Origin of the sequence: Aeromonas sp. ASNIH8 (assembly GCF_002919855.1) — a bacterium.
Lineage (GTDB): Bacteria > Pseudomonadota > Gammaproteobacteria > Enterobacterales > Aeromonadaceae > Aeromonas > Aeromonas caviae.
Genome location: NZ_PQLN01000009.1, coordinates 1 through 55152, shown reverse-complemented (window position 1 = coordinate 55152; position 55152 = coordinate 1). Strand labels below are relative to the sequence as shown.

The window sequence follows — 55152 nt, the reverse complement described above, 5'->3', positions numbered from 1 at the left end:
TGGTCTGATCGGCGGCGCGGAAGGCATCGACTACCCCTTTCACCAGGGGGGCTTCCGGTCCGACGATGGTGAGGCCGATCTGGTTCGCCTTGGCGAAGGCCAGCAGGCCCTCGATGTCGGTGGCCTGGATGGCGACGTTCTCGATGCCCGGCTCAAGCTGGGTGCCCGCATTGCCCGGTGCCACGAAGACCTGGGTCACCAGGGGGGAGTGTTTGGCCTTCCAGGCCAGGGCGTGTTCACGGCCGCCGTTGCCAATGATCAGTACTTTCATCGTCTCGCTCGCTTCTGTCTGAGTTCACTGGCGCTGCGGTGGCAACCTGCCAGTGGAAAGGATCCGGTGCTAAAGAGGCAGGGCCGCCATCGGCGGCCCTGGGCTGTCAGTGACGGAAATGACGCATGTTGGTGAACACCATGCACATGCCGTGTTCGTTGGCGGCGTCGATCACCTCCTGGTCGCGCATCGAGCCACCTGGCTGGATGACGCAGGAGATGCCCGCGGCAGCGGCGGCATCGATGCCGTCGCGGAACGGGAAGAAGGCGTCGGAGGCCATGACGGAGCCCGCCACGGTCAGCCCTTCATCCTCGGCCTTGATGCCAGCGATCTTGGCAGAGTAGACGCGGCTCATCTGGCCGGCTCCCACGCCGATGGTCTGGCCGTTCTTGGCGTAGACGATGGCGTTGGATTTGACGAACTTGGCGACCTTCCAGCAGAACAGCAGATCCTGCAACTCGGCCTCGGTGGGCTGACGCTGGCTGACCACGGTCAGATCCCCGAGCGTCACCATGCCCAGATCGCGCTCCTGCACCAGCAGGCCGCCGTTGACGCGCTTGAAGTCAAAGCCTTGCGCCGGGGCAGTCCACTGGCCGCACTCCAGCAGGCGCACGTTCTGCTTGGCGGCGACCGCCTCGCGGGCTGCCTGGCTGATGCTGGGGGCGATGATCACTTCCACGAACTGGCGGGCGACGATGGCCGCGGCGGTCTCGCCGTCCAGTTCGCGGTTGAAGGCGATGATGCCGCCAAAGGCCGAGGTGGGGTCGGTCTGGTAGGCGCGATCGTAGGCTGCCAGCAGGTCGTCACCGATGGCGACGCCGCAGGGGTTGGCATGCTTGACGATGACGCAGGCCGGTTCGCTGAACTCCTTCACGCACTCCAGCGCCGCATCAGTGTCGGCAATGTTGTTGTAGGAGAGGGCCTTGCCCTGCAGCTGGATGGCGCTTGCTACCGAGCCCGGCGCGGCCTGCTCTTCGGCGTAGAAGGCGGCAGCCTGGTGGCTGTTCTCGCCATAGCGCATGTCCTGCTTCTTGATGAACTGGCTGTTGAAGGTGCGGGGGAAGCGGGACTCTTCGTCGCCTTCCTTGTTTTCGCCGTAGGAGGGCACCAGGGTGCCGAAGTAGTTGGCGATCATGCCGTCGTAGGCGGCGGTGTGCTCGAAGGCGGCGATGGCCAGATCGAAGCGGGTGGAGAGGGTCAGGCTGTTGCCGTTGCCATCCATCTCGGCGATGACGCGGTCATAGTCGGAGGCCTTGACGACGATGGTGACGTCCTTGTGGTTCTTGGCAGCGGAGCGGACCATGGTCGGGCCGCCGATGTCGATGTTCTCGACGGCGTCTTCCAGGGTGCAACCGGCTTTGGCCACGGTGGCGGCGAAGGGATAGAGGTTGACGACGACCATGTCGATGGGGGAGATAGCGTGCTCGGCCATGATGGCGTCATCCCGGTCGCGACGGCCGAGAATGCCGCCGTGTACCTTGGGATGCAGGGTCTTGACCCGGCCGTCCATCATCTCGGGGAATCCGGTGTAGTCGGACACCTCGGTCACCGGCAGGCCCGCATCGGCCAGCAGCTTGGCGGTACCACCGGTGGAGAGCAGGGCCACACCACGCGCGTCGAGTGCCTTGGCAAATTCCAGGATGCCAGTCTTGTCAGACACACTCAGCAGTGCACGGCGAATGGGTCGAGCTTGTTCCATCACACTATCGTCCTCAGCATAACGGGGACCGTTCCATGGGAGGCGAGGCTCAACACACAGAGAGTCCCCAAATAAATGGAAGTGGGGGATTTCGCAAACCACTCTCGCCCGGGGCGGCCGTTGGCAAAAGCGTTTTAGGAAATGCCCGCTTGACGCGACGCTCTCTTGTGGGCGCGTATTCTACACAAAAAATGTGACCTGTGGTGGATTTTTTAAAGAGACAAACCCTTGTGGGATGCGGCGTTAAACGTTTTCTGGTGAATTTTTGTGAAACGTTTGTCTTTTCAGTGTTTTGGGGATAAATGGCCGGCAAGTGAGGGGTTAGCTGCTGCTTTCCTGCCTTTGACTGGCAATCGCCGGGCAAAGAGGTGATAGTGGAGGCCGGTTTATATTGAGTACCATGTCGGGAATGTCATGCGGGGGGAGAGGACCATGTATCGGATCGGTGAACTGGCCAAGGCGTGCGGGGTGAAGGCCGACACCCTGCGCTTTTATGAGAAGAACGGCCTCATCTCGCCGGGCATTCGCAACGAATCCGGCTATCGCCTCTACGGGGAGCAGGACAAGCGGCGGCTGGAGTTCATCATCCGCGCCAAGTCGGTGGGCTTCTCCCTCGCGGACATCGGCGAGCTGCTTGCCCTCGACACCAACAAGGCCAAGGTCACCTGCCAGGAGGTGAAGGCGGTGGCTGACACCAAGCTCGAACAGGTGGAGCAGAAGCTCCTGGAGCTGACCCGTTTTCGCGAGAACCTGAAGGCCCTCTCCGACATCTGCTGCGGCGGCCCGCGCTCGGCGGAGCACTGCGCCATCCTCGAGACCCTGGAGTCCGGCGCCCCTTCCCGCCACGAGCATCACGACCATGAGCACTGAGCTGCGTCGGCCCCGGGTCTCCGCCTTTCTCGCCCTCTCCCTCGACGGTTTCATCGCCGGGGAGGGGGGCGATCTGGCATGGCTGGCCCCCTATGGTGGCGACGGGCCGCAGGAGACCGGCTACAGCGCCCTGATGGCGAGCGCGGACACCCTGCTGATGGGGCGCAACACCTACGATATCGTGAGCGCCTTTCCCGAGTGGCCCTACGGGGACAAGCCGCTGGTGGTACTGACCCACAGGCCCGCCGACCCCCGTCCTCGGGTCTCCTTCCGGCAGGGGGCGCTGGCGCAGGTGCTGGACGAGTTGTGGCAGGGGGGAAGCCGTCACCTCTATCTGGATGGCGGGGAGCTGGTGAGGCAGGGTCTGCAGGGGGCCCTGGTGGACGAGCTGACCCTGTTCTGGGTGCCGGTCACCCTGGGGGGCGGGATCCCGCTCTTTACCGGGCCTCTCCCCGCAGGGTTGAGACCGGTGTCGAGCGCCGTGCTGCCAAGCGGCCTGGTGCGGGTTATCTATCACCCCGCCTGACAGCTTGCACGGGGGAGGCAAGAGGCGCACAATCGGCGCGTTTTTCGCCATCTGCCCTTCCAGGCAGGGACGATAGGCAAACACGACACCCCCATCAAGGAGCCCATATGGCCAAGAAGAAGGTGACCTGTGTCACCGCCGAACCCGCCTGCGAACATCAGCGCGGCACCATTCAGGACAACCACCTCAAGGCACTGGTGACCTCCCCCCTGTTCCAGGCCCGGGTCGAGCCGAGCAAGAAGGGCAAGGGCAGCTATCAGCGCAAGGCCAAGCACGGCAAGCGGTGGGAGCCCGGCCAACAGCAGATGGCAAGCGTCTGCTGCTGAGCGGGTTTCTGCCGCAAGGCATCAGTTAACACAATCAGGGCGCCAATAGCGCCCTGATTGTTGTTCTATTCGCTGGTGCTGACTTGCGGTCTTGACGCAAGAGAGTGAACCCGTGCTCACTCGTCCATAAAGAGTTCGAGCAGCACGTTGAGGTAGCGATGCCCGAGGGACGTGAGCTGCCAGCTATCGCCAAGATCCTCGATAAGCTCCTTGGTCCGGGCGATGGCGAGCATGGTCTCCACCCGCTCCAGCGGTAGCCCCGTGAAGGCCTCGAACTCCGCCTTGGGGGCGGGTTCAAACAATCTGAATCGGTTCATGAAGTACTCGAGCGGCAGATCGTCCGCGCTCACCTGCCATTGGCTGTCCAGATAGGGGCGGCTCGGATCCAGATAACCTTTCGGATGCTTCACCTTGGCGGTACGCAGGATCTGCTGGCTCGCGAGATCCGTCACCTTGCCGTGGGCGCCGCAGCCGATCCCCAGATAGTCGCCAAAGCGCCAGTAGTTGAGGTTGTGGCGGCACTGATACCCCTCTTTGGCATAGGCCGAGATCTCGTACTGCTGATAGCCCCGGGCGGTCAGCATGGCGTGGCCCTGCTCGTAGATGTCCCACAGGGTGTCATCTTCCGGCAATGTGGGGGGCTTGGAGGCGAATGCCGTGTTCGGCTCTATGGTGAGCTGATACCAGGAGAGGTGCGGCGGCGCGCAGTCGATAGCCTGCTGCAGGTCGTAGAGCGCATCGTCCAGGCTCTGATCCGGCAGGCCGTGCATCAGATCCAGGTTGAAGGTGGGAAGCGCGATGGCGTGGGCCAGCTCGGCGGCCTTGCGCGCCTCCTCGGGGCCGTGGATGCGGCCGAGCCGGGTCAATTTCTCCTGCTGGAAGCTCTGCACCCCGATGGAGATGCGGTTGATGCCGGCCCGCTGGAAGCCAGCGAACTTGTCCGCCTCCACCGTGCCCGGGTTGGCCTCCATGGTGATCTCGCAGTCCGCGGTGAGTTCGATGCGCGCACGCACTCCGTCCAGCAGCGCCTGCATGGCGTCGACGGAGAGCAGGCTCGGCGTGCCGCCACCGATAAAGATGGAGGAGAGGGGGCGCCCCTGGGCCCAGTGCAGATCCTGCTCCAGATCCTCCAGCAGGGCCGCCACGTACTCGAGGTGGGGCAGCTCCCCCTTCTGGGCGTGGGAGTTGAAGTCGCAGTAGGGGCACTTCTGGACGCACCAGGGCACGTGGATATAGAGGGAGAGGGGCGGCAGTTGCAGCATGGGATTTCCAGTATTCAACAATCAAAAGGGGTCGGGTGGCCCTGGTTGCCGGTGACAACGGGCGGGGCGCCGCGAACGAAACGGGGGCCGACGGCCCCCATTGTAGATGACAACGCGGCGGGAGACAGCGCTTTAGTTGACCGCAGCCAGGGCCGCTTTGAGCTTGGCCAGGGCCTGGCCACGGTGGCTGAGCTGGTTCTTGAGCTCCGCCGGCATCTGGGCCGAGGTGCAGTCGTGGTCGGGGACGAAGAACACCGGGTCGTAGCCGAAGCCGTGCTGGCCGCGGGGTTCGTCGATGATCATCCCCTCCCAGCTCGCCTGGCAGATAATGGGGGTGGGATCGTCGGCGTGGCGCATGTAGACCAGCACGCACCAGAAACGGGCGCTTTTCAGGTAATCCGGCGCGCCCTTGAGCTCGGCCAGCAGCTTGTCGATGTTCTCCTTGTCGCTGGCACCGGCACCGGCAAAACGGGCGGAGTAGACGCCGGGGCGGCCGTGCAGCAGATCCACTTCCAGACCGGAGTCGTCGGCCACGGCGGGCAGGCCGGTGACGCGGGCGGCGTGGCGGGCCTTGATGATGGCATTCTCGACGAAGGTGGTGCCGGTCTCGTCGGCATCGGAGACTGCAAACTCGCTCTGCGGGATCACCTGGATCTTCATATCAGCCAGCATGGCGGCCAATTCCTTCACCTTTTTCTGGTTCCCTGTTGCCAGGACAAGCTTGTTCATCACACACCTCCGCAAAAATAATCTGCGCATTCTATGCGGGGGAGGGGTTTAGTAAAAGCGCCAATTGCCCGGGATCCGGTGCCAACGGGGGATCCTGGTTCCACCCCCTGAGAGGTAGAAGAGATACATGTTTCCAACAGGGAATAACCGAAGTGATTAAATACCATTTCAATTCATTACTCTGAGTCAGTAGACTCGCGGCCCAATCGATATTCGTAGGGCTTGAGGTGACTGATGCCATTGATTCTTTTGCTTGTACTCCTGGTGTTGTTCAGCCCGCTGGCCATCGACATCTATCTGCCTGCCATCCCCCAGATGGCCGAGCAGCTGGGGGCCGAAGTGACCCTGATGCAGGGCACCATCACCTGGTTCCTGTTCAGCATGGGGCTGGGGCAACTGCTGGTGGGGCCGCTCGCCGATCGCTACGGGCGCAAACCCATTGCCCTGGGGGGCGTGCTGCTCTACGGCCTGAGCGCCCTGGCAGCCGGCTTTGCCGCCAGCCTGGGCGAGCTGATGCTGGCGCGGGTGCTGCAAGGCTTCGGGGCCTGCGCCACCTCGGTGGCCGCCTTCTCGGTGGTCCGTGACAGCTATGGCCCCAAGAAGAGCGGTCAGATGATCTCCTATCTGAACGGTGCCATCTGCTTCATCCCCGCACTGGCGCCCCTGCTGGGTGGCTGGCTCACCGCCAAGGCGGGCTGGTCGGCGAACTTCTGGTTCATGGCGGGTTACGCTGTCGTGGTCGGCAGCTGGCTGCTGTGGCGGATGCCGGAAACCCGCCCTGAGGAGACCAGCAGTGCTGGCCCGCTCATCAGCTGGTCCCGCTACAGCCCGGTGCTGCGCTCCCCGAGCTTCCTGTTCAACGCGGCGCTGTGCATGCTGGCGATGGCGGTAATCCTCGCCTACGTGACAGCGGCGCCGGTACAACTGATGGTGACCCTGGGGCTGGACATGAGTGGCTTCAGCCACTGGTTCACCGCCAATGCTGCCCTCAACATCCTGGCCTGCTTCCTGGCCCCGCGCTTCATCGCCCGGGTAGGGCCAAGACGGACCCTGCGCATCGGCCTGCTGGTGCTGCTGCTCTCCGCCATCACCCTGACCCTGGCCATGCACATCCCGCACCCGCTGGCTATGATGGGCCCGGTGTTCCTCTCCAGCATCGGTTTTGCGATGATCCTGGGCGCCGCCGCCGGTATGGCGCTGGCCCCCTTCGGCCACTGCGCCGGGACTGCTGCCGCCCTGCTCGGCCTGTTCCAGATGAGCGGCTCCGGCGCCCTGGTGGGGATCACCGGTTGGCTGATGCCGGATCCCCTGAGCCAGCTGGCCCTGCACATGTGGCTGCTGCTGCCCCCGCTGGTGATGCTGATGACCCGCCAGGGTCGCCGCTTGTGTTTGCAATAAATCCTGTGCTCTGATGAGCACACTCGGGGGGCCTTGAGCCCCCTTCTCTTTTTCAGGTGACCTCGCCTGCCTCGCATGATCACAGACCCGTGGAGAAAACCGGATGAGCCACACAATCAACGCCGCCCTGGTGGGATACGGCTTCGCAGGACAGACCTTTCACGCCCCCTTCCTGGCCACGACCCCAGGCCTGACCCTGCGCTGGGTGGTGAGCCGGGATGCCGCCAAGGTACAGGCGGCGTTGCCCGGCACCCGGGTCGGCACCCTGGAGCAGGTGCTGGCCGATGACAGCCTCGATCTGGTGGTGATCGCCACCCCCAACGACACCCACGCCCCCATCGCTCGCGAGGCCCTGCTGGCGGGCAAGCACGTGGTGATCGACAAGCCGTTCGCCCTGGATCTGGCCGAAGCGAAGGCGCTGGTCGAGTTGGCGGAGAAGCAGCAACGGCTGCTCAGCATCTTCCACAACCGGCGCTGGGACGGGGACTTCCTCACGGTGCGCCGTCTGCTGGCGGAGGGAGCGTTGGGGCAAGTTGCCCAGTTCGAATCCCACTTCGACCGTTATCGCCCCGAGGTGCGCCAGCGCTGGCGCGAGGCGGGCGGCCCGGGCTCCGGTCTCTGGTTCGATCTCGGCCCCCATATCCTGGATCAGTCGCTCCAGCTGTTCGGCCAGCCGGACTGGTTGCAGGCGGATCTGGGTAAGCAGCGCCCCGGGGCCCTGGCGGACGACTACTTCCATGTGGTGCTGGGTTATGGCGAGATGCGGGTCATTCTGCACGGCAGTTGTCTGGTGTCGGCCGTGATGCCCCGCTTCGTGGTGCACGGCAGTCAGGGCTCCTTCATCAAGTTCGGCATGGACGTGCAGGAGGAGCAGCTCAAGGAGGGCAAGCGGCCTCCGGCGGCGGACTGGGGCGTGGATCCCGCCCCCGGCCAGCTCAGCCAGATCCGGGACGGTCAGCTCGTGCAGCAGACCGTGGCTGGCGAGGCGGGGGACTACGGCGCCTACTATCGCGGCGTCTGCGCCGCCATCCGGGGAGAAGGGGAGAACCCGGTGCCGGCCGACGAGGCTCTGGCGGTGATGGCCTTGCTGGACCTGGCCCGGGAGAGCGACCAGCAGGGGCGGCGCCTGCCTTGTCAGAAGCTGTCTGACTGACGGCGTAATCCGGCAGCGCCGAGAGCCTGACAGAAAGACAATAGCTGACTGGCAATCGTCAGGTAATTGGCGATTTGTTGTGCGAATCTGGTGATGGATGGGTGTTTTATATTAATATTTGTCGTTGCAGCAGTGTTTCTTATCATGCCAACGAGAAAATATCATTGTGATACGCGTTTTCATCGGCCGCATATGGGGATATATTTCGCGCACCTTCGGGCTCCAGCGGCCGGTGTGCCGACAGGAGCCGGGGCGTACAGTGATGGTCCCTGCACCATCTCTCCATCTTTTTTTGAGGGTATGCACATGAACAAAGTACTGGTAGCCGGTATCCTGGGTCTGATGTTGACCGCCTGTGGTCAGAAAGAAGAAGCTGCCGCTCCGGCTGCGACCCCGGCCGCAGACGTTGCTGCCACTGTCGAGAAAGCCGCTAGCGAAGCGTCTGCTACCGTCGAGAAGGCTGCTTCCGAAGCTTCCGCTACTGTCGAGAAGGCTGCCGCTGACGTGGCCACCAAGGCTGAAGCTGCCGTGAGCGATGCCAAGGCCAACTAAGCCAGCACCTCATTGAAAAACGGGCCCGGCGCACTCGCGCCGGGCCCGTTTTTTTATGGCCATGGAAGGGCGTTGCCCGGTCAGCCGAGGGGTTCCACCAGCAGGATGTGGGAGTCGGCCCCCACCACCTTGACCCGGCTGCCGGCCGGCAGCGGCGCGTTGCAGCGCACCGTCCAGACGGTGTCGTCCAGATGCACCCGGCTCATCCCCTGGCTGACCTCGTCCAGCAGGGTCAGCTCGCGGCCCATGTAGCTTTGCATCCGCTCGTTGATGGGAGCGGCGGCATCCAGCCCGGAGCGATCCCGGCGATGCTGCCAGCGCCACCAGGCCCAGGTGGTGAGCAGGGATTGCAGGGCGAAGAGCAGCAACTGCGCCTGCCAGCCGAAGGGCCAGACCAGCAGCAAGAGTCCCACCTCCAGGGCGGCGATGCCGGTCCAGAGCAGGAAGCCCACCGACCCCATCACCTCGATGGCCAGCAGCACGAAGCCGAGCCCCAGCCAGTGCCAGTGGGTCAGCCCCTCGAACAGGGCTGTCATGATTTGCCCGCCTTGCCGTCTTTGTTGAACAGCTCGGCCATGCCCGCCACCGAGCCTATCAGGCTGCCCGCTTCCAGGGGCATCATGATGATCTTGCTGTTGGGGCCTTCACCGATGCGGGCCAGGGCCTCGGTGTATTTCTGGGCCACGAAGTAGTTGATGGCCTGCATGTCGCCCTCGGCGATCGCCTGGGAGACCATGTGGGTCGCCTTGGCTTCCGCCTCGGCGGCCCGCTCCCGCGCTTCAGCGGCGAGGAAGGCGGCCTGACGTTCACCCTCGGCTTTCAGGATCTGGGACTGCTTCTCCCCCTCGGCCTTCAAGATCTTGGACTGGCGCACCCCTTCGGCCTCCAGCACCTCGGCCCGCTTCTGGCGCTCGGCCTTCATCTGGGCGTTCATGGCTTCCACCAGGGCGAGGGGCGGGCGCACATCCTTGATCTCGATCCGGGTCACCTTGATGCCCCAGGGGGCGGTGGCGGCATCCATGGTGCGCAGCAGCTTCTCGTTGATGGTGTCGCGCTGGGAGAGCATTTCGTCCAGCTCCATGGCGCCGAGCACGGTCCGCATGTTGGTCATGGTGAGATTGCGGATGGCACTGGTGAGATCATTGACCTCGTAGCCCGCCTTGCGGGCATCCACCACCTGCACGAAGCTGATGGCGTCGATGGTGACGTTGGCGTTGTCCCGGGAGATCACCTCCTGGGCCGGGATGTCCAGCACCTGCTCCATCATGATGATCTTGTGACCGATGCGGTCGATGTAGGGGATCAGCAGGTTGAGGCCCGGGGAGAGGGTGCGGGTGTAGCGGCCGAAGCGCTCCACGGTCCAGTTGTAACCCTGGGGCACTATCTTGATGCCGGCACTCAGGGTGGCGAGTACCAGGAATATGAAGATCCCCAATACAATCAATGACTCATTCATGATTAAGCTCCTTATGAAACACTTTCACTAGCCTAGGGTCTGGTGCCATCCACCACAAGCAGATTCGCTTCTCTATTGCCGCCACACGGCTTTACTAATTACCAAAACGCATTAAAGAGCATTTTTTATTATTTTGAGGGATAAGCGCTCCTGCCTATAGTCGCCCCAGATGTCGCGATGCCGAGGAGCGGGCCCTGATGGATTATTTACCTATGTTTGCCAGGTTGGAAGGCCGCCCGGTACTGCTGGTGGGCGGGGGTGAGGTTGCCCTGCGCAAGGCGCGCCTGCTGCTGGCGGCAGGTGCCCGGATCACCCTGGTCTCTCCCGCGCTCGAGCCCGAGTTCCATGAATTTGCCGGTCGCTTCACCCATGTGGTGGCGCGTTTCGACCCGGCCCACCTGGCAGGGCAGATCCTGGTGGTGGCCGCGACCGACGATCTCGAGGTCAATGCCCTGGTCTACCAGAGCGCCACCGAGCGCGGTCTGTTCGTCAACCTGGTGGATGACCCCGAGCGTTCCAGCTTTATCTTTCCCTCCATCATCGATCGCAGCCCCATCGTGGTGGCTGTCTCCAGCGGCGGCAAGGCCCCCGTGCTGGTGCGCCTGTTGCGCGAGCGGCTCGAGAGCCTGCTGCCCCGCCATCTTGGCGGTCTGGCGGAGCTCTCCGGCCGGGTGCGCCGCCGGGCCAAGCAGGTGCTGGCCTCCCTCTCCGATCGCCGCCGCTTCTGGGAGCGCGCCTTTGCCTCCAACACCCTGGCCGGTCTGATTGAGAAAGCCGATTGGCAGGGTGCCGAGCAGTGGCTGAACGAGGGACTGGACAAAGCCCGTACCGAAGTGGGAGAAGTGGTGCTGGTAGGGGCGGGCCCGGGAGATCCTGGCCTGCTGACCCTCAAGGCGCTGCAACAGATCCAGCAGGCCGAAGTGGTGCTCTATGACCAGCTGGTCTCCCCCGAGATCCTGGACCTGGTGCGCCGCGACGCCACCCTGGTGTCGGTCGGCAAGAAGGCGGGTGCCCACAGCGTGCCCCAGGAAGAGACCAACCGCCTCTTGGTGGAATATGCCAAAGCGGGTAACCGGGTGGTGCGCCTCAAGGGGGGCGATCCCTTCATGTTCGGTCGTGGCGGCGAGGAGCTGGAAGTGCTGGCCGAGGAGGGCATTCCCTTCTCGGTAGTGCCCGGCATCACGGCGGCTGCCGGTGCCACCGCCTATGCGGGCATTCCGCTCACCCACCGCGACCATGCCCAGAGCGCCGTCTTCATCACCGGCCACTGCCAGAAGGAGGGCAAGGAGCCCGACTGGCAGCAGCTTGCGGCCACCAACCAGACCCTGGTCATCTACATGGGGCTGATGCGCTCCGAGCATATCCAGCAGCAACTGGTAAGCCATGGCCGACGCGCCGCCACCCCCATCGCCATCATCGAGCGGGGCACCACGGCCCGCCAGCGGGTGCTGACCGGCACCTTGGCGGATCTGGCCGAACTGGCCCAGCAGGCGGTGAGCCCGTCGCTTATCGTCATCGGTGAAGTGGTGGCCCTGCGCCAGCAACTCGCCTGGTTTGGCGAGCAGGGGCAAGGGCAGGAGGCAGAAAGCGGCCACGAGCTCAAGCTGGTGAGCCTGGCCTGAAGGGCGAGACCCGAATCGATTTGACGGTGCGGCCAAGGCGGCACCGAACTGAACCAACACCGCGCCCCGAGCAGGTGCGATAGCAATGAACCGAGGACCCAGACATGGACCGTGAAAGACTGACCCAACTGCAGCCATCCGATGCACAGAGCATCCGTGCAGGTGTCACCCGCGAGCGACTGACTCACCTGCAGCAACTGGAAGCCGAGAGCATCCATATCATCCGCGAGGTGGCCGCCGAATTTGAAAACCCGGTGATGATGTACTCCATCGGCAAGGACTCCTCCGTCATGCTGCACCTGGCCCGCAAGGCCTTCTACCCGGGCAAGATCCCCTTCCCCATGCTCCACGTGGACACCAACTGGAAGTTCAAGGAGATGATCAAGTTCCGGGACGAGACCGCCAAAAAGTTCGGGCTGGATCTCATCGTCCACAAGAACCCGGACGGTCTGGCCATGGACATCAACCCCTTCGTGCACGGCAGCAGCAAGCACACCGACATCATGAAGACCGAGGGGCTCAAGCAGGCGCTCAACAAATACGGCTTCGACGCCGCCTTCGGTGGTGCCCGTCGCGACGAGGAGAAATCCCGTGCCAAGGAGCGGGTCTACTCCTTCCGTGACAAGTCCCACCGCTGGGATCCGAAGAACCAGCGCCCGGAGCTGTGGCGCGTCTACAACAGCCAGGTCAACAAGGGTGAGAGCATCCGGGTCTTCCCGCTCTCCAACTGGACCGAGCTGGACATCTGGCAATACATCTATCTCGAGAACATCGACATAGTGCCGCTCTATTTCGCGGCCATGCGCCCAGTGGTGGAGCGCGGCGGCATCAAGATCATGGTGGATGACGATCGCATGCCCATCGGCCCGGAAGATGAAGTGAAACAGGAGCTGGTGCGCTTCCGTACCCTCGGCTGCTACCCGCTGACCGGGGCCATCGAGTCCAACGCCACCACCCTGCCGGAGATCATCGAAGAGATGCTGCTGACCACCTCGAGCGAGCGGCAAGGGCGGCTCATCGACCACGATCAGGCCGGCTCCATGGAGCAGAAGAAGCGTCAGGGCTATTTCTAAAAAAATGTTCTAAGGAATCGCATCATGAACAACCATATTCAGACCGCCATCAGCGAACAGGGCATCGAAGCCTACCTGCACGCCCAGCAACACAAGAGCCTGCTGCGCTTTCTCACCTGCGGCAGCGTGGATGACGGCAAGAGCACCCTCATCGGGCGCCTGCTGCACGACTCCCAGCAGATCTATGAAGATCAGTTGAAGGCGCTGGAATCCGACAGCCAGAAGCTCGGCACCACCGGCGAGAAGCTGGATCTGGCACTGCTGGTGGACGGCCTGCAGGCGGAGCGCGAGCAGGGCATCACCATCGACGTGGCCTACCGCTACTTCTCCACCGCCAAGCGCAAATTCATCATCTCGGACACCCCGGGCCACGAGCAGTACACCCGCAACATGGCCACCGGTGCCTCCACCTGCGATCTCGCCATCATCCTGATCGACGCCCGCAAGGGAGTGCTGGATCAGACCCGTCGTCACAGCTTTATCGCGAGCCTGCTCGGCATCAAGCAGTTTGTGGTGGCGGTGAACAAGATGGACCTGGTGGGGTTCAGCCAGGAGGTGTTCGAGCGCATCAGCGCCGAGTACCGCGAGTTCGCCAAGAAGCTCAGCGTCGACACCATCCACGTCGTGCCGGTCTCGGCCCTGGACGGTGACAACGTGGTCAACCCAAGCGACAAGCTGGCCTGGTACGAGGGGGAAACCCTGCTCTCCCTGCTGGAGTCTGCCGAGGTGGAGCGCGAGCTGGAGCGCCATCCGGTGCGCCTGCCGGTGCAGTACGTCAATCGCCCGAACCTCGATTTTCGCGGCTTCGCGGGCACCCTCGCCTCCGGCATCCTGCGGGTCGGCGACCGGCTGGCGGTGCTGCCGTCCGGCAAGGAGAGCACAGTCACCCGCATCGTCACCTTCGACGGGGATCTGGAGTATGCCCTGCCGGGTCAGGCCATCACGGTCACCTTCGCGGACGAGATCGACATCAGCCGGGGCGACCTGCTGGTGGACGCAGCGAAAAAGCCCCAGGTGACCCAGAACGTGCTGGCTCACATCGTCTGGATGGGGGAAGAGTCCCTGCAACCGGGCCGGGTCTATGACGTCAAGCTGGCAACCAAGAAGAGCCGCGGCCAGGTGGAGGCCATCCGCCACCGCATCGAGATCAACAAGCTCGACGAACTGCCGGCCTCCGAGCTCAAGCTCAACGAGATCGGCCTGTGCGAATTCAGCCTGACCGACCCGGTGGCGTTCGACCCCTACCAGGAGATCCGTGATACCGGCAGCTTTATCCTCATCGACCGGCTGACCAACGTCACCGTCGGTGCCGGCATGATAGTGGAAGGGCTGGCGGCCAAGGTTGTGGCAGGGCAATACAGCGAGTTCGAAGTGGAGCTCAACGCCCTGGTGCGCAAGCACTTCCCCCACTGGCAGGCGCTGACCATCAGCAACGATTCCGGCAAGGAGTAAGCCCATGACCTGGCAACAATCCCTGGTGCTGGGTCTGCTGGCTGCCCTCGTCGCCCTGCTGATCCAGGGCAAACTCCGGCCGGCGCTGCTCTTCTCGGGCGCCGTGCTCATCACCTACCTGAGCGGCCTGGCGGATATCAACGCCGTGGTGGCGGGCTACACCAACAGTGCCCTGCTGACCCTGGTGCTGCTGCTGCTGGTGTCGCTCGCGGTGGAGAAGACCCGGGTCATGAGCTGGTTCGCCAACCTGGTGGGCACCGGCTCGTTCAACAAGGTGCTGATCAAGGTGTGGTTCTCCACCGCCTTCCTGTCGGCCTTCGTCAACAACACCGCCGTGGTGGCCTCCATGCTGGGGGCGGTCAAACGCAACCCCAACCATGCGCCCTCCCGGCTGCTGTTGCCCATGTGCTTCGCGGCGACCTTTGGCGGCGTGCTGACCCTGATCGGCACCTCCACCAACCTCATCGTCAACAGCTTCCTCATCAAGATGGGGGCCAAGCCGCTCGGCATGTTCGACTTCTTCATGGTGGGGGCGGGAACCCTGGTGACCGGCCTTATCGCCGTGCTACTGTTCGCCCGCCACCTGCCGGAGCAGGACACCGAGATGAGCCGGGAATCCGGCTATTTTCTCGAGGCCAAGGTGGGCCCCGGCTCGCCGATGGCCGGGCGCAGCGTCAAGGAGAACGGCCTGCGCAGCCTGAAAAGCCTCTATCTCGCCGAGATCATCCGGGGCAACCAGGTGATCTGCCCGGTGCAGCCGGAACACGAGTTGCACGAGGGGGACATGCTGCTGTTCTGCGGCGACGTGGAGAGCGTCGGCGTGTTGCAGGAGCTCAAAGGGCTGGATCTCTACGGCCAGCACCGCCTCAACGGCCAGCACCTGGTGGAGGTGATCGTCAGCCACAGCTCGCGCCTGGTGGGTCAGACCATCAAGGATGCGGAGTTTCGCACCCATTTCGATGCGGTGGTGCTGGCGGTGCGCCGGGGCGAGACCCAGCTCACCGGCGGCCTCGGCCAGATTGAACTGCACGCAGGGGACACCTTGCTGCTGGCCCCCGGCCCCAAGTTTGCGGGCAACAAGTCCCTCTCCCGGGAGTTCGTGGTGGTGAGCGGGCTGGAGGCCTCCACCCGGCTTGATGCCACGCGCAGCGCCGCCGTGGTGGCGGGGTTCCTCGGGGTGCTGACCCTGTCGGTGTTCGATCTGGTGCCGCTCTTCAAGGGGCTGCTGGTGATGCTGGTGGTGCTGCTCTTCTCCCGCATCCTGACCCTGGACGAGATCCGCCGCCGCTTTCCCCTGGATATCTGGCTGGTGGTGGGCGGGGCGCTCGCCATCGCCGATCAGCTGGAGAAGAGCGGCCTGGCCAAGCTCATCGCCGACTGGCTGATGGGGGAGTTCAACGGGGCCAGTCCCTTTATCGCCTTCGTGGGGATCTATCTGTTTACCCTGGTGCTGACGGAGTTGATGAGCAACAACGCGGCGGCGGCCCTGGCCTTCCCCATGGGATTCCAGCTGGCGCTCAGCATGGATGTCTCCACCATGCCGTTCATTCTGGCGGTGCTGTTCGGGGCGAGTTCCAGCTTTATCCTGCCCTACGGCTACCAGACCAACCTGATGGTCTATGCGGCGGGCAACTACAAGATGCCGGATTATCTCAAGCTGGCCCTGCCGGTCTCCCTGGCCTACAGCATCGGAGTGATCGTCATGGTGCCCCTGCTGTTTCCGTTTTAAGGTCTGATACCGGGGGATGTGTTAAGGGCTGCTTATGTTAACGCAGCTTTTATCAAGGCAGCTTATGATGCAGGGGAGTGCCAGGGCACTGGCATCCAGGCGTGAGCGCCAATCAGGGAGTGTTGGATGAGCAATGCCATGGCATCAGCACGTTGTCGGCTGATAGTCCGAGGCGGCTCCCTGTGGTGCCGGACAGTTTAAGTTTTGAGGCGTGAGCGCCAATCAGGGGGTGTTGCATGCGCAATCTCAGGGCATCAGCACCTTGCCGCCTCATCGAGAGGCGGCTCCCCGCGGTGCCGGACAGTTTAAGTTTTGAGGCGTGAGCGCCAATCAAGGAGTGTTGGATGAGCAATATCGTGTGGCATCAGCATGCCGTCGACAAACAGAGCCGGGCAGAGCAGAAAGGACAGAAGCCGCTGGTGATCTGGTTCACCGGGCTCTCCGGGGCAGGTAAATCCACCCTGGCGGGGGCCCTGGAGCAGGCGCTGGCCGCGCAAGGCAAGCACACCTATCTGCTGGATGGGGACAACGTGCGCCACGGCCTGTGCGGGGATCTGGGCTTTGATGACGCCGCCCGTCAGGAGAATATCCGCCGGGTCGGCGAGGTGGCAAAACTGATGGTGGATGCGGGACTTATCGTGCTCACCGCCTTTATCTCGCCGTTTCGTGCCGAGCGTGCGCTGGTGCGCAATCTCGTGGGTGAAGGGGAGTTTGTCGAAGTCTTTGTCGATGCGCCGCTGGCCGTCTGTGAAGAGCGCGACCCCAAGGGGCTCTACAAAAAGGCGAGAGCCGGGGAGATCACGAATTTCACCGGTATCGACTCCGCCTACGAGGCACCGGAGCAGCCAGAAATTCACCTGCTGAACGCCGGCAAGCCGGTGGAAGCGCTGGTGGATGAGTTGCTGACCGCCCTGCGGCAGCGGGGATTAATCGACTGAGGTTGATTGTGCGAACAGAATATTGATAGACAAGGGGGCGATTGCCCCCTTGTCGCTGCTGTTTCTTCATCGAGTTCTTTGGATATATAGCACCTCGACCCTTGTGCTAAGGAAGGTGCGAATAAGTCATATGGCACGAGAGCATTTACTGGTAACTCATTGATATTAAATGACTAAAATTTTCATTTTTTGTTCGTGGGATACTTGTTCGCACTTTCCCTATCACCTGGGCAGTGAAATAATGGCGCCAACAAAATCAGGGCTGTCATCCTTCTTAATAACGTGCAGCCGGTCGCCACCCGCGTGGCTATTCCTCAAGCAAGGCTACCGCCCCTGAATTTCAGCCTCCAGTTTGCTGCGCTTTCCCTGCGGTGTGGCTCCGGTCTGGTTCATGGCTGACTCCGACAAGAGGGGATCTGATGGCCATGTTACCGAACGGAGCTGGTTAGGGAAGGGGGAGTGAGTGATTTCTCGGGCAAGATCAATAAATTGAGCTGCCATGGGGGGGCGGGCGATAGGGGTATCTCAGCGTCCGTACTTTCTCAATGCTCGCTGCGTATTTGGGCGGGGGGAATGAACTGCGGGATGCCACTCTGTTGAATGAGTTGCAGAGCAGATGCAAAGGTAATGACATCAAGGCCGGGCCAGTGATGGCATGGGCATCCCGGCCCAGTCAGATCTGCGTTTCCCACCAGAGATAAATGGGCCCGCTGCCGGTGACGACAGAGGCCCTTTTTTGTTGTTAGCGCACAGTCTCGGGATCAGCGGGCCAGCACCACCTGGCCGGCGGGGCTGGGGTTGACGAGTTGTGGAGAGGCGGGTTGTTGCTGGAACTGGCGTACCAGCCGATCCAGGTCGCTCAGTTGCCGTACCAGCTGGTTGATGCCGTGGACGGCATGCTGACTGCCGACGCTGGAGTCATCGGCCAGGGTCTTGATGCTGAGCACGTTGCGATCGATGTCGGCGGTAACCTAGGACTGCTCCTGCACGGCCTGGGCTATCTGGCTGCTGCCGGAGGCGACCTGCTGCAACATGCTGTTGATCTGCTGCAGTATGGTGCCGGTAGCGGAGGCCTTCTGCTGGCAGCTGGCGGAGAGATCCCCCCCTTTTTCCATCGCCTGCTCGGCGTTGGCCGCGCTGGTTTGCAGCAGGTTGATCATCTTCTGGATCTCGCCGGTGGAGGCCTGGGTCTTGATGGCCAGGGATCTGATCTCGTCCGCCACCACCGAGAAACCACGGCCCGCCTCACCGGCACGGGCCGCCTCGATGGCCGCATTGAGGGCCAGCAGGTTGGTCTGGTTGGCGATGCTGTTGATGACATCCAGGATGCCGTCGATATCCCGGCATTGGGTCGCCAGGGTGTGGATCACCGTCTTGGAGGTGGCGATCTCGCCGTGCATCCCCTCGACCGCCCCTATGGTCTCCTGCACGCTACGGTTGCCCTCCCGGAACAGGTCGGCGGTTTCATCCAGCAGGTCGGAGGCGGCGGTGGAGCTGTGGGACACCTCGCGGATCGACTCGGCCATCTGGGTGATGGCGGTGGCGACCTGATTGGTCTCGGCCTGTTGTTGCTGCAGGTTGCTGGTGATGGATTCGGCATTGCGCAGATCGCCTTCGGCCGAGTGCAGGATCCGGCTGCAGGTCTGCTGGGTGCGCGCCAGCACGGCGTTGAACTCGGCCTGATTCATCAACATGGCGAGCTCGATGGCGGCGATGTTGTCGACCTTGTTGGTGTAGAGCAGCTGCATCAGCGGGTTGTCGAAGCGGCTGCGGGCCAGCTTGTCGAGCTTGCCGAGGCGACGGCTCAGGGCCTGGGTGATCATGGCCGCCAGCAGCAAAGGCAGCACGGCAAGGGCCAGCAGCCAGCCGGAGGCCTGCTCATACCCCAGCGCCATCATGGCCACCAGGCTCGGCAGCAGGCAGAGGGTGATTGCCAGCGTGTGGGAGAAGGCCGGCAGCCTGAGCGCCAGCGGCGCCTTGTCGGCGCGCAGCCCGGCATAGATGCGCTCGGCCCGCTGCTTGATCTCCTCGCTGGGGGCGGTACGCACCGATTGATACTCCACCACCTTGCCGTGGGCATCCTTGATCGGCGTGACGAAGGCGCTGACCCAGTAGTGATCGCCGTTCTTGCAGCGATTCTTCACCGGCCCCATCCAGCTCTTGCCGGCCCAGATATGGTGCCAGAGGTCGGCGAAGGCCTGCTTGGGCATGTCCGGGTGGCGCACCAGGTTGTGGTGCTCCCCCTGCAGCTCCTCCAGCGTGAAGCCGGCGATCTGGCAGAACTCCTCGTTGGCGTAGGTGATACGGCTCTCCAGATCCGTGGTGGAGATGAGGTGCTGGTGTTCGGGATAGCGACGCTCATGCTGGGTGACAGGCTGATTGACTCTCATGGTGTGCTCCGAAACCGGGTTGTGGGGAAGGAGTCATCACCAATGCAAGGGCTGCACCAGCGGGGGTGAAAATCGTCGATCATGCGGCACTCATGCGGCACTCATGCGGCACGGCGGGAGGCGATGACCGGTGGCGAGCGGATCTGCGGGCGCGGGGCTGGCGCGTCAGAGAGGACGGATTTGCATTTCAGGAACCGTTTTGGCAACGGCGGCGCCATTTCGCGAGCGGCGGCGGGAGGCGTAAAACAGCGGAGCCCTGACGGGCTCCGGAGGATCAGGGGGTTGGTTCGGCCGGGGTCGGCTCAGGCCCGGCGGGCGGGGTCAGCATCATGGTCTCGATCTGCAGCCCCTGCACCAGCACGGTTTTCAGATCCTGCAGGTACTCTTCCAGCGGCGGCTCCTGCAGCAGCTGGGCGAGCTCGTTGCCGACCGGGGTCAGCCGGTAGTAGAGCAGGGTGATGTTGGCCTGCTTGCGCTGCAGGCGCCAGCGCTGATCGCCGAACTCCAGCTCTACCCCGTCGGCGGGCAGCGGGCCGGACTCCAGCTCGCCGCGGTGCAGCAGGCCGAGTTCGAACAGCTGCAGCAGGGCGTTGTAGGGGATACGGTACTTGCCAAGGCCGAGCCGGGTCACCCGGGCGCGGCTGAGCAGGCTGGCCCCCTTGTGCAGCCCCAGCAGCAGGCGCTGCTCGTCGCTGCCCACGTAGTGGCAGGAGAGGGAGCAGATGCGCTGGAACAGCTGGGCCTCGCGCTGGGTCATCTCCTTGAGGGTAGTGAGGGCGCGGATGGAGAAGCGGCCCGGGGTGGCGATCTCGATGGCGAAGATGCGGCCCCACAGCTGCTGCATGGGCACCATGCTGATGTCTTCCGCCAGTTGCAGGAAGTGGGTCAGCCAGTCGCTGTCCATCTCGCCGCCGGCGGCGGTCTCCTCGCAGTGGCGGGAGGCCATCACCATGATGGACTCCAGGTTGCGCTGGCGGGCGGCCTGATCCGCCAGCTGGCGAAAGGCGGCGCGCTGCTCGAAGGTACTGTCGCTGTTGCGGATGAGCATGCCGTCGATGCCGCGGCTGCGGGCCAGGCGCAGGGTCTGCTCCTGGCTGCTCAGGATGGAACTCTCTTTCTTGGGCGGGGGCAGGTCAGCCATGCTGGCTCCGTGATCGCAAGGTCTAGCCTTGAATGTTACTCCAACCGGGATGGCGGGCAATCCCTCAGGCAGGGGCTGGCCGGGTTCTTGCCGTCGCGGATAACAAAACGGCCCCCCGCGGGAGGCCGTGCGTGCCTGGTTACTGCTCTTCGTAGACGCTGACCTCGACCGCCTCCAGCGAATAGGAGGCGGTGGCCATCTCGTGACTGGAGCTGACCGTGCGCATCTTGCCCTTCACCCAGATGGCGTCCCACAGGTCGTCTACCGGCGCTCCCTTGGGGTAGCTCACATAGACCACCTGGTTGGTGGGCGGGGGCGGCACATGGATGCAGGCGCCAAAGTAGAGCACCAGCAGGAAGGCGGTGATCTTCTTGGCATCCCCCTCCAGCGGCACCACGAAGCCCGGGATGCGCACCTCTTGGTTGTCCAGCTTCTTGTTGACCCCGCCCACCGGCTGGGGCACGGAGGCAAGATTGCCGTCGTGGCTCACCTGGGGCGGGGGCAGCAGTTTTTCACCTTCCGGAATAAGCACATCCCAGTCGATGGTCTTGTAGTCGGCGGCCATGGCCGGCAGCGTCAGCAGGGCGGCCAGCAGAGCCACGATTTTCCACTTCATCATCTGTCCTTCTCGTTTTTTATGGGCGCCTAGCTAGACGCGAATGCTCATGCCATCGCTCAGGCTGTAGCGATAAGCGCGGGCGGCGGGCAACAGGCCTATCACCATGCCGGCCAGCCAGACCAGCCCCAGCAGTTGCCACTCGTGGGCGCTTGGCAGCCCCAGGCTCAATTGCAGGCCATAGTGACCGAGCAGCCAGGGGGTGGCAAGGGCTTGGCCCAGGTAGAGCGCGGCCACCCCGAGCGCAATGCCGGCGGTGGTGAGGGCCATCGCCTCCAGCGCCAGCAGCAGGAACAGGTGAGAGGGGCCGGCGCCGAGGGAGCGCAAGATGGCAAGCTCCCGGCGCCGCTCGTTGAGGCCGGCGAGCAGGGTGGTCAGCATGCCGATGAGGCCTGCCACCACCACGAAGCCGGCGATCACCGACAGTGCTGTCTCCGCCACGCTCATCAGGCTCCACAGCTCTTGCAGGGCGGCCCCGGGCAGGATCGCCATCAGCGGCTCGCCCCGGTAGGTGTTGACGCTGCGCTGCAGCTGGAACGCCAGGATCCGGTTGCTGAGCCCCACCATGAAGGCGGTGATGGTCTTGGGGGTGAGATCCTGTGCCAGTGCCTGCTCGGCGGTCACGTTCTTGCTGTGACGACCGGTGTCCCAGCCCAGGTGGATCGCCTCGATACCGGCCAGCGGCACATGGATGGTGCGATCGATGGGGGTGCCGGTCGGTGCCAGGATCCCCACCACCTTGAACGGCAGGTTGTCGTGCTGGCTGAACGAGGTGTTGCCGGCGCCGTGGGCGATGACGATGGACTGCCCCAGATGATAGCCGAGCTTCTCGGCCACCTGGGCACCGAGCACAGCCTCGAACGGCGTCTCGAACGCTCGTCCTTCGCGCATGACCAGTGCCTGCTGCTGGCCATATTTGAGGTGGGTGAAGTAGTCGCCATTGGTGCCAAGCACGCGAAACCCTTTGTGGGAGTCACCAAGGGAAAGCGGGATGGTCCAGGCGATGCCGGGTTGTTGCTTGATGGCCTGATAGGCGTCCCAGCCCACGTTGTTGGTGGGATTGCCGATGCGAAACACCGAGTAGAGCAGCAGGTTCACCTGGCCGGAGCGGGCGCCGACGATGAGGTCCGTGCCCGACACCGTATTGGCGAAATTCTCGCGCGCCTGGTTGCGCACTCGCTCCACCCCGAGCAGCAGGGTGACGCTGATGGCGACCGCCAGCAGGGTGAGCCCGGCGGTGAGGCGGCGGGCCCATAGGCTTTGCAGGGCGAGTTTCAGCATGTTGCCCTCCTGTTCAGTTGTTGCAGGTTCTCCACCCGCGGGAAGAGCGGCTCGAGATAGGGGTCGTGGCTGACGAAGACCAGGGTCGAGCCCTGCTTGTCGCACTCCTCGAACAGCAGCTTGATGAAGGCGGCCCGGTTGTCGGTATCGAGCGCCGAGGTGGGCTCGTCGGCGATCACCAGCGGCGGCGAGCCGATCAGCGCGCGGGCGGCGGCCACCCGCTGCTGCTGGCCGATGCTGAGGGCATGGACTGGCCTGTGAAGCGCCTCCTCGGGCAGTTGCAATTCCCGCAGCAGGCGGCGCGCCTCCTCGGCCGGGCTGCCTTGCAGCCGGGCCCGCTTCTCGGGGGAGAAGGTGAGGGCGCTGGTGACGTTGTCCTGCACGGATAAAAACGGCAGCAGGTTGAACTGCTGGAAGATGTAACCCAGATTGGCCGCCCGGAAGTGGTCACGGGCACGGCCAGAGAGCTGGGCCAGCGGCTGGCCCAGTACCTCCAGGGTGCCGTGGTTGGCGGTCTGGATCCCGGCCAGCAGGCCGAGCAGGGTCGACTTGCCCGAACCGGACGGTCCCTTGATGAACACCCGTTCCCCCTCGCCGATGGTGAGGGCGGGCAGATCGAGTACAACCTCGTGACCCGGCCAGGCAAAGGCCAGATCGCGGATCTCAACCACGGCATTTTTCATGGCGTTACCAGCTCAGTTTGTTGGCGGAGGGGGTCAGCTCGGCCGCGGTCTGGCCAGTGGGCAAAATACCCTGCACGCTCAGCTTCTCCAAGGTTGGATAGACGCTGAACAGGGTGGCCTCCAGCCCGGTCAGCTTGGCTGGCTCCGCGCAGGTGTAGGTGTACATGGCCCCCATGTCGGCGTGACCGGCATCGTCGTGCTGGTGTTCGTCGTGCTTGCCGTCAGACTTCTGGTGGTCATGGTCATGGTCATGGTCATGGTCATGGTCATGGTCATGGTCATGGTCATGGTCGTGATCTTCCTTGGCGGCCTGCAACGCCTGCTGGGTCAGCGTGCAGCCGGCGGCCGGGTCGAAGCGCAGCAGGGCATCGGGTTGCTTGAGCTGAGCCACTGCCTTGGCGTATTGCGCCTTCTCTTCATCGCTCTTGGCGGCGTGCTCGAAGCCCACCAGATCGGCGGCGGGGGCCTGCAGCTCGATCATCAGCTGGTTGCCGTCGAGCACCAGATTGAGGTGGCCGTGGCCGTGCTCGTGGGCACCGTGGCCGTGACTGTCGTGTTCATCGTGGTTTGCCTGCACGCCAAATGCGGCGGCCGCCAGTAACAGGGTGACTGCTTTCATCGTTAATCCTTTGAAAAATTTATTGAAAAATGGATTTAGCCGGATAAGCGATGAAGTGGTGGCGGTGCGCGGATGCGGCACTGACCTGAGGGGGTGGCATGAGGTTTGGGCAAGGCGGCATCAAGGAGCTTGCCGATGACGACCTGTGAAGAGGGGATGACCGGGGTTGGGGTGAGTGCCAGCTTGCCATCCAGATGCAGGGCGCAGAGGACACAGGCGTGGTTGTGGCCGGGCAGGTCGGCTTCCAGCGGATGTTGTGCCAGCACGGGTTGCAGCCACAACCAGCCCAGCAGCAGCAACCAGATTTTCAGCTTGGTACGACCCATAGACCCCTATCAAAGGGGCGCCATCAGCGCCCCTTTTCTCTGGCTTAGAGATGGGACTGGATGAGCCCCATCACGGTAGCGATATTGTTGGCATCGAGCTGACCGTCCTTGACGAACAGCACCTTGCCCTCTTTGTCCAGCAGGATGATGGCCGAGCTTTCCGGCGCCAGGTCCCAGGCGTTGCGGGCCATGCCCTTGGCATCCAGCACCATGGCGGACCAGGGGAACTCTTTCTTGCTGTCTTCGGCACTGCTCTTCACGAAGCCGGAGGTGCCCCAGAGGGCGTCATTGCTGTTGATGATGGTGACGGTCTGGTACTTGTCGTGGGGCAGCTTGGCCGCCTTGATCGCTTCGATCATGGGGGCGTTGAGCTCCTTGGCGCTGGAGCGGCCGGCGATGTGCTGGATCAGAAAGACCTTGCCGGTCAGTACCTTGCTTTGCCAAGGTTGATAGCCGATCTCTTTCTCTTTCAGTACCAGCTCACCCTTGTCGCCGATGTTGACCAGCGGCACCTGGGTTGATTCCTTGATGTTGTGGGCCATGACCAGGGTTGGCAGCAGCGCCAGAGTAAGCACGAGATGTTTCATCCGGATGACACTCCTTTGTGATGTTATAACGATTTTTGGGTCGAGGGAATGGGACCCTGAACATCCTAAACTGATCGGATCTGTTTAAAAAGTGTTAAATAATGCAGGGTGCGACGGTGATCTTGTCAACATGGTCGCCATCCCCCCCAATGACGGCGGCAAGGATGGCATGTCATCCATCAAAAGCAAGTGATGGTCAGAAGAGGCTAGTAGAGCGGTTCGCTCACCAGCGGGATCTTGGCCATGGTCATCTGCTGGGCCAGCAGGGGAGAGCCGGTCAGCAGAATGTGGAGCTGGTTGCCGATCACCACGGTATCTCCTTTCAAACCACTGTCGGCAGTGATGGCCAGCCAGGCTGGCGAGACGCTGCCAATGCTGATGTTCGGATAGATGATGCTGAGCATGTATTGGGGGGCCAGCTCGGCCAAGAGGCTTGCCATCAGCAGCGCCTTCTCGTCGCTGTCCGCCTTGTTGTTCTGCAAGGCCTGCAGCGGCGGTGCGAAATGATCCATCTGCTCGGGCGGGGTGGGGATGCCGCTCAGCCACTCCTGCAGCAGGGTGACGCTGGTGGCGAGATCCTTGGCCGAAAACTGCTGTGCCAGGGGTTTGAGGTCTCCCTTGAACTGATAGAACAGCTGGGAGTAGTTGGGGCGCACACAGGGCAGCTTCTGGTTGGCCGGGTGCACGCAGGGCTGGACCCGCATCTCGTAGAAGGCGTCCTCCTGATATTGCCGGTAGGCCTGCCAGAACTGGGCGGATTCGAGGCTGCTGTCGTGCAGGGTAAAGGCCTGTTCCAGGTTGCGGAACTTGGTGGCCGTCTCCGGGCTGTGCTGGTTGATCTGGTTGATGCTGTTGTAGAGGCGCGGACTGATGTAGGAGTAGAGTGTTTCCAGCGGGAAGTTGAGGGCGGTGTCGAGCTGTGTCATCTCGTGACGGCTGGCTGAAAAGGTGCGCTCATCCGCCGTCAATTGCAGGTGCTTTTGCTGACCATCCGCAGATTGCCACTGCCAGCTCAGGTTGATCTCGTTGGCCTGCGCCATGGTGCCGAAGAGCAGACTGCACAGAAAGCCTTGTGCCAGTTTCATGGTGCGCCTCCGCCTGGGTTGATAATAAACAACTAGGTGAGTGACCGGCATTTGGATTGGTCTGGTGACAGATATATTGGTAATTATCTGATCTGACTTTAAATTTAATTCAGGAAATAAGTCATGGGGGAAATCATCATGAAGCTTGTTTCACGGTTTCTGCTGATATTGGTGGCCACGCCGGCGCTGGCGGGGCAGGTCATCGTCAATGAGGGATTGTCCAGCGCGGATACCTTCGCCCTGCGGGATCAGCTGGCCCGGGAGCATGAATGGCAGGAGTGGCTGCGCTTCCAGCAGGCCATCAAGTGGCTGGAGGTGCTGCCGGTCAACTGCGATCTGGTGGGAGGTGCCGGTCAGGAATATCGCTGCGGTGATGACTATTACCGCCCCTATCGGCAAAACGGGCGCGACCTCTATATCCAGGGGGATCCCCCCGGAGCGTCCCCGCAACGACCAATAAAAAAGGCGCCATAAGGCGCCTTTTTTGCGAGGAATACGCTTATTTTGCAGCGTAACGCTCGGCAGAGGTCTTGATTTCGGCTTCGGCAGCGGCCTTGTCGCCCCAACCTTCCACTTTGACCCACTTGCCCGCTTCCAGCTCTTTGTAGCGCTCGAAGAAGTGCTGGATCTGGGCTTTCAGCAGCTCGGGCAGATCGTTCACATCCTGGATGTGATCGTACTGCTTGGTCAGCTTGGAGTGGGGTACGGCCACGATCTTGGCGTCTTCGCCAGATTCGTCGGTCATCTTCAGCACGCCGACCGGGCGGCAGCGGATGACGGAGCCGGCCAGCAGCGGGTAGGGAGTCGGAACCAGCACGTCGACCGGATCCCCGTCCAGGGACAGGGTGGCGTTCACGTAACCGTAGTTGCACGGGTAGAACATCGGGGTGGACATGAAACGGTCAACGAAGATGGCGCCGCTGTCCTTGTCGACTTCGTATTTGATCGGGTCGGCGTTTTGCGGGATTTCGATGATGACGTAGATGTCGTCAGGCAGGCTCTTGCCGGCCGGTACCAGGTTCAGGCTCATGACGTTTCCTTTGAGTGTTGGAGTCAAGTTTGCAGGCCGACATTATAGCGATGTCCCGTCAAATGACCATATTTCAAGGGCCGGGTGGCGTGCTGGAGGGTGGCTTTTACCTGCGCTTGCCCGATTTCTGTCGTCTGCGGGCGCGGATGCCTTCGCTCCCCATGGGCGCGGCTTGTGCCACCGGGTCAACAGACCCTAGAATGCGCACTCCCTTTACTGGAAAAGGCAGCGGTATGCACATTCACATTCTCGGGATCTGCGGCACCTTCATGGGTGGTCTGGCGGTGTTGGCAAAACAGCTTGGCTATCGGGTGACCGGCTCCGACGCCAACGTCTATCCCCCCATGAGCACCCAGCTCGAGCAACAGGGCATCGAACTGACCGAAGGCTACGACCCCTCCCAGCTCGATCCGGCGCCGGATCTGGTGGTGATCGGCAATGCCATGAGCCGTGGCAACCCCTGTGTGGAATATGTGCTGGACCGCAATCTGCCCTATATCTCCGGCCCCCAGTGGCTGCTGGAGCACGTGCTGAAAGATCGCTGGGTGCTGGCCGTCGCGGGCACCCATGGCAAGACCACCACCGCCAGCATGCTGGCCTGGGTGCTGGAGTATGCCAAGCTGGAACCCGGTTTCCTCATCGGCGGCGTGCCGGGTAACTTCCCGGTTTCCGCCCGTCTCGGCTCGGCTCCCTTCTTTGTGATTGAAGCGGACGAATATGACTGCGCCTTCTTCGACAAGCGATCCAAGTTTGTCCACTACCACCCGCGCACCCTGGTGATGAACAACCTGGAGTTCGACCACGCCGACATCTTCCCGGATCTCGCCGCCATCCAGCGCCAGTTCCACCACCTGATGCGCACCGTGCCGAGCAACGGCCGGGTGCTCTTCCCCAAAGGTGATGACAACCTTACCGCCGTGCGCGAGATGGGCTGCTGGAGCGAGGTGGAGCTGGTGGGCCAGGACGACGCCAAGTGGAAGGCGGTGAAGCTGGCCGATGACGGCTCCGCCTTCGAGGTGTGGCTGGATGGCGTGAAACAGGGGGAGGTGCACTGGGAGTGCATCGGCGAGCACAACGTCAACAACGGTCTGATGGCCATCGCCGCTGCCCGCCATGCCGGTGTCATGGTGGAGCACGGGATCAACGCCCTCTGCCAGTTCAAGTCCCCCAAGCGGCGCATGGAGCTGAAAGGGGAAGTGGCCGGCATCAGCGTCTATGACGACTTCGCCCATCACCCCACCGCCATCGAGACCACCCTGGGCGGCCTGCGCGCCAAGGTGGGCAAGGCCCGCATCCTGGCAGTGCTGGAGCCCCGCTCCAACACCATGAAGCTCGGGGTTCACAAGGAGGAGCTGGCCGGTTGCTTCGACGGTGCCGACGAGGTGTTCTTCTTCCAGCCCCCCAACATCGGCTGGGATCTGGGGGAGGTGACGGCCCACATGACCCGGCCTGCCCGGGTATTCGAGGCCCTTGATGCCCTGATTGGCGCCCTGGTGGCCGAGAGCCGCCCAGGGGATCATATTCTGATCATGAGCAACGGCGGCTTCGGCGGCATTCACGACAAGCTGATCGCCCGCCTCAAGGAGCTGCAGAGCGCATCATGAACAAGGCCATCACCCTGGCGCTGACCGGCGCCTCCGGCGCTCCCTATGCCCTGCGCCTGCTGGAATGCCTGGTGCAGGCGGACTATCGGATCTTCCTGCTCGCCTCCTCGGCGGCCAGGGTTGTGCTCAAGACCGAGCAGCAGCAGGATTGGCCGGGCTCTCCCAGGGAGCTGTCGGCGTACCTCTGTCGCCAATATGGTGCCAAAGAGGGTCAGATCGTCGCCTGCGGCAAGGAGGAGTGGTTCTCGCCGGTGGCTTCCGGCTCGGCGGCCCCCAAACAGATGGTGGTCTGCCCCTGCTCCATGGGCACCGTCTCGGCCATTGCCAACGGCACCTCGGACAACCTGCTGGAGCGCGCGGCGGACGTGGTGATCAAGGAGCGGGGCCAGCTGATTCTGGTGCCCCGGGAGAGCCCCTTCTCGGCGATCCATCTGGAGAACATGCTCAAGCTTGCCCGTCTTGGCGTGACCATCATGCCGGCGGCGCCAGGGTTCTACCATGAACCCAAAAGCATCGAAGATCTGGTGGACTTCATGGTCGCCCGCATCCTCGACCACCTGGGTGTCGAGCATGAGTTGACCAGTCGCTGGGGTTATGCAAACCACTGATACGGCGGGGAGCGGGCAAAAAAGCGGCGCCGGGCTGTAAAGCCCGGCGCCGCGTTGTCAACATCTGCACGAGTCAGCTGGCCTGGATGGGGGCCGTCACGTACTTGAACAGGAAATCAGTCACCTCTTCCCGGCTCGGACGCTGCGGCTGATTGATCATCTGCATCATCACATAGCCAAAACCGGTCAGGGAGCGGGCCAGATCCTGCGCCGACAGCACGCTCTGAATCTCGCCGTTGTCGATGGCCCGTTGCAGGTGGGGGGCAATGCGCTCCAGCGCCTTGTCCAGCAGCCGGGTGTAGCGAGGCCACACTTCTTCCCGCACCGAGGAGCTCCACTCCAGCCAGATGCTGGCGTGATCGGGCTTGTCATAGGCGGCGTCAACGAACAGCTTCACGTGGCGGTGAATGCTCTCCCTGGCGGAGCCCTGACCGTTGTAGGCCTGTTCGAGGATCTGCTGTACGAAGGCTTCGATTTCTGTCAGCACTTCGTCGACCAGATCTTCACGAGTATTGAAATAGTTAAAAACGGTCGCAACCGAGACCTTTGCCTGTTCGGCTATCTCGGCATGCCCGGCACGGCCGATGCCGCGACGGGAAAATACCTCGACGGCACACTCCATCAATTGATCACGGCGAGCCTCCGGCGAAAGCCGGGTTCGACGTCTTATTTCTGCGCGTGGTTCCATAGTTTTTTCATCTAATAGTTATTGATTATGGTGTTTATAGTATTGTCACCGATAATGCCCGAAGGCTTGCTAACTCTATCAATTAAAATAAGCCGATAAAAGCATCACGTATGCCTGGCGCCCACTGGTTGGAGTGGTAGAATCCTCGGTTTTGACGTTAATGAACGGCCAATAACCCTTTGGTCATTATTGGAGTATGTGATGAAACACATTGTCGAGGTGATGATCCCCGAGGCCGAGGTTGCAGCCCGGATCGCCACGCTGGGTGAAGAGATTACCGCCCGTTACCAGGGCTCCGAGGAAGTGGTCATGATCGGCCTGTTGCGCGGCTCCTGCGTCTTCCTGGCGGATCTCTGCCGTCAGTGCCAGTTGCCCATCACCCTGGACTTTATGACTGCCTCCAGCTACGGCTCCGGCATGCACAGCACCCGTGACGTGCGCATCCTCAAGGATCTGGATGACGACATCAAAGGCAAGGACGTGGTGATCGTGGAGGACATCATCGACACCGGTTACACCCTCAACAAGGTGCGCGAGATCCTCTCCCTGCGCGAGCCGAAATCCCTGGCCATCTGCACCCTGCTGGACAAACCGTCCCGCCGCGAGGTTCAGGTGCCGGTGGACTGGCTTGGCTTCTCCATCCCGGACGAGTTCGTGGTGGGCTGTGGCATTGACTACGCCCAGAAGTACCGTAACCTGCCTTTCATCGGCAAGGTGGTACCGCAAGAGTAAGCCGGGTCCGAAGTAGCAAGGCAGGCTGGCCGGCCCGCCATCGACTGTCTTCAGGCGGCGCCACAGCCGCCTTTTCTGTCTCGAGATGGGCTCATCCATCACAGGGGTTGCAATGAACGCATTGGAAATCAGCGGTCTGAAGAAGACCTATCAGGGGGGCGTCGAAGCCCTCAAGGGCATCGATCTCACCGTCAAACAGGGGGATTTCTTCGCCCTGCTCGGTCCCAACGGGGCGGGCAAATCCACCACCATCGGCGTGATCAGCTCACTGGTCAACAAGAGTGCCGGCAAGGTGAAGGTATTCGGTCATGACATCGATACCGATCTGGAGCTGGCCAAGTCCCAGCTCGGCCTGGTGCCCCAGGAGTTCAACTTCAGCCAGTTTGAGAAGGTGAGCCAGATAGTGACTCACCAGGCCGGTTTCTATGGAGTGCCGCGGGCCGAGGCCAAGGTGCGCGCCGAGAAGTACCTGCGTCAGCTCGATCTGTGGGACAAGCGCGACATGGCCGCCCGCACTCTCTCCGGTGGCATGAAGCGCCGGTTGATGATTGCCCGCGCCCTGATGCATGAGCCCAAGCTGCTGATCCTGGATGAGCCGACCGCCGGGGTGGACATCGAGATCCGCCGTTCCATGTGGAGTTTCCTCAAGGATCTCAACGAGCAGGGGGTGACCATCATCCTGACCACCCACTACCTGGAAGAGGCCGAGATGCTGTGCCGCAACATCGGCATCATCGACAAGGGCCGTCTCATCGAGAACACCAGCATGAAGAGCCTGCTCGGCAAGCTGGGTCGCGAGACCTTCCTGCTGGATCTGGTGCCGGGTTCCACCGTACCGGCCCTGCCCGAGTTCAACGGCCGGATGCAGGATGAGAACACCCTGGAAGTGGAGCTGGAGAAGAGCCAGTCCCTCAACAGCCTGTTCGAGCAGCTCTCCGCCCAGGGGGTGAAGGTGCTCAGCATGCGCAACAAGGCGAACCGGCTGGAAGAGCTGTTCGTCAATCTGGTAGAGGAGGGTCGCAAAGCATGAACCCCATGACCTATTACATCGCCTTCAAGAGCATTCTGGCCAAGGAAGTGAGCCGCTTCACCCGGATCTGGATCCAGACCCTGGTGCCGCCCGCCATCACCATGAGCCTCTACTTCGTCATCTTCGGCAACCTCATCGGCTCGCGCATCGGTGACATGGGTGGCTTCAGCTACATGGAGTTCATCGTGCCCGGCCTCATCATGATGTCGGTCATCACCAACTCCTACTCCAACGTCGCCTCCTCCTTCTACAGCGCCAAGTTCCAGCGCAACGTGGAGGAGCTGCTGGTGGCGCCGGTGCCCAACTACATCATCATCGCGGGGTATGTGGGCGGTGGCGTGGCGCGCGGCCTCTGTGTCGGCCTCATCGTCACCCTGGTGTCGCTGTTCTTCGTGCCGCTGCAGATCCATCATCTGTTCAGCGTCTGCGTGACCGTGCTGCTCACCTCCATCCTCTTCTCCCTGGGGGGGCTCATCAACGCGGTGTTCGCGAAGTCGTTCGATGACATCAGCATCATCCCGACCTTCATCCTGACTCCCCTGACCTATCTGGGGGGCGTCTTCTACTCCATCACCCTGCTGCCACCGTTCTGGCAGGGGGTCTCCCAGGTGAACCCCATCATCTACATGGTGAACGCCTTCCGCTACGGCTTCCTCGGGATCTCCGACGTGCCCCTGGGCACCGCCTATCTCATCATCATCGGCTTCATCCTGGTGCTCTACGGGATGGCCTGGTGGCTCATCTCCCGCGGCACCGGTCTGCGCCACTGAGGCGCAGCACCTGCCAGCAAAAAGGCGCCCTCGGGCGCCTTTTTATTTGCACATGTCGGTCTCAGAGCGCCGGGGCATCGTAGTCCGCGGGCTCGTCGCTGTAGACGCAGACGTTCCACTTGGCCGCGAGGCCATCATCCGCGAGGCAGTAGCGCTCGAAGAAGGCCTTGATACCGGCGCGCTGGCAGTGGGTCTCGAAGCTCGCCATGTCGCGCCAGATCTCGTTGAAGACGATGGGGAAGCTCTCCCCCTCGGCAAAGGGGCTCTGGATATGGCGGGTGACGATGTACTGCAGGCAGCCATCTTCACGCAGGGTGTCGGGTTCGAGCCCTTGCAGGACGCGGAACAGGGCCTGCTCCTGGCCCGGCTTGGGCTGGAACTGGGCGATGCAGTAAACCTTCTTGGACATCGTGGTCTCCTTGCCGTGTCTCAACCCCGCAGGGCGACGACCCGGTTGTCGATGAGGCGGGCCTTGCCCAGATAGGCGGCCATCAGGATCACCAGGCGCTGGCTCTCGGCGCTGGCGGATTCCAGGGTGTCGGCATCGACGATGTCGATGGCATCCGTCCTGAATCCCGCGTTGTCGAGGCGTTGGCTGGCCTGGGCAACCAGGGAGGGGAGGTGACTGTTCCCCGCTTCAATCTGCTCGGCAATCCAGTTCATGGTGCGCGCGAGCTCGGGGGCGATGGCCCGTTCGGCAGCGGTCAGATAGCCGTTGCGCGAAGAGAGGGCCAGCCCGTCTTCGGCCCGCACGGTCGGCACGCCCACGATCTCGATGGGCATGGCCATGTCGGCCACCATCTTGCGAATGAGCGCGAGCTGCTGGTAATCCTTCTCGCCAAAGCAGGCCACGTTCGGCTGTACCAGATTGAACAGCTTGGTGACCACGGTACTGACCCCGCGAAAATGCCCCGGACGCAGCGCCCCTTCCAGCAGGCTGGAGAGGCCGGGCACCTCGACGAAGGTCTGGCTGGCGAGCCCCTGGGGATACATGATCTCCGGCGTCGGGGTGAAGACCAGGTCCACACCGGCGGCCTCCAGGGCGGCGCAATCCTGCTCCAGGGTGCGGGGGTAGTTGGCGAGATCCTCGGCCTTGTCGAACTGCAAGGGGTTCACAAAGATGCTGACCACCACCTTGTCACCATGGCGGCGGGCCTCCTCGACCAGGGTGAGATGACCCTGATGCAGATTGCCCATGGTGGGCACGAATGCGATGGCGCGGCCTTCGCGATGCCATTGACCGATCTGCTCGCGCAGCGCGGCGGGATTGTTCACAACCAACATCGTCAGTTCACCTTCAGATGAATCAATAAAAGAGGGGGTCGTCAGGGGGGAGGGCGAGACGGGGGCACAGACCCCCGCGCTCATGACGACAGAAAGTCAGTTGAAGCAGTGCTCGGGGCCAGGGAAGGTCCCCTCGCTCACCTGCTTCACATAGAGACGAATGGCGGCACGCATGTCACCGGTCTCGGCCAGGAAGTTCTTGGTGAACTTGGGCACATAACCCGAGGTGATGCCGAAGGCATCGTGCATCACCAGGATCTGGCCGTCGGTGGCAGGGCCGGCACCGATGCCGATCACCGGAATGCGCAGCGCCTTGGTGATGCGCTCCGCCAGAGAGACGGGCACGCACTCGAGCACCAGCAACTGGATGCCGGCCGCTTGCAGCTCCAGCGCCTGGCGGTAGATCTCCTGGGCGTGGAACTCGTCACGCCCCTGCACCTTGAAGCCGCCAAACACGTGGACGGATTGCGGGGTCAGGCCGAGATGGCCGCACACCGGCACCCCGTTACGGGTCAGGTGGCGGATGGAGTCGCACAGCCAGTCCCCCCCTTCCATCTTCACCATGCGGGCACCGGCCGCCATCAGGCGCGCTGCGTTCTGGTAGGTCTGCTCCGGGGTGGCGTAGCTCATGAACGGCATGTCGGTCACCACCAGGGCATTGGTGGTACCGCGCACCACGCAGCGGGTGTGATAGACCATCTCGTCCATGCTGACCGCCAGGGTGTCGTCTCCGCCCTGCAATACCATGCCGAGGGAGTCGCCGATGAGCAGCACCTGGGCGCCCTCGTCGTCGAACAGCTTGGCGAAGGTGGCGTCATAGGCGGTGATGGCGGTGATTTTCTGTCCGTCCTGCTTCATCTTCTGCAGGTGGGTAATGGTGATCTTGCTCATTACGTTGTTCCTACTCTTCTCTACTCGCCTGCTGCACCGGCCAGGATCGCGAGTCCATTGCGCGGGCAGCGGGCAACCAGTTCGGTGAGCGGGGTGCCGCAGGGCAGCACCAGGGAGGGGGCTATCTCGGCAAGGGGCAGCAGGACGAACTCCCGCTCCTTCATGCCATAGTGAGGCACCGTCAGGCGCTCATGCCGGATGACCTCGTCGCCGTACAGCAGCAGATCGAGATCCAGGGTCCGGGGGCCCCAGCGCTCATCCTTGCGCACCCGCCCCTGTGCCTGCTCGATGCGCTGCAGTTCGTCCAGCAGCACCAGGGGGCTGAGGCGGGTGGCAAGGTGCGCTACGGCATTGACGTAGTCCGGCTGATCCGCAGGGCCCATGGGGCGGCTGCCGTAAAGGTGGGAGGTCTGCCGCAGCTCGGACTCGGGCAGGGTCGCCAGCGCGGCGATGGCGCGACGAGCCTGGCCGAGGGGGTCGGCCAGGTTGGAGCCGATGGCGACGAAGACCTCGATCATCGGCGGATCCTTACTCTGCCGACTTCGGCTTGCGGCGACGGGGGCGACGGCGGTTGCGGCCATTGCCGCTGCGCTTCTCGCCATCACCGCTGCGGGAGTCGGCGCGCTCGCCGCTCGCCGGGCGGCGGGTCGCCTCCCGTTGCAGTTGCGGGCGCACGTCCGGGTTGGAGGCCACATAGCGCTCCCACCAGCTCGCCAGCTCTCCGAGGCCGCGCTCGACCCGGTTGCGCAGCAACAGGAAGTCGAAGGCCGCACGGAATTTCGGGTGCTCCATGGCGCGCTCGGGGTGCTTGCCCTGGCGGCGGGTCAGGCGCTGCTGCAGGGCCCAGATGTCGCGCACGTCCGTGGTGAAGCGGCGTGGCACGGCGATGATCCGCACCTGGTTGTCCAGCACCTCGTTGATGGCCAGCATGAAGGCATCGTACCAGGGCAGACCGCTCTCGTTTTCCAGCACGCGGCCGCGGGCCTCAACGGTACCCCACAGCAGGGTGGCGTAGAGGAAGGCGGGAGTGACGCGCTTCTCTTCACGGACCCGGGTATCGGTGTCCATCAGCGCCTGCTCGATGAACTGCTCGTAGGGCGAGTTGCCGTGGGGCGTGAACAGGGCGGCTACCTGAGGAAACAGCGGCTGGAACAGCCCGTATTCCCGCAGCAGCTTGTAGGTGGCCAGACCGTCCCCCGCCAGGAACAGTTTGAGGGTCTCCTCGAACAGGCGGGCGGCCGGGATGTCCTGCAGCAGCGGGGCCAGCTCCCGGATGGGCGCGGCGGTACGCGGGCTGATGGTCATGTCGAGCTTGGCGGCGAAGCGCACGGCGCGCAGCATGCGCACCGGATCTTCCCGGTAGCGGGTCTCGGGGTCGCCGATGAGCTCCAGCCTGCGCGCGGCCAGATCTTCCAGCCCACCCTCGAAATCGTGCAGGGTGAAATCCTTGGCGCTGTAGTAGAGGGCGTTGACGGTAAAGTCGCGACGCTCGGCATCCTCTTCGATGGTGCCGTAGACGTTGTCCCGCAGCAGCATGCCTTCATCGGACTGGGCCGACACATGCTTGCTGGTATTGACCTGATGGTGGTGGCCCCGGAAGGTGGCCACTTCGATCACGTCACGACCAAAGACGATGTGGGCCAGGCGGAAACGGCGGCCGATGAGGCGGCAGTTGCTGAACAGCGCCTTGATCTGCTCCGGCGTCGCGTCGGTGGCGATGTCGAAATCCTTGGGGGTCTTCCCGAGCAGCAGGTCACGGACGCCGCCGCCGACCAGGTAGGCCTCATAGCCCCCCTTGTTCAGGCGATAGAGCACCTTGAGGGCATTCTCGCTGATCTCTTTGCGCGAAATCGGGTGCTGGTCACGGCTCAAGGTACGGCGCTGTCCGGCGACACGGGCCGGAATGGGGGACTCCACCGACTGCTCGCCGTCTTCCTTGCCGAGCACTTTGCGGCAAAAGTTTGCGATCTGGGAAAAAATGGTACACCTCGTTATGACTTCAAATTGACGGGAGGCCAAAAAAATAGCGGCCTATCATAGCTCAGCCCCAACCAAATGAGAAACGGTGTGGCCTGCTTCCCCTTGATTGGTCCTTTTGGGGCAAGAAATGCAGCCGGGGCTAGCTTTGCCCTTGCGGGATCTTCTGCTGGCGGGGTACCCGGGCCAGCTGCCAGTGGGCGATGCCCCAGCCGATGATCTCGTCGATCCGGCTCGCCATCAGCTCGGGCGGCGGGCACTGACCGAGAAAGTACAGCGCCTGCCACAGGGCCGGTCGTACCTCGTCCTGCGACAGCGCCGGCGCATGGTTCTGCTTGGAGAGCTTGTTGCCATCCGCTTGCACCGCCAGCGGCAGGTGCACCCAGGCGGGCACCTCTGCCCCCAGGGTCTGGTAGAGGGCTATCTGGCGCACAGTGGGCTCCAGCAGATCGGCGCCGCGGACGATCTCGGTGATGCCGCTGTCCATGTCATCCACCACCACCGCCAGGTTGTAGGCGTAGAGCCCGTCCCGGCGGCGCACGATGAAGTCCTCCTCCGCCAGCGCCGCGGGGACGGTGATCTCTCCCTGCAGCGCATCCTCGAACCGATAGACCGGGTGGTGCTGGCGCAAACGGGCGGCACACCCCTCGGCGGTCAGCCCCAGGGTGCGGCAATGACCGTTGTAGAACCCCCCTGCGGCCATGATTTCGCGTCGGGTACAGTGGCACCAGTAGAGATCCCCGGCCCGATAGAGCTGATCGATGATCTCGTCATAGCGGCCATGGCGCGCGCTCTGGAACATCACCTCCCCATCCCAGCCAAGACCGTGTGCCTCCAGGGTGGTGAGGATAAGGTCAGCCGCTCCCGGCATCTCCCGCGGGGGGTCGATGTCTTCGATGCGCACCAGCCAGCGTCCCTGCTGCGCCCTGGCCTGCAAGAAGCTGCCAAGGGCGGCGACCAGGGAGCCGAAGTGGAGCGGGCCGGACGGTGAGGGGGCGAAGCGGCCCACATAGGGGCGTCGGGAGGGGGGGGATGTCATGACCATGGCAATTCGGGTAGGCGATGCATTGAGGCTGCATTCTGGGACGGCCCGACCAAAAGCTCAATAAAAAAGGGAGCCTGGGCTCCCTTTTCGTTTCTGTGGATGGGCGGCATCAGCCAGCCATCTGTTTTTCCTTGATCTCGGCCAGCGTCTTGCAGTCCACGCAGAGGTCTGCGGTCGGACGGGCTTCCAGACGGCGGATGCCGATCTCGATGCCGCAATGCTCGCAGTAACCGAAGTCATCTTCTTCGAGCAGCAGCAAGGTTTTCTCGATCTTCTTGATCAGCTTGCGTTCACGGTCGCGGGTGCGCAGTTCGAGAGCAAACTCTTCTTCTTGCGCGGCGCGATCCACGGGATCCGGGAAGTTGGCAGCCTCATCCTTCATGTGGTCGACGGTGCGGTCAACTTCCTGCATCAGTTGGTTGCGCCAGGCTCCCAGGATCTTGCGAAAATGTACCTTCTGTTGGTCATTCATGTACTCCTCACCGGCTTTCATCTGGTAAGGCTCTACACCCGCAATGGCCAGGGGGCCCAGAGATTTCCTGTTTTCGCCTGTTGGCATGCCCTGTCTCCTAATTCAGCACGCTACCCGTGCCATCCATAAATTGAGGGCGACATCTATAGCAGAAGGGTCAACGGGAGGCAAACAAGCCTTATCAATAATGTTACCCACTTCTGCATTTATTCTCTGCCCTCGGGTAGCATATGGTCAGATTCAAATGGGATAAAATCCTGAGCCACCATGCCCTGCACCCCAACATGGGGGCGATAGCATAAAATTTCAACCCCTGCCGCCATCGCCTGTTCAACAAGCTGACTATAGTGCGGATCGATATGGGCTGCAGGGCGCATTCTCGCGATGCCGGAGTGCAATACCATGAACAGCAGCACGGCCCGGTGCCCTGCCGCCTTCATGGCCATCAATTCACGCAAGTGCTTGGCGCCGCGGGTGGTGACCGCATCGGGGAAGTACCCCATGCCGGGTTGCTCCCGCTCGTCGAGCAGGGTGACGGATTTCACCTCGATGTAACAATCCGGCCTGTTGTCATCTTCCAGCAGCAGGTCGATGCGGCTGTTCTCTTCCCCGTATTTCACTTCGGTGCGCAGCCTGGCATAACCTGCCAGGGGGGAGAGAGCGCCCTGTTCGATGAGCTCCCGGGCGATCTGGTTGGCACGGGCCGTGTTGACGCAGATGAAGTGACCCGCCGGGCTCTCGGCGATTTCCCAACTGTTTGGCAGCTTGCGCTTGGGGTTGTCGGATGTGGAGTACCAGACCCGGGTGCCCGGCAGGGCGCAGCCGGTCATGGCACCGGTATTGGCGCAGTGGATGGTGATCACCTCGCCGTTGTCGAGCGCGACATCCGTCAGAAAGCGCTTGTAGCGGGAGATCAGCTGCCCGGACTGCAGGGGGGGATCGAAGATCATGGGGTGAGCTCCTCGCGGTGCGGGTTTTTGACACGGGCCCGCAGGGGCCAGCAGGCGAGCGGTTCGTAGTGGACGCCGTCCGGCGTGCTGACGGATTGATAGAGGCAGAAGCGATCGGCCCTGAGCAGAAAATCCGGCGCAGGCAGCTCGTCGGGGGCCTCGCCCGCCTTGCGCGACAGGGTGACGTGGGGGCGATAGCCCTGCTCGCCGTTGCCCAGCCCGAGTTTTTCACCGTGGCGGCGCAGCGCCTTCGCGAGCACGGTCAGCTCGTTCGGCCACTCACCGGGCCCCACCCAGGCGGCTTTGGCGCGCTGAAACCAGCCGGTCTGATCCAGATGGATGCTGAAAGGGGGGCAGTGCTGTCGCTCGGCGGCCGCGATCAGGCGAGCCTGGGTCGTTTCGTCGGCCTCCCCGAGAAAGGCCAGGGTCAGGTGCAGGTTGCTCTCGGGCACCGGCTGGCCGGGCCAGGGGCGCTGGTCTCGCCAGGTCGCAAGCTCGGGGGCAAGCTCTGGCAGGGGCAGGGCAAAGAAGAGTTTGGGCATGCGGCGTGTCGGTCCTCGTGATGGGCATCGGATAAGGGCCATTCTATGGCAGCCGCTCCCGGGATGTCTTGCCGTGTTGCACCTGACGCTTCCTGCCCCTGCCCGGCAGGGGCGCTTACGATGGCCGGGAGGCTGTGGCAGAATGGACCCCTTTTCAGAAGTGTCACAGAAGGTGCCCATCGCTTTGTCTTCCCTCCCCATCGTCCCGGTGTTGCCCGAACTCTTTGCAGCCCTCGACAGCCATACCAGCGTGATCCTGCAGGCGCCCCCCGGCGCTGGCAAATCGACCCTGCTGCCCCTGGAGCTGGTGCGCCAGCACCGGCTGCCCGGGCGCATCATCATGCTGGAGCCCAGGCGCCTCGCGGCGCGCAACATCGCGAGCTTCCTCGCGCGTCAGCTGGGGGAGAAGGTGGGCGAGCGCATCGGCCTGCGAGTGCGCGGGGAGAGCCGCACCAGCAGCCAGACCCGGCTCGAGATCGTGACCGAGGGGGTGCTGACCCGGATGCTGCAGCAGGATCCTGAGCTCACCGGCGTGTCGCTCGTCATCTTTGACGAGTTCCACGAGCGCAGCCTGCACGCCGATACCGCGCTGGCCTTCGCCATCGAAAGCCAGCAGGGGTTGCGCGATGATCTCAAGCTGCTGGTGATGTCCGCCACCCTGGATGGCATGGCCCTGGAGCGCCTGCTGCCAGGTGCCCCCGTGGTGCGCTCCGAGGGGCGCGGCTTTCCCATCGAGTACCACTATCGCCCCGCCAATCGCCAGCAGTGGCTGGAGCCCCAGGTTGGCGCCGTGGTGCTGGAGGCGCTCGCCAGTCAGGCTGGCAGTGCCCTGGTGTTCCTGCCGGGACAGGGGGAGATAGAGCGGCTGGCACAGTGGCTGGAAGGGCGGTTGCCAGGGGATGTGACCCTGGCTCCCCTCTATGGCCGTCTTGACCTCGCGGCCCAGCAAGCGGCCATCGAGCCTGCGCCTGCGGGTCGTCGCAAGCTGGTGCTCACCACCAACGTGGCGGAGACCTCCCTCACCATCGAGGGGATCTCCGTGGTCATCGACAGCGGGCTGGAGCGGCGGGCCACCTTCGATATCAAGAGCGGCGTCACCCGGCTGGAGACCCGGCCCATCGCCAAAGCCTCCGCCACCCAGCGGGCGGGGCGGGCAGGGCGGCTTGGCCCCGGCGTCTGCTACCGGCTCTGGAGCAGCGAGGTGCAGGAGCGCCTCGCCGAGCAGAGTCCCCCCGACATCCTGACGCAAGAGCTCACCGGCCTGCTGATGGACGCCGCCCAGTGGGGGGCCCGGGTGGAGGCGCTGCCCCTGCTGGACATGCCGCCCCCTGCCGCCGTGGCCAGCGCCCGGCGGTTGCTGGTGGCCCTGGGCGCCATGGCCCCGGAGGGTGAACAACAACTTACCCCGGCAGGCCGTGCCATGGCGGCCTTCGGCACCCATCCCCGCCTCGCCCGCATGTTGCTGCGGTCCCGGGAGCTGGAATCCGAGGGTCTGACAGGGATTGTCGCCGATGCGGCTTTCCTGGTGGCGCTGCTGGAAGAAGATCTGCGAGGATCGGAGCGCTTGTCCGTGTTGTTCCACCGCCGTCAGGGCGCCCTGCGCCAGGGAGCGGCCCGCTGGTTCGAGCGGCTCGGTGTACGGACAAGCAGCCCGCAGGGTCAATGGCTGGGGTTGCTGTGCGCCCTCGCCTGGCCCGATCGCATCGGCAAGCTGCGCAGTGGCAGCCGCTATCAGCTCAGTGGCGGGGTGAGCTGCGATCTGGTAGAAGGGCATCCCTGCCAGGGGCAGGGGGCCATCGTGGCCGTCGAAATGGGTCAGAACGAGCGCGGCAGCCGCATTTTCATCGCCGAGCCGGTGGCGCTGGATGAACTGGTGCGCCAGCTGCCCGAGCTGGTCGGCGAGCGCCAGTGGTTCGATTGGGACGATCGGGAGGAACGGGTGCGGGCGGAGCGCCAGCAGGTGCTCGGCGAGCTGGTGCTCGGCCAGCGGCCGTTGACGGATCTCTCCGATGAACAGAAGGGGCGCTGCCTGCTGCAAGGTATTCGGCGCAAGGGGCTGCACGTGCTGCCCTGGGACGAGAGCAGCGAGGGGCTGCTGGCCCGCTTGCGCTGCGCCCGCGACTGGCTGCCCGACGAAGCCTGGCCCGCCATGGATGAGGAGAGCCTGCTGGCCGACCTCGAGCAGTGGCTGCTGCCAGCGGTGAGCGGCATGACCCGGCTGGAGCAGTTGAAGCGGCTCGACATGAGCGACATCCTGCGCCAGTCTCTGCCCTGGCCCCTGCCAAGGCGGCTGGACGAGGCGCTGCCGAGCCACTTCACCGCACCGACCGGCAGCCGGGTGCGGATCCGCTACCAGCCGGGTCAGGCGCCGGCGATCCCGGTGCGCATCCAGGAGATGTTCGGGCTGGGTGCCACCCCATGCGTGGCCGATGGCCGGGTGCCCCTGGTGGTGGAGCTGCTCTCCCCGGCCCAGCGCCCCTTGCAGATCACCGCGGATCTCGCCGCCTTCTGGGCGGGATCCTATGAGCAGGTGAAAAAAGAGATGAAGGGGCGCTACCCCCGTCACTACTGGCCGGACAACCCGCTGGAGGCGATGCCGACCCGGGTGACCAAGAAGAAGATGGGATTGCAGGAGTAGCCGACGGGGCAGTGATCGGTCGGTACGATCAGAACAAGATGGCGGTGGCACAGTCCCCTCCACAACAGGCATCGCAGGCCGCTCGCATCAGCGGGATGGCGAGGAGAACGACAAGAGGATTTATGGCAACCCAACGACGCAAGCGCACGCCCAAGAAGGCGGCGCCCAAACGCACCATATGGCGCACCCTGTTCTGGCTGGGCTTCAAGCTCTCTCTGGTGGTGGCGGCCTTCATGGTGGTGTTTGGCATCTATCTCGACACCAAGGTGCGCGAGCGCTTCGACGGCGAGAAGTGGCAGTTGCCAGTGATGGTCTACAGCCGCCCGTTGGAGCTCTATCCCAGCCAGCGGCTCTCCCAGACCCAGATGCTGCGCGAGCTCAACATGCTGAGCTACAAGCAGGTGCGTCAGCCTCATACCCCGGGTGAGTACGCGGTGAGCGGCAACCGCATCGAGCTGGTGCGCCGGCCGTTCGAGTTCCACGACGGTGCCGACGGCGCCCGTGGCCTGCGTCTCACCTTCAACGGGGCGCGCCTCGAGGGGATCCAGTCCCTGGAGAACCAGCGCCAGCTCGGCTATGCCCAGATGGACCCGGTGCTGCTCGATCGCCTCAACACCGAGGATCGGGAAGACCGCCTGCTGGTGCGCCTCTCCGAGGTGCCGGACAGCCTGCTGGTGACGCTGCTCACCACGGAAGACAGGGACTTCTACCAGCACGGCGGCGTCTCGCCGGTGGCCATCATGCGCGCCATGGCCGCCAACCTGCTGGCGGGGCGCACCGTGCAAGGGGGCAGTACGCTCACCCAGCAGCTCGCCAAGAACTTCTTCCTGACCCGTGAGCGCAGCCTGTGGCGCAAACTGCAGGAAGCCTACATGGCGGTGCTCATCGACTACCGCTACAGCAAGGACGAGATCCTGGAGGCCTACCTCAACGAGGTCTATCTGGGGCAGAACTTCTCCCAGGGGGTCTACGGCTTCGGGCTCGCCTCCTACTTCTACTTCGGTATTCCGGTCAACGAGCTGGACATCGATCAGGTGGCCCTGCTGGTGGGCATGGTGAAGGGCCCTTCCTATTACGATCCCTGGCGCTTCCCGGACCGGGCCAAGGCGCGCCGGGATCTGGTGCTGAAACTGCTGGCGGATCACGGCAGTCTGACCCAGGCCGAGTATGACCTGGCCAGCAAGCAGCCCCTTGGCATCATCGCCCGCGGCCAGATGAGCTATGGCCGTACCCCGGCCTTCATGGGGCTGCTCAAGCGGGAGATCCAGAACCGCTTCGGCCCGGATCTGCTCAAGCAGTCCGGCCTCAAGATCTTCACCAGTCTGGATCCCATCGCCCAGCACGCCGCCGAGCAGGCGGTGGAGTCGGGTCTGGCCACCATCGAGAAGCAGCGTGGCAAGAAGAAGCTGGAGGCGGCCATGGTGGTCTCCGATTGGCACAAGGGCGAGGTGGTCGCCATGGTGGGGGGACGGGATCCCCGCTACGCCGGCTTCAACCGGGCGCTGGATGCCCGCCGTCAGATTGGCTCCCTGGTCAAACCGGCGGTCTACCTGACCGGCCTCTCCAACGGCCTGACCCTGGGCACGCAGCTTAAAGATCAGCCGATCCGGATTCGCGGCCAGGATGGCCAGATCTGGACGCCGCAGAACTACGACCGCAAGTTCCGCCAGAGCGTGCCCCTGATGGAGGCGCTCGCCAGCTCCCTCAACGTGCCGACCGTCAACCTCGGGATGCAGATAGGCCTGGACAAGGTGGTGGACACCCTGCACAAGCTGGGGGTGCAGCAGGAGATCCAGCCCTATCCGTCCCTGGTGCTGGGGGCGGTGGCGCTCTCGCCCATGGAGGTGAACCAGATGTACCTGCCCATTGCCAACCAGGGGTTGACCCAGCCCCTGTCGGCCATCCGGGCCGTGGTGAATGGCGAGGGGCGCCAGCTCTACCAGCATGACGAAGCGGCCAAGCGGGTGACGGATCCCCAGGCAAGCTGGCTGACCCTGTTCGCCATGACCAAGACGGTGAGCCAGGGGACGGCCCGGGCGCTCGGTGCCAAGTTCCCCGGGGCCACCATGGCCGCCAAGACCGGTACCACCAACGAGCTGCGTGACTCCTGGTTTGCCGGGATGGACAACAACGAGCTGGTGAGTGTCTGGGTCGGCCGTGACGACAACACCCCGGCCGGGCTGACCGGTGCCAGTGGCGCCCTGCAGCTGTTCAGCGGCTACATGAGCCAGCGAGGGGTCAACAGCCTGGGGCTGAAGATGCCCGAAGGGGTGAGCTGGGCCAACTTCTCCCGCTCGAGCGGTACCCGGGTGGCCAGCGATTGTCCCGGCAGTCTCCAGGTGCCGGCCAAGCTGGCCGGTCTGGCCGAGCCCATGAGCTGTGCCAGCCCGGTCTCGGACCCGGCGAATGCCCTGGACAACTGGTTCAATGGTTTCTTCAACTGACGAAGACGGGCAGCGCAGGCTGCCCGTTTTGCAAGGATTGCCATGACCCATCCCCTGTTTGAGGCCATCCATCACGTGGCCATCATCGCCAGCGACTATCCGCGCTCGCGCCATTTCTATCACCAGGTGCTGGGGTTGCCCATCATTGCCGAGACCCTGCGGGCAGAGCGCCAGTCGTGGAAGCTGGATCTGGCGATGCCGGACGGCAGCCAGCTGGAGCTGTTCAGCTTCCCGGCGCCGCCGCCCCGCCCCTCCAGGCCGGAGGCGTGCGGGTTGCGCCACCTGGCGTTTCGGGTGGCGGATCTCGACCGGGTCATCGCCCACCTGGAGCAGCACGGGGTGGAAGTGGAGCCGGTGCGGGTGGACGAGCTGACCGGCAAGTGCTTTACCTTCTTCGCCGACCCCGACGGCCTGCCGCTGGAGCTGTACGAGGCAGCGAGTTAGGCTGCCTGTTGCAATCTGGGTGATCGGTTTGACCATGAAAAGGCCGCCCTGGGAACAGGGCGGCTTTTTTCATGGGGTTGGAGAGGGGATCATGCTGTGGTCAGCAGGGCGACCGCCACCGCCACCGCCATCACCATCATGCCGAGCCAGCCGACGGGTCTGAGGCGCTCGCCGAACAGCAGCAGGCCCCCGAGGGCGGTGCCCAGGATGCCGATGGCGCCCCAGGTGGCATAGGCCACGGCCAGATCGATCTTGCCGGTACTGACCGCCTCGCTGAGCAGAGTGAAGGCACAGAGCACCAGCAGAATGCCGAGGACGCCCCACCCCTTGTCACGAAAACCGACGGAGCGGTTGATTGCCATGTTGGCGCCGATATCCAGCAGGGCGGCGCCCAGTACGATGATCAACGGGTGCATGGGGCTTCCCTCCTCTGGCGGGTGGGGGCTGGTGCATCATGGGTCTCGCCCAGGGTCACCATGACAATCCCCACTATGGCCAGCGCCAGTCCGATCCACTCCTGGATGTTCAGCTCGTAGCCGAGGAACAGGACGGAGACGGCGGTGATGAGGGCGATCCCCAGCCCTTCCCACAGCGCAAACGCGATACCAATGGAGATTGTCCTGGCGGCCTTGGCGAGCAGCAGGTAGGAGAGGGTGATGAGGAGCCACATCGGCAGATAGTGGATCCAGCCGCTCGCGCTCTTTGGGATCAGGGCCATGGAGGAGGTGCCGGCGACCTCGGTCAGGATGGCCCCCGTCAGGAAGAGGCGGGCCAAAAGCAAGGGACGGGATGACATGCAGTTTCCTTCTGTTGCTGCGACGAAGAGAGGATAACGGCACCCGAAACGGGCAAGGTTATCGCTGAGCGTCGAGAAAGCTGTCGCTGCTTGTTTGCCTTGGGGGCGGACCAGGGGATAAGGTGGTGATGGAATAATCTGCCACCAGTTTGAAGTCATGAAGCTAAATCAGATACAACTCTTTGTAGAAACAGCAGACAGTGGTTCGATAGCCAATGCCGCCAGACGACTTGGCAAGAGTCGCAGCGCAGTGAGCTCGGCGATTGCAACCCTGGAAGTGGAGCTTGGCGTCGAACTTTTCGAACGAGGGGCGAATCAGAGCCGGCTGACCGAAATCGGCGAGCAAGTGCTGGACGACTGTCGGCGGCTGTTGCAGGCCGCGAACAGCCTGAAGCTCAAGTGCGAGCACCATGCCTCCGGTGCCGAGGTGGCGCTGCGGGTAGCCCGGGACGACGCCATTCCCGAGGTGGTATGGCGCGAGATGCTGGGGGCGCTGCGTCGCCAGTTTCCGGGCACCAGCATCTCCCTGGTGCTGGCCTCACCGCCGGAGCTGCCGGCCCTGGTGGAAGAGGGGTTCGTGGATGCCGCCTTCGGCCTCATCACCGAGGAACAGGAGCGCAGCGGTCTTTGCATCGACGTGCTCAACCCGATCCGCACCCTGATGGTGGTGGCGCCAAGCCACCCGCTGGCTGGGCTGAAGCGGGTGTTGCAGCAGGATCTGACCGATCACACCCAGGTCACCCTCTCCTATGTGGACGCGTTTTCGGTCAAGAGCCTGCTGCCCATCGGAGGGCAGCATATCGGGTTGTCGAGTTTCGAACTGATGCGGGATGCGGTGCTGGATGGTCTGGGCTGGGCGGTGCTGCCTTCACCCCTTATCCAGAGCCAGCTGCGCCAGGGGGAGCTGCTGACCCTGAAGCACAAGTTCAGCCTGCAGTGGCGCGATTACGGAGTCTATCTGTCGGAGAACGCCCATCACGGCAAGGTGCTGGCCTGGCTGAAGAAGGCCATAGAAGCCTATCTCGAACCCTTCGAGTAGCCGCCAACCGGGGCGGGCACCCCGGTTGGCAGTGAGAGGGGATCAGCGCAGGCCGTGACGGGGGACGCGCTGGCGGGAGCGAAATGGCAGCAGCAGGAGGCCGAGCAGCAGATCCCCGGCCAGGGAGGCCAGCAGACCCGCCGCCACGCCGCAGAAAATGGCGGCCTGTTTGAGGGGGACCACATAGCCGTAGTTGTGCAGGGTATCCTGCCAGAGGGCGGGGTCGGCGCGCAGCAACAGGTGGGAGAGCTGCTGGTACCAGGGGCTCTCCCGCACGGCGATCTCCCCCTGAAGGTGCTGCTGCTGGTTCACCAGTTGCTGGAGGCTGGTGGCATCCTGGGTGAAGACGGGATCCTGGCTGGCACCGTAATGGGCGACCAGCGCCTGCAGATCGCCATTGAAGTGCTGGTCCGCCGTGCGCTGGAAGGGGGCCAGCGCCAGACCTGCCTGCTGCAGCCGGGCATCCAGCCGCTGGAAGTAGAGATCGACCAGCCCGGGGATCTGTACACCTGCCAGCAAACCGAGGGCAAACAACATCATGCGAAGGTAGCTGCGCATCATCATCATCCTGAACGAAGGGAGCACCCATACTAGCCGCAACCGGTGGGAGAGCCAAGGAGGGGGCGCGCTTGCCCACCTGGTCGGCGGCGCCAAAAGAAGAGCCGATGGAATACCTTTGTTACACGAATTCTTACACTTTTGTGATGCAAGTCATCTTGCGGCTGGCCTAGAATGAGCGTTTTTCGAAGGACACGTCGGCATGAGCAAGTTCATTCCTTTCTATCTGGCCGGGGGCCTCATCGCCTTCAGTTGGGGCGCCCTGCCTGAGCACGGCCCCTGGGATGGGTGGGATCTCGCCCTCTTCCAGCTGGTCAATGGCTGGATTGGCCACTCCCCCCGTTGGGCCGATCTGGTGGCCATCACCAACAACCGCCTGTTCGATCTGGCCGCGCTGGCCTGCATGGGCGGGATCCTCGCCAGTTGCTTCTTCCGTGCCGACGGGCAGGAGCGCCGTCGTCTGGTGGCCATGGGGGTCGTGATGCTGCTGGGGGCCCTGGTGATCAATCAGTTCGGGCATCTGTTGCCGGTCAGCCGTCCCAGCCCCACCTTGATGGTGGACGGGGCACTGCGCCTGACCGAGATCAGTGCGATTCCCACCAAGGACTCCGCTGGTGACAGCTTCCCCGGTGATCACGCCCTCTTCCTGATGATCTTCGCCGGTTTTGCCCTGCGCTATCTGCCGCGATGGGCCGGGGTGGTTGCGGTGGTGATGGTGCCCCTGTTTTCGGCGCCCCGCATCCTGGCGGGTGCGCACTGGATGACGGACGTCTATGTGGGCGCTCTTTGCCTCTCCCTGATCTGCCTGCCGCTGCTATTGCTCACTCCCGTGTCGGATCGCCTGATCGACCGCCTGGCTCCCCGGCTGCCACGCTGGATTGCCTGACGGAGAATGAAAAAAGAAGGCGGGTCACCCCGCCTTCTTTCGTTTACGCCTCACCGGTGCTGTGGTCGTCGCGAAATGACCAGGACTACGCCCGATGAGCCCGGGCTGTCGCCCTCCCAACCAGTATGGATAGCCCCATTCGGGTTCTGCCAGCCAAAATAGTCGCGGCCAAACGTTTGCACCCGTCGTCTCATGATCCTGGCCAGGATTTTTTCCTTCCGCTGCCTTAGAATCGCCGCCCGTTGTTGGAGGTCTCCCCATGCTTGTCACTTTTCTGCGTCTCTTGTTTATCGGTTGTGCCCTGGTCTTTCTCTTTATGCTGGTCCGTGCCTGGTGGCACAAATGGCGTCATGGCCAGCTCGAAGCCACCCCTTTCTGGCCGGTGGCGGCCATCGGCTTTGTGGCCAATTTTCTCGATACCCTGGGGGTGGGGAGCTTTGCGGTGAAGACCGCCTGCTACAAGCAGTTCAGGCTGATCGATGATCGGGTGCTGCCCGGTACCCTCAACGGCCAGTGCGTGCTGCCGACCGTGACCCAGGCTCTCATCTTCATCGGCGTGGTCAACGTGGATCCCGTCACCCTCATCAGCATGATGGCGGCTGCGGCGGCCGGTGCGGCCTGGGGCGCCCGTTACGTGGCCTCCTTTGATCGCCAGACCATCCGGCTGGTAATGGCGGTCTCCCTGCTGGTGGTTGCCGGTCTCATCTTTGCCGGTCTGCTCGGGCTCTTCCCCCTCGGTGGCGAGGCCATGGGGCTGAGCGGTTACAAGCTGGGGATCGCCCTTGCCGGCAACTTCCTGTTCGGAGCCCTGATGAACGTCGGTATCGGCCTGTTCGCCCCCTGCATGACCCTGGTCTATCTGCTCGGCATGAACCCGCTGGTGACCTTCCCCATCATGATGGGATCCACCGCCGTGCTCAGCGTCTTCTCGGCGGGGACCTTCATCCGCAAGGGGGCTTTCGATGCGCGGGCCGTGCTGGCGGTGGCCATCTTCGGCCCCATCGGCGTGGTGCTGGCGGCCATGCTGGTCAAATCCATGGAGATGGAGATGCTCAAATGGCTGGTGGCCTTCATCGTCATCTATACCTCCTGGACCATGTACGCCTCCTGGCGGGCGGCGCGGCGACAGCCAGCGCCCGCGCTGGCAGAGGCGACGAGCTAGCTGGCGTCGGCGAGGCCCGCCTGCACGGGCACCCCGCGTTGGTATGTCATCCCGCTCGCCCGGTCCTGGCGCGTCTTCTGATGCCTCTGGCAGCCCCCTCCGGGTGGGCAGTCTGCTGGCTGGAGGCGACCAGTGCGGCTTCCGCCCTGGCACCGAGAAACACATAGAGCCCCAGCGCCAGCAGCAACCCCACGGCGCACCCCATCACCCCCACCGCAGGCCAGAGCAGTTCGCTCTGGCCGAGGGATCCCTTGAACAGCAGCAGCAACCCCTCGATGGAGACCGCGATCAGGATGGCGGCGATAAAGCGGGTAATGGTGCGCCGGATGGCGCTGTGGCGGAAGATGTCTTTATGCAGCAGCACCTCCTCTTCGAGGATGGTCTTGCCGAGATCGAACACCGCCAGCGCGAGCGTGAGGAAGATGATGGCGCTGAAGGCGCCGAGCCGGTTCTGCTGGGTGCCGCACAGCAGCAGATAGAGCTGTTCCAGCCCGTGCCAGATGAGGGTGCCGACGATGAGAAACAGGGCCAGACTCAGGACGACGTAGACGGCCCTGAACCAGGGAATGGCGCGCCGCCGCTCTCTGTCCCCCATCAGCCAGGCGATCAGCTGGTGCAGGTTGATCTCCAGCTCCCGGCCATGGCCCTGCACCAGCAGGCGCAGCTGCCCCTGGGCCGCCGGAACGGGCGCCAGTATGGCTGGCCTGATCTGGGGGGGCAGGCTCTTCACCTCCTCGACGAAGGCATAGGTCTTGAGAGACGCCTCGGGGAGGGTGAGGAGCCCCAGCAGCAGGGGGGCCAGCTCGGTTTCGTACTCCTGATAGCGCCGCAGCACATCGATGGGGCTCATCTCTGCCATATACACCTCGGTCCAATGGGCTCCTGAAGCAGGGGCCTGCAAATTGTGGGCCCGATTTATGACAGCCCGTGTACGGCGCGGCGCACCAGCAGGTGGCAAGGTTCCGGTGAGGGACTTAAGGATGCACCACTATGGTGCCTTGTCGGGACGAGCAAACAAAAAAGGGCCCCATCGGGGCCCTCTGCACATCTTGCTGCTTGTCAGCCAGCCAGCTTGGCGAAGCTGCGCTCGGCGGCCGCCAGGGTGTGTTCAATCTCCTTGTCGCCGTGGGCCAGCGACAGGAAGCCCGCCTCGTAGGCGCTCGGTGCCAGATAGACACCCTCTTCCAGCATCAGGTGATAGAAGCGCTTGAAGCGTTCCATGTCGCAGCGAGTCACCTGCTCGTAGCGGGTGATCTCGGGCTCGTCGGTGAAGAAGAAGCCGAACATGCCGCCCACGTAGTTGATGGCAAGCGGGATGCCGTGCCTGGCGGCGGCGGCTTTCAGCCCCTCGGCGACACGGGCGGTCTTGGTGCTCAGCTGCTCATAGAGGCCCGGCTCCAGCAGCAGGTCCAGCATGGTGAGGCCGGCGGCCATGGCCACCGGGTTGCCGGAGAGGGTACCAGCCTGATAGACGGGGCCGGTCGGGGCGATGTGCTGCATCACCTTCTTCTTGCCGCCGAAGGCGCCTACCGGCATGCCGGCACCGATGATCTTGCCGAGGGTGGTGAGATCCGGATCGATGTTGTAGTGACCCTGGGCACCGCGCAGGGAGACGCGGAAGCCGGTCATCACTTCGTCCAGGATCAGCAGGGCGCCGAACTCGTCACAAATGGCGCGAAGCCCTTCCAGGAAGCCGGGCACCGGCGGGATGCAGTTCATGTTGCCAGCGACCGGCTCGACGATGATGCAGGCGATCTCGCTGCCGTACTGGGTGAAGGCTTCGCGCACCGAGTCCAGATCGTTAAAGACACAGGTGAGCGTGTGTTTGGCGAAATCGGCGGGTACGCCCGGGCTGTTGGGCTGACCCAGGGTGAGGGCGCCGGAGCCAGCCTTGACCAGCAGGGAGTCGGCGTGGCCGTGGTAGCAGCCTTCAAACTTGACGATCTTGTCGCGACCGGTATAGCCACGGGCCAGCCGGATGGCGCTCATGGTCGCCTCGGTGCCGGAGTTGACCATCCGCACCTGCTCCATGGAGGGGACGATCTGGCGCACTTTTTCGGCCATCAGCACTTCGATCTCGGTCGGCGCACCGTAGCTCAGTCCCTTCTCCACCGCCTTGATGACGGCGGCCTTGATGGCCGGGTGGTTGTGGCCCAGCAGCATGGGGCCCCAGGAACCGATGTAATCCACATAGGCCTGGCCGTCCACGTCATAGAGGTAGGCGCCATCGGCGTGATCGATGAAGCGGGGTGTACCGCCGACCCCGTTGAAGGCGCGGACCGGTGAGTTGACGCCACCGGGAATGGTCTGGCGGGCCTGTTCAAACAGCTGATCTGATTTTGACATGGATCATCCTTAATGGGATTTTGGTCGTTACCCGGGCACAGGCTGCCGATTGCGGCTCGGCAGGGGATGGCGGGAGGAGTATGCTTTGCGCTCTCGCCCCGGACTCTCGCCCGTGAAACATGAAACGGGCCGACTATAGCAGAAAGGCCCAGAGCTGGGCAGCCGAGGCCGAGGTGTGTCTGGTCCTCGTTAGATGAGCGTGATTATCCATGGAGCAACAAGCCATTCCTTCCGCCGACGCGGCCTCGCTGCGTCGTCCTCCAGTCTTGCAGCGCCTGATACGGCGGGACAAGATGCCGCTGCTGGTGCTCCTGCTGGCGGCCCTGGTCGGCCTGCTGGCAGGCTTGGTGTGCGGACTGTTCGAGTCTTGCGTTCACTGGCTGGCCCAGCAGCGTGTCGACTTGCTGGCCGATCGCCCCTGGTGGCAGCTCGGCCTGCTCGGCTTTGGTTTCAGCGCCCTGCTGGGGTTGGTCGGCTATTTCCTCACTCATGCCTTTGCCCCAGAGGCAGGGGGATCCGGTATCCCGGAAATTGAAGGGGCCATGGACGACCTGCGCCCGGTACGCTGGTGGCGGGTGTTGCCGGTGAAGTTTTTTGGCGGGGTCTGTACCCTGAGTTCCGGCATGGTGCTGGGGCGGGAGGGGCCCTCGGTGCAGATAGGGGGCAACCTCGGCAAGATGGTGGCGGATATCTTCCGGTTGCCCAAGGAGCATGGCCATGCCCTGCTGGCTGCCGGTGCGGCGGGTGGTCTCGCTGCGGCCTTCAATGCCCCGCTGGCAGGGATACTGTTTGTCATGGAAGAGATGCGACCGCAATTTCGCTACTCCTTCCTCGCCATCAAGGCGGTCGGGATTTCGGCCGTCATGGCGACCCTGATGCTGCAGAACATGAAAGGGCAATCCCCCGTCATCATGCTGCCCCACTACGACGCTCCGGCCTTGAAGGCGCTCTGGCTGTTTCTCTTCATGGGGGGCTGCTTTGGTGTGCTGGGGTTCGTCTTCAACAAGCTGGTGCTCGCCTGTCAGGATGGTTACCTGGCATTGCATCAGAACAAGCGCCACCGCTTCGTCATCATCGGCATGGGGGTGGCTGGAACCTTTGGCATGCTGTCGCTGTTCGCCCCTTCGGTCACTGGAGGGGGAATCGAGCTCATCCCGCATCTGACGGGGGGAGACTATGCGGTGGCGACCCTCTTCATCATCTTCTCGGTGCGACTGGTGGGTACCCTCATCTGCTTTTGCTCGGGGGCCCCTGGTGGTGTCTTTGCGCCGACCCTGGCGCTGGGCACCCTGTTCGGGGTGATCTTTGGTCACCTGTTCCACTCTGCATTTCCCGATCTCGGCATCGAACCGGGTGCCTTTGCCATCGCCGGCATGGGGGCGCTCTTCGCCGCCACCGTGCGTGCCCCCATTACCGGCATCGTGCTGGTGACAGAGATGACAGACAACTATCAGCTGATCCTGCCCATGATGATCACCACCATAGGGGCAACCCTGGTGGCGCAATGGTTGGGGGGGCGTCCCATCTATTCCCAGATCCTGGAGCGAACTTTACGGCTTGCTGCGCGTCAAAACCGGGGTGAAAGCAGCATCGCGACCGGTTAACTCTTTGTTTATCCGTATCAATCCGGCATGGTCGCGTATAGTGAAAAGAAACCGGCTGTGTTGATGTCGGCATATAGAAGAGGCCTTATGTCCCAAATCGTGAAGTTATTGGTGGTGCTGGCTGTGGGGGCATGTATCGGTTATGTCGTCGGGAACAGACAGGAGCTGGCTCAGAGCAGCCTGATGACGGTGCAGCAAGAGACGTTGGAGCGTCAGAGCAAGGCCATTGCACAACTGAAGACGGATCTCGGCGTCAGGGAGACCCTGCTGGCGACCCAGAAGGCCGCCTTCGAGCAACTTCAGCAGACGCTCAAGGATCAGGAAGCCCAGGTACAGGAGCAGAAGCGTCAGCTCGCCTTCTTCGAACGCATCATGCGTCCCACCGGCGAACAGGTGGGGGTATCCATCGACAATCTAACATTGCAGGAGACGAGTGTGCCGGGTCGCTACCACTATCGTCTGGCGCTCACACAACCCGCCAAGAAGCGGGAGCTGTTTCGGGGGCAGGTGCAGATCCGGCTCGAAGGCAGTCTGGCTGACAAGCCCAGGATCCTCAGTGGCCGGGATCTTGGCATGAAGGTGGGGGAGGGACGCTACGCGTTGCGATATTTCCAGCTCTTGGAGGGCAATTGGCAGCTTCCCTCAGGCTTCATCCCGGACAGGGTGAGAATCCTCATCCCGAAGGAGGGTCGGCAACCGGCCCAGGAGCTGGTTGCTGAGTGGAACGAGGTGCTCAAGCCTCTGGTCGCTCAACCAACCCCCTTGCCGGCAGCACAGTAAGAGAGTGGTGAATACTTGAACTAAATGGTCGGGTATTGGATAATTTCGCGGTTTCCATGTTTGTGGATGTAACGGTTGTGAGGTCAGCAATGAGTGCAGTAGCAGAAGCCCCCTTGCCCATCCAGATGACGGATGCGGCAGCCAACAAGGTAAAGACCTTGATCACCGAAGAAGAGAATCCCGAACTCAAGTTGCGGGTCTACATCACTGGGGGGGGCTGCTCCGGTTTCCAGTACGGTTTCACGTTTGACGAGAAAATCAATGATGGCGATACCGTGGTCGAGAAGAGCGGCGTCACCATGGTGATCGATCCCATGAGCCTGCAATACCTGGTCGGCGGCAGCGTGGATTACACCGAAGGCCTAGAAGGTTCCCGTTTCACCGTGACCAACCCCAACGCCACGACGACCTGCGGTTGCGGTTCCAGTTTTTCCATCTGATCTACAAGCAGCGTGATATGAAGGGCCCCGAGGGGCCCTTTTCATTTTTGTATGCCTGGCGTGGCTGGCATGTAGATCTTGATGTGGCGAAAACGGGTACCGATTGGTAGCGATAGAGAAGGTGTGCAGGCTCATTTAGATGAATCGTTGACGGCTTTTTAGTCTTGTTGGTTGTTGATTAAACACCTGAACGTCTTTTTCAAATAAACACGTAGTTTTCGCTTGTCAGCGAGAATCATATCCCTATAATGCGCCTCCATCAGCACGGCGCAGTGCGCGTCTGGTCCACCTTGCAAAGCAAGCTGGTGAGGGTTATAGTTTCAGACCCTGCTCTTTAACAATTTGAATCAAGCAATCTGTGTGGGCACTCACAGCATCGAGCATCAAAAACAATTTTTGATTTTCAATGTCTGATGAAGTGACCAAAGCAACTTTTAAGTTGCAGCAGTTAATTCAGCAATTCATTGAGCCGCTTTTCGAAGCAACCAAACTTAAATTGAAGAGTTTGATCATGGCTCAGATTGAACGCTGGCGGCAGGCCTAACACATGCAAGTCGAGCGGCAGCGGGAAAGTAGCTTGCTACTTTTGCCGGCGAGCGGCGGACGGG

General features: G+C 63.1%; 56 protein-coding genes, 1 rRNA gene and 1 pseudogene (1 of these 58 only partly in view). 27 read left to right on the top strand and 31 right to left on the bottom strand.

Annotated elements, in window-relative coordinates; all coding sequences use genetic code 11:
* A protein-coding gene (gene purD, locus C3418_RS04240) for a phosphoribosylamine--glycine ligase (protein WP_041211074.1) crosses the window boundary here: on the bottom strand, positions 1-271 show its beginning. 1019 nt of this gene lie to the left of the window's left edge; only the first 271 of its 1290 coding nucleotides appear in the window; its start codon is at positions 269-271; its stop codon lies off the left edge, out of view.
* Between the two features lie 106 nt (positions 272-377).
* The gene (purH, locus tag C3418_RS04235; RefSeq protein ID WP_010675610.1) at positions 378-1970 is read right to left on the bottom strand and encodes a bifunctional phosphoribosylaminoimidazolecarboxamide formyltransferase/IMP cyclohydrolase; all 1593 of its coding nucleotides are present in this window, start codon (positions 1968-1970) and stop codon (positions 378-380) included.
* 432 nt (positions 1971-2402) lie between these two features.
* Here purH and zntR point away from each other — a divergent pair, with 432 nt between their 5' ends.
* From zntR to C3418_RS04220, 3 genes are all read left to right on the top strand, one after another.
* On the top strand, positions 2403-2840 hold the full coding sequence (gene zntR / locus C3418_RS04230) for a Zn(2+)-responsive transcriptional regulator (RefSeq protein WP_010675609.1): 438 nt from the start codon (positions 2403-2405) through the stop codon (positions 2838-2840).
* Positions 2830-3366 (top strand): dihydrofolate reductase family protein, encoded by a 537-nt coding sequence (locus C3418_RS04225; RefSeq protein ID WP_103858029.1) that lies wholly within the window; start codon positions 2830-2832, stop codon positions 3364-3366. The genes zntR and C3418_RS04225 overlap by 11 nt, the downstream gene beginning before the upstream one ends.
* A 107-nt stretch (positions 3367-3473) precedes the next feature.
* On the top strand, positions 3474-3692 hold the full coding sequence (locus C3418_RS04220) for an alternative ribosome-rescue factor A (protein WP_069651880.1): 219 nt from the start codon (positions 3474-3476) through the stop codon (positions 3690-3692).
* Positions 3693-3808: 116 nt separating this feature from the next.
* Here C3418_RS04220 and hemW read toward each other — a convergent pair whose 3' ends face one another.
* A complete protein-coding gene (hemW, locus tag C3418_RS04215) occupies positions 3809-4954 on the bottom strand; it encodes a radical SAM family heme chaperone HemW (protein ID WP_103858028.1) in 1146 nt (381 codons plus the stop codon).
* Between the two features lie 132 nt (positions 4955-5086).
* Entirely contained in the window at positions 5087-5683 is a 597-nt protein-coding gene (rdgB, locus tag C3418_RS04210) for an RdgB/HAM1 family non-canonical purine NTP pyrophosphatase (RefSeq protein ID WP_010675605.1), read from the bottom strand.
* 234 nt (positions 5684-5917) lie between these two features.
* On the opposite strand from rdgB, the gene C3418_RS04205 reads away from it, so the two are divergent.
* The 3 genes from C3418_RS04205 to C3418_RS04195 all read left to right on the top strand — a co-directional run bounded on the left by C3418_RS04205 (position 5918) and on the right by C3418_RS04195 (position 8786).
* A complete protein-coding gene (locus C3418_RS04205) occupies positions 5918-7081 on the top strand; it encodes a multidrug effflux MFS transporter (RefSeq protein WP_039040832.1) in 1164 nt (387 codons plus the stop codon).
* Positions 7082-7184: 103 nt separating this feature from the next.
* On the top strand, positions 7185-8234 hold the full coding sequence (locus C3418_RS04200; protein WP_041213888.1) for an oxidoreductase: 1050 nt from the start codon (positions 7185-7187) through the stop codon (positions 8232-8234).
* 306 nt (positions 8235-8540) lie between these two features.
* The gene (locus C3418_RS04195; protein WP_010675602.1) at positions 8541-8786 is read left to right on the top strand and encodes a hypothetical protein; all 246 of its coding nucleotides are present in this window, start codon (positions 8541-8543) and stop codon (positions 8784-8786) included.
* Positions 8787-8866: 80 nt separating this feature from the next.
* On the opposite strand, the gene C3418_RS04190 is transcribed toward C3418_RS04195, so the two are convergent.
* Positions 8867-9322: an NfeD family protein gene (locus C3418_RS04190; RefSeq protein WP_010675601.1), complete on the bottom strand. Its 456-nt coding sequence runs from the start codon at positions 9320-9322 to the stop codon at positions 8867-8869.
* A complete protein-coding gene (locus C3418_RS04185) occupies positions 9319-10242 on the bottom strand; it encodes an SPFH domain-containing protein (protein WP_029314806.1) in 924 nt (307 codons plus the stop codon). Before C3418_RS04185 ends, C3418_RS04190 begins: the two co-directional genes overlap by 4 nt.
* Positions 10243-10439: 197 nt before the next feature.
* Between C3418_RS04185 and cysG the strand changes: the two genes are divergently transcribed.
* From cysG to cysC, 5 genes are all read left to right on the top strand, one after another.
* Positions 10440-11864 carry a siroheme synthase CysG gene (cysG, locus tag C3418_RS04180; RefSeq protein WP_103858027.1) on the top strand — a complete coding sequence of 475 codons (1425 nt, stop codon included), beginning with the start codon at positions 10440-10442 and terminating at the stop codon, positions 11862-11864.
* Between the two features lie 104 nt (positions 11865-11968).
* Positions 11969-12937 carry a sulfate adenylyltransferase subunit CysD gene (gene cysD, locus C3418_RS04175; protein WP_103858026.1) on the top strand — a complete coding sequence of 323 codons (969 nt, stop codon included), beginning with the start codon at positions 11969-11971 and terminating at the stop codon, positions 12935-12937.
* A gap of 24 nt (positions 12938-12961) precedes the next feature.
* Positions 12962-14389, top strand: coding sequence for a sulfate adenylyltransferase subunit CysN (gene cysN, locus C3418_RS04170; RefSeq protein WP_103858025.1), 1428 nt, complete (start codon positions 12962-12964; stop codon positions 14387-14389).
* A 4-nt stretch (positions 14390-14393) separates the two neighbouring features.
* On the top strand, positions 14394-16118 hold the full coding sequence (locus tag C3418_RS04165) for an SLC13 family permease (protein ID WP_103858024.1): 1725 nt from the start codon (positions 14394-14396) through the stop codon (positions 16116-16118).
* A 344-nt stretch (positions 16119-16462) separates the two neighbouring features.
* Positions 16463-17056, top strand: coding sequence for an adenylyl-sulfate kinase (cysC, locus tag C3418_RS04160; RefSeq protein ID WP_103858023.1), 594 nt, complete (start codon positions 16463-16465; stop codon positions 17054-17056).
* Between the two features lie 761 nt (positions 17057-17817).
* Here cysC and C3418_RS04155 read toward each other — a convergent pair.
* The 9 genes and pseudogenes from C3418_RS04155 to C3418_RS04115 all read right to left on the bottom strand — a co-directional run bounded on the left by C3418_RS04155 (position 17818) and on the right by C3418_RS04115 (position 25784).
* A pseudogene (locus tag C3418_RS04155) lies at positions 17818-19446 on the bottom strand (PAS domain-containing methyl-accepting chemotaxis protein).
* Between the two features lie 274 nt (positions 19447-19720).
* Entirely contained in the window at positions 19721-20587 is an 867-nt protein-coding gene (locus C3418_RS04150) for a TIGR03899 family protein (RefSeq protein ID WP_103858022.1), read from the bottom strand.
* 139 nt (positions 20588-20726) lie between these two features.
* Positions 20727-21206: a DUF3299 domain-containing protein gene (locus tag C3418_RS04145; RefSeq protein WP_103858021.1), complete on the bottom strand. Its 480-nt coding sequence runs from the start codon at positions 21204-21206 to the stop codon at positions 20727-20729.
* Positions 21207-21236: 30 nt separating this feature from the next.
* Complete coding sequence (locus tag C3418_RS04140; protein WP_103858020.1) at positions 21237-22484, bottom strand: ABC transporter permease; 1248 nt, start codon at positions 22482-22484, stop codon at positions 21237-21239.
* The gene (locus C3418_RS04135; protein ID WP_042051356.1) at positions 22478-23167 is read right to left on the bottom strand and encodes an ABC transporter ATP-binding protein; all 690 of its coding nucleotides are present in this window, start codon (positions 23165-23167) and stop codon (positions 22478-22480) included. The genes C3418_RS04140 and C3418_RS04135 overlap by 7 nt, the downstream gene beginning before the upstream one ends.
* Before the next feature lie 4 nt (positions 23168-23171).
* The gene (locus tag C3418_RS04130; RefSeq protein ID WP_103858019.1) at positions 23172-23786 is read right to left on the bottom strand and encodes a DUF2796 domain-containing protein; all 615 of its coding nucleotides are present in this window, start codon (positions 23784-23786) and stop codon (positions 23172-23174) included.
* Between the two features lie 35 nt (positions 23787-23821).
* Positions 23822-24112 carry a hypothetical protein gene (locus C3418_RS04125; protein WP_103858018.1) on the bottom strand — a complete coding sequence of 97 codons (291 nt, stop codon included), beginning with the start codon at positions 24110-24112 and terminating at the stop codon, positions 23822-23824.
* A gap of 44 nt (positions 24113-24156) precedes the next feature.
* Complete coding sequence (locus tag C3418_RS04120; protein ID WP_103858017.1) at positions 24157-24699, bottom strand: YtfJ family protein; 543 nt, start codon at positions 24697-24699, stop codon at positions 24157-24159.
* Positions 24700-24905: 206 nt separating this feature from the next.
* The gene (locus C3418_RS04115; RefSeq protein ID WP_103858016.1) at positions 24906-25784 is read right to left on the bottom strand and encodes a hypothetical protein; all 879 of its coding nucleotides are present in this window, start codon (positions 25782-25784) and stop codon (positions 24906-24908) included.
* A gap of 123 nt (positions 25785-25907) precedes the next feature.
* Here C3418_RS04115 and C3418_RS04110 point away from each other — a divergent pair, with 123 nt between their 5' ends.
* Positions 25908-26258, top strand: a complete 351-nt coding sequence (locus C3418_RS04110; RefSeq protein ID WP_103858015.1) for a hypothetical protein — start codon at positions 25908-25910, stop codon at positions 26256-26258.
* Positions 26259-26283: 25 nt separating this feature from the next.
* Here the strand turns inward: C3418_RS04110 and ppa are convergent, their stop codons facing one another.
* Positions 26284-26814, bottom strand: coding sequence for an inorganic diphosphatase (gene ppa / locus C3418_RS04105; RefSeq protein WP_005335667.1), 531 nt, complete (start codon positions 26812-26814; stop codon positions 26284-26286).
* A 233-nt stretch (positions 26815-27047) separates the two neighbouring features.
* Here ppa and mpl point away from each other — a divergent pair, with 233 nt between their 5' ends.
* Both mpl and C3418_RS04095 read left to right on the top strand, forming a co-directional pair.
* Entirely contained in the window at positions 27048-28418 is a 1371-nt protein-coding gene (gene mpl / locus C3418_RS04100; protein WP_039040843.1) for a UDP-N-acetylmuramate:L-alanyl-gamma-D-glutamyl-meso-diaminopimelate ligase, read from the top strand.
* Complete coding sequence (locus C3418_RS04095) at positions 28415-29026, top strand: flavin prenyltransferase UbiX (protein ID WP_103858014.1); 612 nt, start codon at positions 28415-28417, stop codon at positions 29024-29026. Before mpl ends, C3418_RS04095 begins: the two co-directional genes overlap by 4 nt.
* A 73-nt stretch (positions 29027-29099) precedes the next feature.
* On the opposite strand, the gene C3418_RS04090 is transcribed toward C3418_RS04095, so the two are convergent.
* Positions 29100-29714 carry a TetR/AcrR family transcriptional regulator gene (locus tag C3418_RS04090; protein ID WP_029314803.1) on the bottom strand — a complete coding sequence of 205 codons (615 nt, stop codon included), beginning with the start codon at positions 29712-29714 and terminating at the stop codon, positions 29100-29102.
* 201 nt (positions 29715-29915) lie between these two features.
* Between C3418_RS04090 and hpt the strand changes: the two genes are divergently transcribed.
* The 3 genes from hpt to C3418_RS04075 all read left to right on the top strand — a co-directional run bounded on the left by hpt (position 29916) and on the right by C3418_RS04075 (position 32246).
* The gene (gene hpt / locus C3418_RS04085) at positions 29916-30446 is read left to right on the top strand and encodes a hypoxanthine phosphoribosyltransferase (protein ID WP_010675579.1); all 531 of its coding nucleotides are present in this window, start codon (positions 29916-29918) and stop codon (positions 30444-30446) included.
* Positions 30447-30558: 112 nt separating this feature from the next.
* The gene (locus C3418_RS04080; RefSeq protein ID WP_039040845.1) at positions 30559-31476 is read left to right on the top strand and encodes an ABC transporter ATP-binding protein; all 918 of its coding nucleotides are present in this window, start codon (positions 30559-30561) and stop codon (positions 31474-31476) included.
* On the top strand, positions 31473-32246 hold the full coding sequence (locus C3418_RS04075) for an ABC transporter permease (RefSeq protein WP_010675577.1): 774 nt from the start codon (positions 31473-31475) through the stop codon (positions 32244-32246). The genes C3418_RS04080 and C3418_RS04075 overlap by 4 nt, the downstream gene beginning before the upstream one ends.
* 61 nt (positions 32247-32307) lie before the next feature.
* On the opposite strand, the gene C3418_RS04070 is transcribed toward C3418_RS04075, so the two are convergent.
* The 9 genes from C3418_RS04070 to thpR form a co-directional block, all read right to left on the bottom strand.
* Entirely contained in the window at positions 32308-32655 is a 348-nt protein-coding gene (locus C3418_RS04070) for a putative quinol monooxygenase (RefSeq protein ID WP_103858013.1), read from the bottom strand.
* Between the two features lie 20 nt (positions 32656-32675).
* Complete coding sequence (gene panC, locus C3418_RS04065) at positions 32676-33530, bottom strand: pantoate--beta-alanine ligase (RefSeq protein ID WP_103858012.1); 855 nt, start codon at positions 33528-33530, stop codon at positions 32676-32678.
* Between the two features lie 96 nt (positions 33531-33626).
* The gene (gene panB / locus C3418_RS04060) at positions 33627-34421 is read right to left on the bottom strand and encodes a 3-methyl-2-oxobutanoate hydroxymethyltransferase (RefSeq protein ID WP_103858011.1); all 795 of its coding nucleotides are present in this window, start codon (positions 34419-34421) and stop codon (positions 33627-33629) included.
* A 20-nt stretch (positions 34422-34441) separates the two neighbouring features.
* Positions 34442-34939, bottom strand: a complete 498-nt coding sequence (folK, locus tag C3418_RS04055) for a 2-amino-4-hydroxy-6-hydroxymethyldihydropteridine diphosphokinase (RefSeq protein ID WP_103858010.1) — start codon at positions 34937-34939, stop codon at positions 34442-34444.
* Between the two features lie 10 nt (positions 34940-34949).
* Positions 34950-36440 (bottom strand): polynucleotide adenylyltransferase PcnB, encoded by a 1491-nt coding sequence (pcnB, locus tag C3418_RS04050; protein ID WP_103858009.1) that lies wholly within the window; start codon positions 36438-36440, stop codon positions 34950-34952.
* A gap of 100 nt (positions 36441-36540) precedes the next feature.
* Complete coding sequence (gene gluQRS, locus C3418_RS04045) at positions 36541-37443, bottom strand: tRNA glutamyl-Q(34) synthetase GluQRS (RefSeq protein ID WP_103858008.1); 903 nt, start codon at positions 37441-37443, stop codon at positions 36541-36543.
* A 109-nt stretch (positions 37444-37552) separates the two neighbouring features.
* On the bottom strand, positions 37553-38002 hold the full coding sequence (gene dksA, locus C3418_RS04040; RefSeq protein WP_029314801.1) for an RNA polymerase-binding protein DksA: 450 nt from the start codon (positions 38000-38002) through the stop codon (positions 37553-37555).
* Between the two features lie 119 nt (positions 38003-38121).
* Positions 38122-38865 carry a DNA/RNA nuclease SfsA gene (sfsA, locus tag C3418_RS04035; RefSeq protein WP_069651860.1) on the bottom strand — a complete coding sequence of 248 codons (744 nt, stop codon included), beginning with the start codon at positions 38863-38865 and terminating at the stop codon, positions 38122-38124.
* Positions 38862-39407, bottom strand: coding sequence for an RNA 2',3'-cyclic phosphodiesterase (gene thpR, locus C3418_RS04030; protein ID WP_103858007.1), 546 nt, complete (start codon positions 39405-39407; stop codon positions 38862-38864). Before thpR ends, sfsA begins: the two co-directional genes overlap by 4 nt.
* Before the next feature lie 184 nt (positions 39408-39591).
* On the opposite strand from thpR, the gene hrpB reads away from it, so the two are divergent.
* The 3 genes from hrpB (at position 39592) to C3418_RS04015 (ending at position 44933) form a co-directional block, all read left to right on the top strand.
* Entirely contained in the window at positions 39592-42045 is a 2454-nt protein-coding gene (hrpB, locus tag C3418_RS04025; RefSeq protein ID WP_103858006.1) for an ATP-dependent helicase HrpB, read from the top strand.
* Between the two features lie 122 nt (positions 42046-42167).
* On the top strand, positions 42168-44489 hold the full coding sequence (gene mrcB, locus C3418_RS04020) for a penicillin-binding protein 1B (protein ID WP_103858005.1): 2322 nt from the start codon (positions 42168-42170) through the stop codon (positions 44487-44489).
* Positions 44490-44531: 42 nt separating this feature from the next.
* Positions 44532-44933: a VOC family protein gene (locus C3418_RS04015; protein WP_103858004.1), complete on the top strand. Its 402-nt coding sequence runs from the start codon at positions 44532-44534 to the stop codon at positions 44931-44933.
* Positions 44934-45022: 89 nt separating this feature from the next.
* On the opposite strand, the gene C3418_RS04010 is transcribed toward C3418_RS04015, so the two are convergent.
* Together C3418_RS04010 and C3418_RS04005 are read right to left on the bottom strand one after the other, a co-directional pair.
* Positions 45023-45349, bottom strand: a complete 327-nt coding sequence (locus C3418_RS04010; RefSeq protein WP_103858003.1) for an SMR family transporter — start codon at positions 45347-45349, stop codon at positions 45023-45025.
* Positions 45337-45729, bottom strand: coding sequence for a multidrug efflux SMR transporter (locus C3418_RS04005; protein ID WP_103858002.1), 393 nt, complete (start codon positions 45727-45729; stop codon positions 45337-45339). Before C3418_RS04005 ends, C3418_RS04010 begins: the two co-directional genes overlap by 13 nt.
* 157 nt (positions 45730-45886) lie before the next feature.
* Here C3418_RS04005 and C3418_RS04000 point away from each other — a divergent pair, with 157 nt between their 5' ends.
* A complete protein-coding gene (locus C3418_RS04000; protein ID WP_039040858.1) occupies positions 45887-46768 on the top strand; it encodes a LysR family transcriptional regulator in 882 nt (293 codons plus the stop codon).
* Positions 46769-46810: 42 nt separating this feature from the next.
* Here C3418_RS04000 and C3418_RS03995 read toward each other — a convergent pair whose 3' ends face one another.
* Positions 46811-47326: a DUF2937 family protein gene (locus C3418_RS03995; protein ID WP_010675561.1), complete on the bottom strand. Its 516-nt coding sequence runs from the start codon at positions 47324-47326 to the stop codon at positions 46811-46813.
* Positions 47327-47528: 202 nt separating this feature from the next.
* Here C3418_RS03995 and C3418_RS03990 point away from each other — a divergent pair, with 202 nt between their 5' ends.
* Positions 47529-48212, top strand: a complete 684-nt coding sequence (locus tag C3418_RS03990; RefSeq protein WP_103858001.1) for a phosphatase PAP2 family protein — start codon at positions 47529-47531, stop codon at positions 48210-48212.
* A gap of 259 nt (positions 48213-48471) precedes the next feature.
* Positions 48472-49374 (top strand): sulfite exporter TauE/SafE family protein, encoded by a 903-nt coding sequence (locus C3418_RS03985; protein WP_103858000.1) that lies wholly within the window; start codon positions 48472-48474, stop codon positions 49372-49374.
* A gap of 46 nt (positions 49375-49420) precedes the next feature.
* Here the strand turns inward: C3418_RS03985 and C3418_RS03980 are convergent, their stop codons facing one another.
* Both C3418_RS03980 and hemL read right to left on the bottom strand, forming a co-directional pair.
* The gene (locus tag C3418_RS03980; RefSeq protein WP_010675558.1) at positions 49421-50233 is read right to left on the bottom strand and encodes a hypothetical protein; all 813 of its coding nucleotides are present in this window, start codon (positions 50231-50233) and stop codon (positions 49421-49423) included.
* Positions 50234-50433: 200 nt separating this feature from the next.
* Complete coding sequence (gene hemL, locus C3418_RS03975) at positions 50434-51720, bottom strand: glutamate-1-semialdehyde 2,1-aminomutase (RefSeq protein ID WP_052815228.1); 1287 nt, start codon at positions 51718-51720, stop codon at positions 50434-50436.
* A 209-nt stretch (positions 51721-51929) separates the two neighbouring features.
* Here hemL and clcA point away from each other — a divergent pair, with 209 nt between their 5' ends.
* The 4 genes from clcA to C3418_RS03955 all read left to right on the top strand — a co-directional run.
* Positions 51930-53324: a H(+)/Cl(-) exchange transporter ClcA gene (gene clcA / locus C3418_RS03970; RefSeq protein WP_103857999.1), complete on the top strand. Its 1395-nt coding sequence runs from the start codon at positions 51930-51932 to the stop codon at positions 53322-53324.
* 87 nt (positions 53325-53411) lie between these two features.
* Positions 53412-54104, top strand: coding sequence for a DUF6776 family protein (locus C3418_RS03965; RefSeq protein ID WP_043155743.1), 693 nt, complete (start codon positions 53412-53414; stop codon positions 54102-54104).
* 89 nt (positions 54105-54193) lie between these two features.
* Positions 54194-54544, top strand: coding sequence for an iron-sulfur cluster insertion protein ErpA (erpA, locus tag C3418_RS03960; protein ID WP_010675554.1), 351 nt, complete (start codon positions 54194-54196; stop codon positions 54542-54544).
* A 493-nt stretch (positions 54545-55037) separates the two neighbouring features.
* A 16S ribosomal RNA gene (locus C3418_RS03955) occupies positions 55038-55152 on the top strand; the annotation flags it as partial.

Coding starts and splice junctions, on each gene's coding strand:
- purH (WP_010675610.1), bottom strand. CDS start 1,970: ATGGAACAAGCTCGACCCATTCGCCGTGCACTGCTGAGTGTGTCTGAC.
- zntR (WP_010675609.1), top strand. CDS start 2,403: ATGTATCGGATCGGTGAACTGGCCAAGGCGTGCGGGGTGAAGGCCGAC.
- C3418_RS04225 (WP_103858029.1), top strand. CDS start 2,830: ATGAGCACTGAGCTGCGTCGGCCCCGGGTCTCCGCCTTTCTCGCCCTC.
- C3418_RS04220 (WP_069651880.1), top strand. CDS start 3,474: ATGGCCAAGAAGAAGGTGACCTGTGTCACCGCCGAACCCGCCTGCGAA.
- hemW (WP_103858028.1), bottom strand. CDS start 4,954: ATGCTGCAACTGCCGCCCCTCTCCCTCTATATCCACGTGCCCTGGTGC.
- rdgB (WP_010675605.1), bottom strand. CDS start 5,683: ATGAACAAGCTTGTCCTGGCAACAGGGAACCAGAAAAAGGTGAAGGAA.
- C3418_RS04205 (WP_039040832.1), top strand. CDS start 5,918: ATGCCATTGATTCTTTTGCTTGTACTCCTGGTGTTGTTCAGCCCGCTG.
- C3418_RS04200 (WP_041213888.1), top strand. CDS start 7,185: ATGAGCCACACAATCAACGCCGCCCTGGTGGGATACGGCTTCGCAGGA.
- C3418_RS04195 (WP_010675602.1), top strand. CDS start 8,541: ATGAACAAAGTACTGGTAGCCGGTATCCTGGGTCTGATGTTGACCGCC.
- C3418_RS04190 (WP_010675601.1), bottom strand. CDS start 9,322: ATGACAGCCCTGTTCGAGGGGCTGACCCACTGGCACTGGCTGGGGCTC.
- C3418_RS04185 (WP_029314806.1), bottom strand. CDS start 10,242: ATGAATGAGTCATTGATTGTATTGGGGATCTTCATATTCCTGGTACTC.
- cysG (WP_103858027.1), top strand. CDS start 10,440: ATGGATTATTTACCTATGTTTGCCAGGTTGGAAGGCCGCCCGGTACTG.
- cysD (WP_103858026.1), top strand. CDS start 11,969: ATGGACCGTGAAAGACTGACCCAACTGCAGCCATCCGATGCACAGAGC.
- cysN (WP_103858025.1), top strand. CDS start 12,962: ATGAACAACCATATTCAGACCGCCATCAGCGAACAGGGCATCGAAGCC.
- C3418_RS04165 (WP_103858024.1), top strand. CDS start 14,394: ATGACCTGGCAACAATCCCTGGTGCTGGGTCTGCTGGCTGCCCTCGTC.
- cysC (WP_103858023.1), top strand. CDS start 16,463: ATGAGCAATATCGTGTGGCATCAGCATGCCGTCGACAAACAGAGCCGG.
- C3418_RS04150 (WP_103858022.1), bottom strand. CDS start 20,587: ATGGCTGACCTGCCCCCGCCCAAGAAAGAGAGTTCCATCCTGAGCAGC.
- C3418_RS04145 (WP_103858021.1), bottom strand. CDS start 21,206: ATGATGAAGTGGAAAATCGTGGCTCTGCTGGCCGCCCTGCTGACGCTG.
- C3418_RS04140 (WP_103858020.1), bottom strand. CDS start 22,484: ATGCTGAAACTCGCCCTGCAAAGCCTATGGGCCCGCCGCCTCACCGCC.
- C3418_RS04135 (WP_042051356.1), bottom strand. CDS start 23,167: ATGAAAAATGCCGTGGTTGAGATCCGCGATCTGGCCTTTGCCTGGCCG.
- C3418_RS04130 (WP_103858019.1), bottom strand. CDS start 23,786: ATGAAAGCAGTCACCCTGTTACTGGCGGCCGCCGCATTTGGCGTGCAG.
- C3418_RS04125 (WP_103858018.1), bottom strand. CDS start 24,112: ATGGGTCGTACCAAGCTGAAAATCTGGTTGCTGCTGCTGGGCTGGTTG.
- C3418_RS04120 (WP_103858017.1), bottom strand. CDS start 24,699: ATGAAACATCTCGTGCTTACTCTGGCGCTGCTGCCAACCCTGGTCATG.
- C3418_RS04115 (WP_103858016.1), bottom strand. CDS start 25,784: ATGAAACTGGCACAAGGCTTTCTGTGCAGTCTGCTCTTCGGCACCATG.
- C3418_RS04110 (WP_103858015.1), top strand. CDS start 25,908: ATGGGGGAAATCATCATGAAGCTTGTTTCACGGTTTCTGCTGATATTG.
- ppa (WP_005335667.1), bottom strand. CDS start 26,814: ATGAGCCTGAACCTGGTACCGGCCGGCAAGAGCCTGCCTGACGACATC.
- mpl (WP_039040843.1), top strand. CDS start 27,048: ATGCACATTCACATTCTCGGGATCTGCGGCACCTTCATGGGTGGTCTG.
- C3418_RS04095 (WP_103858014.1), top strand. CDS start 28,415: ATGAACAAGGCCATCACCCTGGCGCTGACCGGCGCCTCCGGCGCTCCC.
- C3418_RS04090 (WP_029314803.1), bottom strand. CDS start 29,714: ATGGAACCACGCGCAGAAATAAGACGTCGAACCCGGCTTTCGCCGGAG.
- hpt (WP_010675579.1), top strand. CDS start 29,916: ATGAAACACATTGTCGAGGTGATGATCCCCGAGGCCGAGGTTGCAGCC.
- C3418_RS04080 (WP_039040845.1), top strand. CDS start 30,559: ATGAACGCATTGGAAATCAGCGGTCTGAAGAAGACCTATCAGGGGGGC.
- C3418_RS04075 (WP_010675577.1), top strand. CDS start 31,473: ATGAACCCCATGACCTATTACATCGCCTTCAAGAGCATTCTGGCCAAG.
- C3418_RS04070 (WP_103858013.1), bottom strand. CDS start 32,655: ATGTCCAAGAAGGTTTACTGCATCGCCCAGTTCCAGCCCAAGCCGGGC.
- panC (WP_103858012.1), bottom strand. CDS start 33,530: ATGTTGGTTGTGAACAATCCCGCCGCGCTGCGCGAGCAGATCGGTCAA.
- panB (WP_103858011.1), bottom strand. CDS start 34,421: ATGAGCAAGATCACCATTACCCACCTGCAGAAGATGAAGCAGGACGGA.
- folK (WP_103858010.1), bottom strand. CDS start 34,939: ATGATCGAGGTCTTCGTCGCCATCGGCTCCAACCTGGCCGACCCCCTC.
- gluQRS (WP_103858008.1), bottom strand. CDS start 37,443: ATGGTCATGACATCCCCCCCCTCCCGACGCCCCTATGTGGGCCGCTTC.
- dksA (WP_029314801.1), bottom strand. CDS start 38,002: ATGCCAACAGGCGAAAACAGGAAATCTCTGGGCCCCCTGGCCATTGCG.
- sfsA (WP_069651860.1), bottom strand. CDS start 38,865: ATGATCTTCGATCCCCCCCTGCAGTCCGGGCAGCTGATCTCCCGCTAC.
- thpR (WP_103858007.1), bottom strand. CDS start 39,407: ATGCCCAAACTCTTCTTTGCCCTGCCCCTGCCAGAGCTTGCCCCCGAG.
- mrcB (WP_103858005.1), top strand. CDS start 42,168: ATGGCAACCCAACGACGCAAGCGCACGCCCAAGAAGGCGGCGCCCAAA.
- C3418_RS04015 (WP_103858004.1), top strand. CDS start 44,532: ATGACCCATCCCCTGTTTGAGGCCATCCATCACGTGGCCATCATCGCC.
- C3418_RS04010 (WP_103858003.1), bottom strand. CDS start 45,349: ATGCACCCGTTGATCATCGTACTGGGCGCCGCCCTGCTGGATATCGGC.
- C3418_RS04005 (WP_103858002.1), bottom strand. CDS start 45,729: ATGTCATCCCGTCCCTTGCTTTTGGCCCGCCTCTTCCTGACGGGGGCC.
- C3418_RS04000 (WP_039040858.1), top strand. CDS start 45,887: ATGAAGCTAAATCAGATACAACTCTTTGTAGAAACAGCAGACAGTGGT.
- C3418_RS03995 (WP_010675561.1), bottom strand. CDS start 47,326: ATGCGCAGCTACCTTCGCATGATGTTGTTTGCCCTCGGTTTGCTGGCA.
- C3418_RS03990 (WP_103858001.1), top strand. CDS start 47,529: ATGAGCAAGTTCATTCCTTTCTATCTGGCCGGGGGCCTCATCGCCTTC.
- C3418_RS03985 (WP_103858000.1), top strand. CDS start 48,472: ATGCTTGTCACTTTTCTGCGTCTCTTGTTTATCGGTTGTGCCCTGGTC.
- C3418_RS03980 (WP_010675558.1), bottom strand. CDS start 50,233: ATGGCAGAGATGAGCCCCATCGATGTGCTGCGGCGCTATCAGGAGTAC.
- hemL (WP_052815228.1), bottom strand. CDS start 51,720: ATGTCAAAATCAGATCAGCTGTTTGAACAGGCCCGCCAGACCATTCCC.
- clcA (WP_103857999.1), top strand. CDS start 51,930: ATGGAGCAACAAGCCATTCCTTCCGCCGACGCGGCCTCGCTGCGTCGT.
- C3418_RS03965 (WP_043155743.1), top strand. CDS start 53,412: ATGTCCCAAATCGTGAAGTTATTGGTGGTGCTGGCTGTGGGGGCATGT.
- erpA (WP_010675554.1), top strand. CDS start 54,194: ATGAGTGCAGTAGCAGAAGCCCCCTTGCCCATCCAGATGACGGATGCG.